At 62.1% G+C, this 55,612-nt stretch carries 54 protein-coding genes and 1 pseudogene (1 of these 55 cut by a window edge); 32 read left to right on the top strand and 23 right to left on the bottom strand.

Annotated features, from left to right (window positions below):
• Window positions 1-726, top strand: partial view of an ATP-binding protein gene (locus KVQ74_RS26620; protein WP_217834357.1) — the end only. It extends 885 nt beyond the left edge of the window; only the last 726 of its 1,611 coding nucleotides appear in the window; its start codon lies off the left edge, out of view; it ends in the stop codon at window positions 724-726.
• A gap of 3 nt (window positions 727-729) precedes the next feature.
• Here KVQ74_RS26620 and KVQ74_RS26615 read toward each other — a convergent pair whose 3' ends face one another.
• On the bottom strand, window positions 730-1,455 hold the full coding sequence (locus KVQ74_RS26615; RefSeq protein ID WP_217834356.1) for a 4'-phosphopantetheinyl transferase family protein: 726 nt from the start codon (window positions 1,453-1,455) through the stop codon (window positions 730-732).
• Window positions 1,456-1,545: 90 nt separating this feature from the next.
• Window positions 1,546-2,337 carry a dienelactone hydrolase family protein gene (locus KVQ74_RS26610; protein ID WP_217834355.1) on the bottom strand — a complete coding sequence of 264 codons (792 nt, stop codon included), beginning with the start codon at window positions 2,335-2,337 and terminating at the stop codon, window positions 1,546-1,548.
• Window positions 2,338-2,477: 140 nt separating this feature from the next.
• On the opposite strand from KVQ74_RS26610, the gene KVQ74_RS26605 reads away from it, so the two are divergent.
• The 3 genes from KVQ74_RS26605 to KVQ74_RS26595 all read left to right on the top strand — a co-directional run bounded on the left by KVQ74_RS26605 (window position 2,478) and on the right by KVQ74_RS26595 (window position 5,261).
• Window positions 2,478-3,083 (top strand): porin family protein, encoded by a 606-nt coding sequence (locus KVQ74_RS26605; protein WP_217834354.1) that lies wholly within the window; start codon window positions 2,478-2,480, stop codon window positions 3,081-3,083.
• 157 nt (window positions 3,084-3,240) lie between these two features.
• Window positions 3,241-3,918, top strand: coding sequence for a response regulator transcription factor (locus KVQ74_RS26600; protein WP_007957754.1), 678 nt, complete (start codon window positions 3,241-3,243; stop codon window positions 3,916-3,918).
• Entirely contained in the window at window positions 3,915-5,261 is a 1,347-nt protein-coding gene (locus KVQ74_RS26595) for an ATP-binding protein (protein ID WP_217834353.1), read from the top strand. The genes KVQ74_RS26600 and KVQ74_RS26595 overlap by 4 nt, the downstream gene beginning before the upstream one ends.
• Before the next feature lie 87 nt (window positions 5,262-5,348).
• Here the strand turns inward: KVQ74_RS26595 and KVQ74_RS26590 are convergent, their stop codons facing one another.
• Window positions 5,349-6,347: an AraC family transcriptional regulator gene (locus KVQ74_RS26590; protein WP_217834352.1), complete on the bottom strand. Its 999-nt coding sequence runs from the start codon at window positions 6,345-6,347 to the stop codon at window positions 5,349-5,351.
• 351 nt (window positions 6,348-6,698) lie between these two features.
• Here KVQ74_RS26590 and KVQ74_RS26585 point away from each other — a divergent pair, with 351 nt between their 5' ends.
• Together KVQ74_RS26585 and KVQ74_RS26580 are read left to right on the top strand one after the other, a co-directional pair.
• Window positions 6,699-8,033 carry a dicarboxylate/amino acid:cation symporter gene (locus KVQ74_RS26585; protein ID WP_217834351.1) on the top strand — a complete coding sequence of 445 codons (1,335 nt, stop codon included), beginning with the start codon at window positions 6,699-6,701 and terminating at the stop codon, window positions 8,031-8,033.
• 145 nt (window positions 8,034-8,178) lie between these two features.
• Window positions 8,179-9,360 (top strand): CaiB/BaiF CoA transferase family protein, encoded by a 1,182-nt coding sequence (locus KVQ74_RS26580; protein WP_217834350.1) that lies wholly within the window; start codon window positions 8,179-8,181, stop codon window positions 9,358-9,360.
• A 12-nt stretch (window positions 9,361-9,372) separates the two neighbouring features.
• Here KVQ74_RS26580 and KVQ74_RS26575 read toward each other — a convergent pair whose 3' ends face one another.
• Both KVQ74_RS26575 and KVQ74_RS26570 read right to left on the bottom strand, forming a co-directional pair.
• Complete coding sequence (locus tag KVQ74_RS26575) at window positions 9,373-9,867, bottom strand: SprT family zinc-dependent metalloprotease (RefSeq protein WP_217834349.1); 495 nt, start codon at window positions 9,865-9,867, stop codon at window positions 9,373-9,375.
• Between the two features lie 157 nt (window positions 9,868-10,024).
• Window positions 10,025-10,627, bottom strand: a complete 603-nt coding sequence (locus KVQ74_RS26570) for a Yip1 family protein (protein WP_003227189.1) — start codon at window positions 10,625-10,627, stop codon at window positions 10,025-10,027.
• Window positions 10,628-10,915: 288 nt separating this feature from the next.
• Between KVQ74_RS26570 and ttcA the strand changes: the two genes are divergently transcribed.
• Window positions 10,916-11,740, top strand: coding sequence for a tRNA 2-thiocytidine(32) synthetase TtcA (gene ttcA / locus KVQ74_RS26565; RefSeq protein ID WP_217834348.1), 825 nt, complete (start codon window positions 10,916-10,918; stop codon window positions 11,738-11,740).
• Between the two features lie 66 nt (window positions 11,741-11,806).
• Window positions 11,807-12,481, top strand: coding sequence for a DNA-3-methyladenine glycosylase I (locus tag KVQ74_RS26560; protein ID WP_085683575.1), 675 nt, complete (start codon window positions 11,807-11,809; stop codon window positions 12,479-12,481).
• A gap of 82 nt (window positions 12,482-12,563) precedes the next feature.
• On the opposite strand, the gene KVQ74_RS26555 is transcribed toward KVQ74_RS26560, so the two are convergent.
• From KVQ74_RS26555 to arsC, 3 genes are read right to left on the bottom strand one after another with little or no spacing between them, the layout of a single operon-like run.
• Window positions 12,564-12,989 (bottom strand): DUF2069 domain-containing protein, encoded by a 426-nt coding sequence (locus KVQ74_RS26555; protein ID WP_217834347.1) that lies wholly within the window; start codon window positions 12,987-12,989, stop codon window positions 12,564-12,566.
• Between the two features lies 1 nt (window position 12,990).
• Window positions 12,991-13,587: an NAD(P)H:quinone oxidoreductase gene (gene wrbA, locus KVQ74_RS26550; RefSeq protein WP_096818028.1), complete on the bottom strand. Its 597-nt coding sequence runs from the start codon at window positions 13,585-13,587 to the stop codon at window positions 12,991-12,993.
• Window positions 13,584-13,937 (bottom strand): arsenate reductase (glutaredoxin), encoded by a 354-nt coding sequence (gene arsC / locus KVQ74_RS26545; RefSeq protein ID WP_217834346.1) that lies wholly within the window; start codon window positions 13,935-13,937, stop codon window positions 13,584-13,586. The genes wrbA and arsC overlap by 4 nt, the downstream gene beginning before the upstream one ends.
• A 113-nt stretch (window positions 13,938-14,050) precedes the next feature.
• Between arsC and KVQ74_RS26540 the strand changes: the two genes are divergently transcribed.
• Entirely contained in the window at window positions 14,051-14,518 is a 468-nt protein-coding gene (locus tag KVQ74_RS26540; protein ID WP_217834345.1) for a TlpA disulfide reductase family protein, read from the top strand.
• 86 nt (window positions 14,519-14,604) lie between these two features.
• Here the strand turns inward: KVQ74_RS26540 and KVQ74_RS26535 are convergent, their stop codons facing one another.
• Together KVQ74_RS26535 and KVQ74_RS26530 are read right to left on the bottom strand one after the other, a co-directional pair.
• Entirely contained in the window at window positions 14,605-15,009 is a 405-nt protein-coding gene (locus tag KVQ74_RS26535; protein ID WP_217834344.1) for an META domain-containing protein, read from the bottom strand.
• Complete coding sequence (locus KVQ74_RS26530; protein WP_217834343.1) at window positions 15,009-15,443, bottom strand: hypothetical protein; 435 nt, start codon at window positions 15,441-15,443, stop codon at window positions 15,009-15,011. Before KVQ74_RS26530 ends, KVQ74_RS26535 begins: the two co-directional genes overlap by 1 nt.
• Window positions 15,444-15,578: 135 nt before the next feature.
• Here KVQ74_RS26530 and KVQ74_RS26525 point away from each other — a divergent pair, with 135 nt between their 5' ends.
• Window positions 15,579-16,025, top strand: coding sequence for a hypothetical protein (locus tag KVQ74_RS26525; protein WP_217834342.1), 447 nt, complete (start codon window positions 15,579-15,581; stop codon window positions 16,023-16,025).
• A gap of 5 nt (window positions 16,026-16,030) precedes the next feature.
• Here KVQ74_RS26525 and KVQ74_RS26520 read toward each other — a convergent pair whose 3' ends face one another.
• Window positions 16,031-17,020 (bottom strand): 2-hydroxyacid dehydrogenase, encoded by a 990-nt coding sequence (locus tag KVQ74_RS26520; protein WP_217834341.1) that lies wholly within the window; start codon window positions 17,018-17,020, stop codon window positions 16,031-16,033.
• Window positions 17,021-17,103: 83 nt separating this feature from the next.
• Window positions 17,104-19,857: a response regulator gene (locus KVQ74_RS26515; protein ID WP_217834340.1), complete on the bottom strand. Its 2,754-nt coding sequence runs from the start codon at window positions 19,855-19,857 to the stop codon at window positions 17,104-17,106.
• Between the two features lie 213 nt (window positions 19,858-20,070).
• Here KVQ74_RS26515 and KVQ74_RS26510 point away from each other — a divergent pair, with 213 nt between their 5' ends.
• The 8 genes from KVQ74_RS26510 (at window position 20,071) to KVQ74_RS26475 (ending at window position 29,675) form a co-directional block, all read left to right on the top strand.
• Window positions 20,071-20,793: a response regulator transcription factor gene (locus KVQ74_RS26510; RefSeq protein ID WP_217834339.1), complete on the top strand. Its 723-nt coding sequence runs from the start codon at window positions 20,071-20,073 to the stop codon at window positions 20,791-20,793.
• Entirely contained in the window at window positions 20,780-22,204 is a 1,425-nt protein-coding gene (locus KVQ74_RS26505) for a sensor histidine kinase (RefSeq protein ID WP_217834338.1), read from the top strand. The genes KVQ74_RS26510 and KVQ74_RS26505 overlap by 14 nt, the downstream gene beginning before the upstream one ends.
• Window positions 22,205-22,386: 182 nt before the next feature.
• Window positions 22,387-23,436 carry a PDDEXK nuclease domain-containing protein gene (locus tag KVQ74_RS26500; protein ID WP_217834337.1) on the top strand — a complete coding sequence of 350 codons (1,050 nt, stop codon included), beginning with the start codon at window positions 22,387-22,389 and terminating at the stop codon, window positions 23,434-23,436.
• Window positions 23,437-23,517: 81 nt separating this feature from the next.
• Window positions 23,518-24,420, top strand: a complete 903-nt coding sequence (gene cysM, locus KVQ74_RS26495) for a cysteine synthase CysM (RefSeq protein ID WP_217834336.1) — start codon at window positions 23,518-23,520, stop codon at window positions 24,418-24,420.
• The gene (gene rlmD / locus KVQ74_RS26490; RefSeq protein WP_217834335.1) at window positions 24,420-25,772 is read left to right on the top strand and encodes a 23S rRNA (uracil(1939)-C(5))-methyltransferase RlmD; all 1,353 of its coding nucleotides are present in this window, start codon (window positions 24,420-24,422) and stop codon (window positions 25,770-25,772) included. The genes cysM and rlmD overlap by 1 nt, the downstream gene beginning before the upstream one ends.
• A 124-nt stretch (window positions 25,773-25,896) precedes the next feature.
• A complete protein-coding gene (gene relA, locus KVQ74_RS26485) occupies window positions 25,897-28,140 on the top strand; it encodes a GTP diphosphokinase (protein ID WP_217834334.1) in 2,244 nt (747 codons plus the stop codon).
• A 133-nt stretch (window positions 28,141-28,273) separates the two neighbouring features.
• Complete coding sequence (mazG, locus tag KVQ74_RS26480; RefSeq protein WP_217834360.1) at window positions 28,274-29,107, top strand: nucleoside triphosphate pyrophosphohydrolase; 834 nt, start codon at window positions 28,274-28,276, stop codon at window positions 29,105-29,107.
• A gap of 25 nt (window positions 29,108-29,132) precedes the next feature.
• Window positions 29,133-29,675, top strand: a complete 543-nt coding sequence (locus KVQ74_RS26475; RefSeq protein WP_217834333.1) for a DUF2058 domain-containing protein — start codon at window positions 29,133-29,135, stop codon at window positions 29,673-29,675.
• 96 nt (window positions 29,676-29,771) lie between these two features.
• On the opposite strand, the gene KVQ74_RS26470 is transcribed toward KVQ74_RS26475, so the two are convergent.
• The 6 genes from KVQ74_RS26470 to KVQ74_RS26445 form a co-directional block, all read right to left on the bottom strand.
• Complete coding sequence (locus tag KVQ74_RS26470; protein WP_217834332.1) at window positions 29,772-29,960, bottom strand: hypothetical protein; 189 nt, start codon at window positions 29,958-29,960, stop codon at window positions 29,772-29,774.
• Between the two features lie 298 nt (window positions 29,961-30,258).
• Window positions 30,259-31,479, bottom strand: coding sequence for a beta-ketoacyl-ACP synthase I (gene fabB, locus KVQ74_RS26465; protein WP_015096439.1), 1,221 nt, complete (start codon window positions 31,477-31,479; stop codon window positions 30,259-30,261).
• 11 nt (window positions 31,480-31,490) lie between these two features.
• Entirely contained in the window at window positions 31,491-32,006 is a 516-nt protein-coding gene (fabA, locus tag KVQ74_RS26460) for a 3-hydroxyacyl-[acyl-carrier-protein] dehydratase FabA (RefSeq protein WP_003227150.1), read from the bottom strand.
• Between the two features lie 247 nt (window positions 32,007-32,253).
• Window positions 32,254-34,158, bottom strand: a complete 1,905-nt coding sequence (locus KVQ74_RS26455) for an ATP-binding protein (RefSeq protein ID WP_217834331.1) — start codon at window positions 34,156-34,158, stop codon at window positions 32,254-32,256.
• Window positions 34,155-35,087: an ABC transporter substrate-binding protein gene (locus KVQ74_RS26450; protein WP_217834330.1), complete on the bottom strand. Its 933-nt coding sequence runs from the start codon at window positions 35,085-35,087 to the stop codon at window positions 34,155-34,157. The genes KVQ74_RS26455 and KVQ74_RS26450 overlap by 4 nt, the downstream gene beginning before the upstream one ends.
• A 1-nt stretch (window position 35,088) precedes the next feature.
• Window positions 35,089-37,212 carry a TonB-dependent receptor plug domain-containing protein gene (locus KVQ74_RS26445; protein ID WP_217834329.1) on the bottom strand — a complete coding sequence of 708 codons (2,124 nt, stop codon included), beginning with the start codon at window positions 37,210-37,212 and terminating at the stop codon, window positions 35,089-35,091.
• Window positions 37,213-37,408: 196 nt separating this feature from the next.
• Between KVQ74_RS26445 and KVQ74_RS26440 the strand changes: the two genes are divergently transcribed.
• The 9 genes from KVQ74_RS26440 to KVQ74_RS26400 all read left to right on the top strand — a co-directional run bounded on the left by KVQ74_RS26440 (window position 37,409) and on the right by KVQ74_RS26400 (window position 45,280).
• Window positions 37,409-38,434: an NAD(P)H-dependent glycerol-3-phosphate dehydrogenase gene (locus KVQ74_RS26440; RefSeq protein WP_217834328.1), complete on the top strand. Its 1,026-nt coding sequence runs from the start codon at window positions 37,409-37,411 to the stop codon at window positions 38,432-38,434.
• A 17-nt stretch (window positions 38,435-38,451) separates the two neighbouring features.
• Window positions 38,452-38,799, top strand: coding sequence for a DUF4389 domain-containing protein (locus KVQ74_RS26435; protein WP_217834327.1), 348 nt, complete (start codon window positions 38,452-38,454; stop codon window positions 38,797-38,799).
• On the top strand, window positions 38,796-39,248 hold the full coding sequence (gene sixA, locus KVQ74_RS26430) for a phosphohistidine phosphatase SixA (RefSeq protein WP_217834326.1): 453 nt from the start codon (window positions 38,796-38,798) through the stop codon (window positions 39,246-39,248). Before KVQ74_RS26435 ends, sixA begins: the two co-directional genes overlap by 4 nt.
• An 81-nt stretch (window positions 39,249-39,329) precedes the next feature.
• Window positions 39,330-40,985, top strand: a complete 1,656-nt coding sequence (locus KVQ74_RS26425; protein WP_217834325.1) for an AMP-binding protein — start codon at window positions 39,330-39,332, stop codon at window positions 40,983-40,985.
• Window positions 40,986-41,016: 31 nt separating this feature from the next.
• On the top strand, window positions 41,017-41,460 hold the full coding sequence (locus tag KVQ74_RS26420; protein ID WP_217834324.1) for a hotdog fold thioesterase: 444 nt from the start codon (window positions 41,017-41,019) through the stop codon (window positions 41,458-41,460).
• Window positions 41,461-41,579: 119 nt separating this feature from the next.
• Window positions 41,580-42,386, top strand: coding sequence for an alpha/beta fold hydrolase (locus KVQ74_RS26415; protein ID WP_217834323.1), 807 nt, complete (start codon window positions 41,580-41,582; stop codon window positions 42,384-42,386).
• Complete coding sequence (locus tag KVQ74_RS26410; RefSeq protein ID WP_217834322.1) at window positions 42,383-43,237, top strand: alpha/beta hydrolase; 855 nt, start codon at window positions 42,383-42,385, stop codon at window positions 43,235-43,237. Before KVQ74_RS26415 ends, KVQ74_RS26410 begins: the two co-directional genes overlap by 4 nt.
• 127 nt (window positions 43,238-43,364) lie before the next feature.
• On the top strand, window positions 43,365-44,171 hold the full coding sequence (locus KVQ74_RS26405; protein ID WP_217834321.1) for a DUF4892 domain-containing protein: 807 nt from the start codon (window positions 43,365-43,367) through the stop codon (window positions 44,169-44,171).
• A 68-nt stretch (window positions 44,172-44,239) separates the two neighbouring features.
• Entirely contained in the window at window positions 44,240-45,280 is a 1,041-nt protein-coding gene (locus KVQ74_RS26400) for an AI-2E family transporter (protein WP_217834320.1), read from the top strand.
• Window positions 45,281-45,986: 706 nt separating this feature from the next.
• Here the strand turns inward: KVQ74_RS26400 and xopAW are convergent.
• The 3 genes from xopAW to KVQ74_RS26385 all read right to left on the bottom strand — a co-directional run bounded on the left by xopAW (window position 45,987) and on the right by KVQ74_RS26385 (window position 48,776).
• The gene (xopAW, locus tag KVQ74_RS26395; protein ID WP_217834319.1) at window positions 45,987-46,841 is read right to left on the bottom strand and encodes an EF-hand domain-containing protein; all 855 of its coding nucleotides are present in this window, start codon (window positions 46,839-46,841) and stop codon (window positions 45,987-45,989) included.
• A gap of 136 nt (window positions 46,842-46,977) precedes the next feature.
• Window positions 46,978-48,027: an ATP-binding protein gene (locus tag KVQ74_RS26390; protein WP_217834318.1), complete on the bottom strand. Its 1,050-nt coding sequence runs from the start codon at window positions 48,025-48,027 to the stop codon at window positions 46,978-46,980.
• Window positions 48,027-48,776: a response regulator gene (locus KVQ74_RS26385; RefSeq protein WP_217834317.1), complete on the bottom strand. Its 750-nt coding sequence runs from the start codon at window positions 48,774-48,776 to the stop codon at window positions 48,027-48,029. The genes KVQ74_RS26390 and KVQ74_RS26385 overlap by 1 nt, the downstream gene beginning before the upstream one ends.
• 294 nt (window positions 48,777-49,070) lie before the next feature.
• Between KVQ74_RS26385 and pyrF the strand changes: the two genes are divergently transcribed.
• A complete protein-coding gene (gene pyrF / locus KVQ74_RS26380) occupies window positions 49,071-49,769 on the top strand; it encodes an orotidine-5'-phosphate decarboxylase (RefSeq protein ID WP_217834316.1) in 699 nt (232 codons plus the stop codon).
• A 71-nt stretch (window positions 49,770-49,840) separates the two neighbouring features.
• Here pyrF and KVQ74_RS26375 read toward each other — a convergent pair whose 3' ends face one another.
• Together KVQ74_RS26375 and KVQ74_RS26370 are read right to left on the bottom strand one after the other, a co-directional pair.
• The gene (locus tag KVQ74_RS26375) at window positions 49,841-50,845 is read right to left on the bottom strand and encodes an NADP-dependent oxidoreductase (RefSeq protein WP_217834315.1); all 1,005 of its coding nucleotides are present in this window, start codon (window positions 50,843-50,845) and stop codon (window positions 49,841-49,843) included.
• Window positions 50,838-50,978, bottom strand: a complete 141-nt coding sequence (locus KVQ74_RS26370; protein ID WP_217834314.1) for a hypothetical protein — start codon at window positions 50,976-50,978, stop codon at window positions 50,838-50,840. Before KVQ74_RS26370 ends, KVQ74_RS26375 begins: the two co-directional genes overlap by 8 nt.
• Window positions 50,979-51,078: 100 nt before the next feature.
• On the opposite strand from KVQ74_RS26370, the gene KVQ74_RS26365 reads away from it, so the two are divergent.
• The 4 genes and pseudogenes from KVQ74_RS26365 to KVQ74_RS29700 all read left to right on the top strand — a co-directional run bounded on the left by KVQ74_RS26365 (window position 51,079) and on the right by KVQ74_RS29700 (window position 55,509).
• Window positions 51,079-51,840: an SDR family oxidoreductase gene (locus KVQ74_RS26365; protein ID WP_217834313.1), complete on the top strand. Its 762-nt coding sequence runs from the start codon at window positions 51,079-51,081 to the stop codon at window positions 51,838-51,840.
• A 195-nt stretch (window positions 51,841-52,035) separates the two neighbouring features.
• Window positions 52,036-53,433, top strand: coding sequence for an aminotransferase-like domain-containing protein (locus KVQ74_RS26360; RefSeq protein ID WP_217834312.1), 1,398 nt, complete (start codon window positions 52,036-52,038; stop codon window positions 53,431-53,433).
• 108 nt (window positions 53,434-53,541) lie between these two features.
• Window positions 53,542-54,651: pseudogene (locus KVQ74_RS29705) on the top strand (HAMP domain-containing protein); the annotation flags it as partial.
• The gene (locus tag KVQ74_RS29700; RefSeq protein ID WP_404822755.1) at window positions 54,628-55,509 is read left to right on the top strand and encodes a methyl-accepting chemotaxis protein; all 882 of its coding nucleotides are present in this window, start codon (window positions 54,628-54,630) and stop codon (window positions 55,507-55,509) included. The pseudogene KVQ74_RS29705 and the gene KVQ74_RS29700, both read left to right, overlap by 24 nt.
• The last annotated feature ends 103 nt before the right edge of the window (window positions 55,510-55,612 follow it).

Here is a 55,612-nt window from a genome sequence, read left to right as displayed (position 1 = left end):
AATCGCATGGCCGAGCACTTGCAGCAATTGCTGGCGATCCAGCGCGAACTGGTGCGCGCGGTGTCCCACGAGTTGCGCACGCCGGTGGCGCGTCTGCGTTTCGGTCTGGAAATGATCGGCTCGGCCACTACCCCGCAAGCGCTGGAGAAGTACCGCGAAGGCATGGATCACGACATCGAGGACCTCGATAAGCTGGTGGACGAAATGCTCACCTATGCGCGGCTGGAGCAGGGCTCGCCGGCGCTGACGTTCCAGCGCATCGACCTCGATGCGCTGATCAATCAGGTGATCGAGGAACTGGCGCCGTTGCGGGCGGGGATTACCGTGCAGCGCGGCCTGTGTCTGTCGGCGGCCGATTGCGATGACGCCTGGGTCGAGGCCGAGCCGCGCTACCTGCACCGCGCCTTGCAGAATCTGGTGAGCAACGCCATGCGTCACGCGGCGTCGAAGGTCACGGTCAGTTATCAGGTCGGGCAGATGCGCTGTCGGGTCGATGTCGAGGACGACGGCCCCGGTGTGCCGGAGTCGGCATGGGAGAAGATCTTCACGCCGTTCCTGCGCCTGGATGACAGCCGGACACGGGCCTCCGGGGGGCACGGGTTGGGCTTGTCGATCGTGCGGCGGATCATCTATTGGCACGACGGCCGCGCACTGATCGGCAAGAGCAAAAGCCTGGGCGGGGCGTGTTTCAGTCTGAGCTGGCCGAGGAATCAGGAGCGGCGCTGAGCTTCAGGCCCTGATGCTGACCAGACTCAACAACTGCCCATCCTGCACCCCGAACTGCGCCTCCAGCTCCGTGCCGTTGCGCCACTCGCTGGACAGGTCCATCAGCAGCCGCAGCCGCACTTCACCTTGTTCATTCCACTCCAGCACTTCGGCATGCTCGAAGTAGAAGCGCTGCTGCACGATCGGATACAGCGCCTTGAACAGGCTTTCCTTCACCGAAAACGTCAGGGTCACCAGCAACGCCAGTTGATCCCGCGAGCCGGCCGCCATGCGCTGCATTTCCGGCGGGGTCAGAATTTCCCCGGCCAGGCGCTCGGCCCGTTCCGGGTTGAGCAGGTTTTCCAGATCCATGCCCAGGCCGCGCCAGTGTTGCTTGTGAGCGACAATCGCCGCCGCGCGCCCGGTGCTGTGGGTGATCGAACCGCTGATGTGCGCCGGCCAGATCGGCGCGCGATCCTCACCGATCGCCGGCACCACGAAGGAGCCGTCCAGTTGTTGCAGCGCGGCTCTGGCGCAGAGGCGTCCGGCGAGAAACTCCGCCTGCCGCTTGGCCACCGAGCGCTGGATGCTCGGCGGCGGCTCGATGGCGCTGCGGCGAAAGTCATCGCCCAGCAGTTGCGACGGATCGAAGTGGGTGCTCAGCAACACCGTGTCGGGCAATACCGTCGGCAAGGGCCAGTGGGCATCGAGTGGGGTGCAGCAGGCGGGGAGGAGAGGGCTGGCGTTCATGTCGGGCATTTTGCCGGGTTGCCGTCAGGCTGAATAGTGCGCAAACACTGATTGCTCCCACGCGCCGGTGGGAGCAATCAGCGTCGAGGCTCAGCCAAAGAGCTTCTTGAAGAACGCCTGCATGTCCGCCCAGGACTTTTCATCGGCGGCCTTGTTGTAGCCGATGTCCGGCCCGCCATGTTCGCCGTGGCTCAGGCGGTCGGCGTCAGGATTGCTGAAGCCGTGCTTGGCGCCGTCGAGACTGACGAACGTGTAGTCAGCGCCAGCCTTGTCCATTTCTGCCTTGAATGCGGCGACGTTGTCCGGGGTGACCATGCTGTCCAGGGCGCCGTGCTCGACGAGGATTTTTGCCTTCACGCTGCCAGGCGTCGCAGGCGTCTTGGTCGCCAGCGCGCCATGGAAACTCACCACGCCGGCCAGCGGCTCACCCTGACGCGCCGCGTTCAGCACCACGCCACCGCCAAAGCAATAACCGATGGCGGCCAGTTTGCCGGTGTCGGTCTGCGGTTGTTTCTTCAGCAGGTCCAGTCCGGCCTGAAAGCGCTTGCTGGCGGCGTCCGCATTTTGGGTGGCCGCTTGCATGAACGCCATCGCATCCTGCGGGTGCTCGGTGTTCTTGCCTTCGCCGTACATATCGATGGCCAGGGCGCTGTAGCCGAGTGCGGCGAGATCGCGGGCGCGACGCTTGGCGTAATCGTTCAACCCCCACCATTCGTGGACCACCACAATGCCGGGGCGCGCGCCTTTGATCGCATCGTCGTAGGCGTAGTAGCCGATGAGCCGGGTGCCGTCGGCGCTCTGGTAAGGGATTTCCTGGGTCTTGATCGCCGCCTGGGCGAGGCTGCCGGCGAGCAACAGGGTGAGGGCGAGGAACAGGCGCATGATCGGTTCTCCTGACGATAAATAGTCAAAACAGCCTAGTTCATTTGATTCAGCTCAGGTTCAGAGAACGTTCAGGGGAGGTACAGGGGGGGCTCAGTAACCTTGCGCCATACCCGAAGAGCACAACTGAGGAAGACTCAATGACTCGTTTGAACAAACTGCTGCTGGCTTTCACCATGATGGGCGCAAGCCTCGCCGCCCACGCCGACACCTCGTCCAACTTCGCCGGATTGAGTTTCGGCCAGACCAGTGACAAGGTGAAAAAATCCAATCCGCTGAACGATAATCTGGGCCACCCTGACGCCGGTGCGGTGATCGACGGCAACAACACCTACGGCGTGCGCGTCGGTCAGCAAAACAGCCAGGGTCGCTACTACGCTACCTACGACAATGTGTCCGGCTCGCACAATGGCATTAAACTGCGCCAGGAAAACCTGCTGGGCAGCTACGATCTGTTCTACCCGGTGGGCGGCAGCACTAAATTGTTCGGTGGCGCCACGGCCGGTCTGACCAAGCTGAGCCAGACTTCGCCGGGCTTCAGCCATGACAGCGACATCGGTTACGCGATCGGCGGCCAGTTCGGTGTGTTGCAGCAAGTCTCGCAGAACACCTCGGTGGAACTGGGTTACCGTTACCTGCGCAGCAACGCCAGCACCGAGATGAGCGAGCGCGGCGGCAGCAAGCAGGGCTCGCTGGATCTGGACAGCAGCGCCCAGACGTACCTGTCGGCCAACTACAGTTTCTAAGCGAAGCAAGTGTGGGCCGCGTAAGACCTGCGGGAGCGGGCTTGCTCGTGAAAGCGATCGATCAGTCGACAACGTCATCGACTGGTCAGCGCCTTCGCGGGCAAGTCCGTTTCCACGGATGTGTTGTTGAGGATTTTGATTGATCCGGGAGAGTGTCATGAAGCTGTTGGTCGTCGAAGACGAAGCGTTGTTGCGCCATCACCTGCAAACCCGCCTGACGGAGAGCGGCCATGTGGTCGAGTCCGTGGCCAATGCCGAAGAAGCGCTGTACCAGACCGGGCAGTTCAACTTTGACCTGGCGGTGATCGACCTCGGTCTGCCGGGCATGGGCGGGCTCGACCTGATTCGTCAGTTGCGCTCGGGCGGCAAGACGTTCCCGATCCTGATCCTCACCGCGCGCGGCAACTGGCAGGACAAGGTCGAAGGCCTGGCCGCCGGTGCTGACGATTACGTGGTCAAGCCGTTCCAGTTCGAAGAACTCGAAGCGCGGCTCAATGCCTTGCTGCGCCGCTCCAGCGGTTTCACCCAGTCGACCATCGTGGCCGGCCCCTTGTTGCTCGACCTCAACCGCAAGCAGGCGACCCTCGATGAACAGCCGCTGGCGCTGACCGCCTACGAATACCGGATCCTCGAATACCTGATGCGCCACCATCAGCAGGTGGTGCCCAAGGATCGTCTGATGGAGCAGCTGTATCCGGATGACGACGAGCGCGATCCGAACGTGATCGAAGTGCTGGTCGGCCGCCTGCGCCGCAAGCTCGAAGGCCCGGCCGGGTTCAAGCCGATCGACACCGTGCGCGGCCTCGGCTACCTGTTCAATGAGCGCTGCACTTGATCCGCTCCCTTCGCGTCCGTCTGATGCTCGCCGCCACCACGTTGGCGGTGTTGTTCATGCTCGCCTTGCTTCCGGCGATGCAGGGTGCGTTCAGTCTGGCGTTGCAGGATTCGATCGAGCAGCGGCTGGCCTCGGACGTCACCACGCTGATCTCTGCCGCGCGCATCGATAACGGTCGGCTGGTAATGCCGACGCAGTTGCCGGACGAGCGCTTCAACCTCGCCGACTTCCGCCTGCTCGGCTACATCTATGACCGCGAAGGTCACCTGGTCTGGCGCTCGAAAGCGACCCAGGAAGAGCAGATCAACTACAAGCCGCGTTACGACGGGATGGGCAACGAGTTCGCGCGGATCCGCGAGGCCAGCGGCCAGGAATTCTTCGTCTATGACGTCGAGGTCAAGCTGCTCGGCGGCAAGAGTGCGGCGTTCAGCATCGTCGCCTTGCAACCGGTGCGCGAGTACGAAACCACCCTCGAAGGCCTGCGGGAAAACCTCTACCTGGGCTTCGGCGCCGCGCTGCTGGTGCTGCTCGCGTTGTTGTGGATCGGCCTGACCTGGGGCCTCAAGGCGCTGCGCCGGCTCAGTCAGGAACTCGACGAAATCGAAAGCGGCACCCTCGAAAGCCTCAGTGAGCAGCACCCGCGCGAACTGTTGCGCCTGACCGGCTCGCTCAACCGCCTGCTGCAAAGCGAACGTCAGCAGCGCAGTCGCTACCGCGACTCTCTCGACGATCTGGCTCACAGCCTGAAGACCCCGCTGGCGGTGCTGCAAGGGGTCAGCGAAGACATGGCCCAGCGTCCCGAGGACCGCGATCAGGCCTGGGTGCTGCAAACCCAGATCGAACGCATGAGCCAGCAGATCAGCTACCAGCTACAGCGTGCCAGCCTGCGCAAAAGCGGTCTGGTCCGCCATCAGGTGCGTCTGCAACCGGTGTTGAAAAGCCTGTGCGACACCCTGGACAAGGTCTACCGCGACAAGCATGTGCGCGTGGCATTCGACCTGCCGGAGCATTGTTATGTGCCGATCGAGCAGGGGGCCTTGCTGGAGATGATGGGCAACCTGCTGGAAAACGCCTATCGCCTGTGCCTTGGCGAAGTGCGCATCAGCGTGCGCGAAAGTCTCGCCGGGGTCGAGTTGTGCGTCGAGGATGACGGGCCGGGCGTGCCACCGGATCAGCGTGCGCGGATTCTCGAGCGGGGTGAGCGTCTGGATCGCCAGCATCCGGGGCAGGGGATTGGCTTGGCGGTGGTCAAGGACATCATCGAGAGCTACAGCGCGAAATTGACGCTGGGGGATTCGCCGATGGGCGGGGCAGCGTTCAGGATTCATTTTCCGGCGGTGTGAAAAACGGCCCTCACCTCAGCCCTCTCCCTCAGGGCGATCCGACGTTTCGGGAGGGCCAGGGTGAGGGGCCTTTGATCTTGATCAGCCTCACATCTCCTGCGCCCGATAAGCCCCCGGTGTCAGCCCCGTCCATTTCTTGAACGCCCGGTGAAACGCCGAGGGTTCGGAAAACCCCAGTTGCTCGGCAATCTGTTGCAACGACAGATCCGCCCGCCCCAGGTGATAAATCGCGATATCGCGCCGCAACTGATCCTTCAATTCCTGAAAACTGGTGCCTTCCTCCCGCAGATGCCGGCGCAGCGTTTGCGGGCTGATGTGCAGGTGCGCCGCCACTGATTCCAGGTCCGGCCAGCGCGCGCTGTCGCGACTGAGCAAACGGCGCAGGCGGCTGCTCAGGCTGTCGCCATCGTCCGGACGCGACAGCAGGTCGGCCGGGGAGCGTTCGAGGAAATGCTTGAGGGTGCGTTCGTCCTGCAACAGCGGCATCGACAGGTAGCGACTGTGGAACAGCAGGCTGCTCTGAGCGGTGGAAAACGCCAGCGGACAGGGGAACAACAGATCGTATTCGGCACCGTGCTCCGGGCGCGGGTAACTGAAGGTCGCCTGCTCCAGGCGAATCCGCTGACCGATCAGCCAACTGCCCAGGCGGTGCCAGATCACCAGCAGGCTCTCGGTAAGAAAGTGATCCGGGTCCCACAATTGCGAATCATCGAGGCTCAGGCGCACCCATTCGTCTTCGCGGCTGAGGGTCAGGCGCGGGGCCTCGGGGAATAGGCTATAAAACAATAAGCCGCGTTGCAGAGCCTTTTCCAGATTGCGGCAGTGAATGATGGCGTGGCACATCATGGCAAAGCAGCCGGGTTTGCTCGGCGCGTCGCCGAAGCCCAGGTACTCGTCGTCCAGCGCCAGCCACAGGCCCTGGATCAGTTGGGTGAACTGTTCCGGGGTGATCCGTGCGCGCGGTTCGTCGAGCAATTCCGGGCTGATACCCAGTTGCGACAGCAGGCCCGAATGATCGAAACCTTTGCGCCGGGCGCCACCGAGGGCGGCACGGGCGAAATGACTGGCAATGGTGCGTTCGCGCATAAGCGGCAAATCCTTCCTCTGGCGGCGGATGGTAGCTGGCTGCTGAAGAATGCAACAAGGCGGATTTCCGCCAAATTGTAGGACGAGAGAGAGCGGGTTGGCGGAAATCCGCCACACTTGAATGACTGGAGGGTGACACCGAAAAACCTCTCATCCCTGATATCAAAAGGCTTGCAGCGAAATGCGCCAAACTGGCACGCGGTTTGCGATACAAGTGACAGAAGCGTGCGCCGAGCCGGTCCGGAAAGCGTCGCTCGACACAACAAATCCCTCCAGTGCAGGAGGGTTCGCAATTCAAGTGTCGTGTTCAACAGATGGATGTTGCCCGCGAGACTCTTGAGGAAACTTGCAATGACGACTCGTCAGCCACTGTACAAATCCCTGTATTTCCAGGTGATCGTCGCAATCTGTATCGGTATTGCGCTCGGCCACTACTACCCGCAGTTCGGTGTGGCCGTAAAGCCACTGGGTGACGGGTTCATCAAACTGATCAAAATGATCATCGCTCCGATCATCTTCTGTACTGTAGTCAGCGGCATCGCCGGCATGCAGAACATGAAGTCGGTCGGCAAGACCGGCGGTTATGCACTTCTGTACTTTGAAATCGTTTCGACCATCGCCCTGCTGGTCGGCCTGATCGTGGTCAACATCGTGCAGCCGGGCAACGGCATGCACATCGACGTCAGCACTCTGGACGCCTCGAAAGTCGCCACCTACGTGGCACAGGGCGCTGACCAGAGCGTTGTCGGCTTCCTGCTCAACGTGATCCCGACCACCATCGTCGGTGCGTTCGCCACCGGTGACATCCTGCAAGTGCTGATGTTCTCGGTGATCTTCGGTTTCGCCCTGCATCGCCTGGGTGCCTACGGCAAGCCGATCCTGGACTTCATCGATCGCTTCGCCCACGTGATGTTCAACATCATCAACATGATCATGAAGCTCGCGCCAATCGGTGCCTTCGGTGCGATGGCGTTCACCATCGGTGCCTACGGCGTCGGCTCGCTGGTGCAGCTGGGTCAACTGATGATCTGCTTCTACATCACTTGCCTGGCGTTCATCCTGATCGTGCTCGGCGGTATCGCTCGCATGCACGGCTTCAGCGTACTGAAGATGATTCGCTACATCCGTGAAGAGCTGCTGATCGTACTCGGCACGTCCTCGTCGGAATCGGTACTGCCGCGCATGCTGATCAAGATGGAGCGTCTGGGCGCGAAGAAATCGGTAGTGGGTCTGGTGATCCCGACCGGTTACTCGTTCAACCTCGACGGTACTGCGATCTACCTGACCATGGCGGCCGTGTTCATTGCCCAGGCAACCGACACCCACATGGACATCACCCATCAGATCACGCTGCTGGTGGTGTTGCTGCTGTCCTCCAAAGGCGCTGCCGGTGTGACCGGTTCGGGCTTCATCGTGCTGGCGGCCACGCTGTCGGCCGTCGGTCACCTGCCGGTGGCCGGTCTGGCGCTGATCCTGGGTATCGACCGTTTCATGTCCGAAGCCCGTGCCCTGACCAACCTGGTCGGCAACGCCGTTGCGACCATCGTAGTTGCCAAGTGGGTCAAGGAGCTGGACACCGACGTGCTGAACACCGAGCTGGCCTCGGGTGGTCGCGGTATCATCGATACCCGTCCTGAAGACGATCTGGGTGTGGCCGAAGGCGCAACCCCGAGCAACGTCAAGTAAGCCTCGCTTGCCTGGAAAAACCCGCTTCGGCGGGTTTTTTCTTGCCCGCGATTTGAGCGCAACGGTCACTGCCGCTGACACATCCGGTGATTGCTGCATGGGCCGGCGCTGCCTAGGCTGCAAGCATCGTTCACGGAGATCGCCCATGTCCGCACCGCTGGCCTCACTGAAGATTCTGGATTTCTCGACCCTGCTGCCGGGGCCGTTCGCCTCGTTGTTGCTGGCGGACATGGGCGCCGAGGTGTTGCGCATCGAATCGCCGACCCGCCTCGATCTGTTGCGGGTGCTGCCGCCCCACGACCGGGGCGTGTCGGCCAGCCACGCCTGGCTGAACCGCAACAAGCGCAGCCTGGCGCTGGACCTCAAGCGGCCCGAAGCGCTGGAGGTGGTCAAGCTGTTGCTGGCGGACTACGACATCGTCCTGGAACAGTTCCGCCCCGGCGTGATGGAACGGCTGGGGCTGGGGTATGAGGCACTGAAGGCGATCAATCCGAAACTGATCTATGTGTCGATCACCGGGTACGGCCAGACCGGGCCGTACAAGGATCGCGCTGGGCATGACCTCAACTATCTGGCGCTGGCCGGGCTCGCCAGTCACACCGGTCGCGCCGACAGCGGACCGGTGCCGCTGGGCGTGCAGGTGGCGGATGTCGCCGGAGGTTCGCTGCACGGGGTCATTGGTCTGCTGGCGGCGGTGATCGCCCGCCAGCAGAGCGGGCAGGGCAGCCATCTGGACGTGAGCATGACTGATTGTGCGTTCAGCCTGAATGCCATGGCGGGCGCCGGGTATCTGGCCTGCGGCGAGGAGCCGGGCCGGGAGGAACAGATACTCAACGGTGGCAGCTTCTACGACTATTACCGCTCCCGTGACGGGCGCTGGATGTCGGTGGGCAGCCTGGAACCGGGCTTCATGCAGCAACTGTGCGCGGCGCTGGGCCGCCCGGAGCTGGCGGCGCAGGGGCTGTCACCCAGGCCTGAGCAGCAACGGGCGCTGAAGGAGGCCTTGAAGGTCGAGTTCGAGAAACACGACTTTACCGAACTGTGCGAGCTGTTCGCCGGGGTCGACGCGTGTGTCGAGCCGGTGCTGAGTCTGGGCGAGGCGGTGCGCCATCCCCAGTTGCAGGCGCGGGAACTGGTGGCCCAGGTGCCGCGCGGGGATGGATCGACACAGGCGCAGATCGCGTGTCCGCTGAAATTCTCTGAAGCATTGCCGGCGCCCCGGCATGTCGGGGCGGCGCTGGGGCAGCATACGGATCAGGTGTTGGGGGAGTTGGGGTTCAGTGCCGAGCGGATTGCGCAGTTGCGGGAGGGCAGGGTGATTGTTTAGTGCCGTCTCCGGCTACTCGACCCGCATCTCCCCGCTGAACACCAGCGTATGGCGACAGCGCCGGCACAAATACCGTCGTCCCTGTCGCACCAGGCTGTGCCGCTGCGCCGAAAACGGAAAATCACTGTCGGTGCACGGGCATTTATAGATATAGCGGGTCACGCTGCGGCGTTTGACTTCATAGGTGTGGCAGCGATCCGGCGGCAGCTCATAGACACCGCGCATGATCAGTTGCCATTCCTCGCCATGGGGCTGGATACGGTCGCCGAACAGCTGATGGGCGATCAGATGCGCGACTTCGTGGGCCACGGTCTGTTTGAGGAAGTGTTCGGTGTTTTCCCGGTACAGCTGCGGGTTGAAGCGCAGCAGGTTCTCGTGCAGATGCGCGACCCCGGCTTTTTGCCCACGCAGCTTGAGGCTCACGACAGGGCGTTTGAAAGGACGTTTGAAAAAGGATTCAGCGAGTTGGTAACAATCTTCGACGCGGGTATTGAGTTGCTCGGGCATGCTTGATGGATCTCCAGAGGCGTCGAGTATGCCGCAACCCTGGGGGCTTGCGAATCGCTGAACTGCCGAATGGTCGTCGACAGTCGTTGTGATACGAGAAGGCCGCCTCGCGGCGGCCTGTATTGGCAGATCTTATAGTTCTCGCGGGGGAATCAGTTCAATTGGTATATACCGGGCCAACGCCCAGCCCCCAGACAATCACGGTGAACGCCATGATGGCCACCAGCACCACCAGGCCCACCGCCAGCACCGAGCTGGAGAACAGGAAGCCCTCGTCCGACGGAATGTTCATGAAGGTCGGCAGCCCCACGTACAGCAGGTACACCGTGTAGCAGATGGCCGCCGTGCCGACGATCATCCCCAGCCACATATGCGGATACAGCGCTGCCAGCCCACCGACGAACAGCGGTGTCGCGGTGTAGGTGGCAAACGCGACGCAACGGGCCAGGCTCGGGTTGGCATCATAGGTGCGGGCCATCCAGTGGACGAAGGCCCCCATGACCGCGACCCCGCCGAGCATCGCCAGATACGACATGACGGTCATCCAGATCGCGCTTTCCACGGTCAGCATCACCGGGGCGCGACTGCCGATCACCCAGCCGACCTGGGTCGTGCCGATGAACGCCGAAACCGCCGGAATCGCCGCCAGAATCAGCGTGTGCGTCAGGTACATGTGGCTGATGCTTTCCTCTTGGTCGCCACGGATTTCTTTCCATTCCTGGTCGGGGTGGGTGAAAAGTCCCACTACGTGATGGATCATGCCAGTCACTCCTCTTGTTATTGCCATCGCCCCCCAGCGGAGCGCCTACGGGCCAAGGTGGCCGAGCAAATACAGGTCTTCAGATGTGTGCGACCTTAAGTCGCAGTATAGAAAGGTCTTACCCGTACAGGTGATAGGGGCTTAGAGCAAATCGCGCTGTAAACACGGCGCGTAATCGCCTCGGGGTCTGTACGAAACGGATTTTTCGCCGACGACAACCTGTGGCCACAAGGCTGGGGTTTTTGCGTAAAATGCCCGCCTTTCGTCACACCTCACGGATTTCGCGTCATGGGCACTCTCACGGTCAACCAGAACAAACTGCAGAAACGCTTGCGTCGCCTGGCCGGCGAAGCGGTCGCTGACTTCAACATGATCGAAGACGGCGACAAGGTCATGGTCTGCCTGTCCGGCGGCAAGGACAGCTACACCATGCTCGATGTGCTGATGCACCTGCAGAAGGTTGCGCCGATCAAGTTCGAGATCGTCGCCGTGAACATGGACCAGAAACAGCCGGGCTTCCCCGAGCATGTGCTGCCGGCCTATCTGAAAGAGCTGGGCATCGAGTACCACATCGTCGAGAAAGACACGTACTCGGTGGTCAAGGAGCTGATTCCTGAAGGCAAGACCACCTGCTCGCTGTGCTCGCGCCTGCGTCGCGGCACGCTGTACACCTTCGCCGACGAAATCGGCGCGACCAAAATGGCCCTCGGTCATCACCGCGACGACATCGTCGAGACGTTTTTCCTCAACATGTTCTTCAACGGCACCCTCAAAGCCATGCCGCCGAAGCTGCGCGCCGACGACGGTCGCAACGTGGTGATCCGTCCGCTGGCGTACTGCAACGAGAAGGACATCCAGGCCTATTCGGACTTCAAGGCCTTCCCGATCATCCCGTGCAACCTCTGCGGTTCGCAGGAAAACCTGCAGCGCCAGGTGGTCAAGGAAATGCTCCAGGACTGGGACCGCAAGACCCCGGGCCGCACCGAAAGCATCTTCCGCAGCCTGCAGAACGTGGTGCCGTCGCAACTGGCCGACCGCAACCTGTTCGACTTCACCAGCCTCAAGATCGACGAAACCGCTGCCTCGCGCTTCGTCAATGTGGTCAATCTCTGACCGGTTTTTCCGGGAGCGGGCAAACCCGCTCCCACGAGGTCTTCATTTCAATCCTCAGGAGAGGGCATGCGCGATTACAAATGGCTGCACGAATACTGTCTGAACCGTTTCGGTTCGGCGGCTGAACTGGAAGCCCATCTGCCCGTTCCCAAGACTCCCGCGCAATTACGCAAGATCAGCGACGACCGCTACCTCTCGACCATGGCCCTGCGGGTGTTTCGCGCCGGGCTCAAGCACAGCCTGGTGGACGCCAAGTGGCCGGCCTTCGAGGAAGTGTTCTTCAAGTTCGATCCGGAAAAAGTCGTGCTGATGAGCGCCGAACACCTTGAGCGCCTGATGCAGGACGCGCGGATCATCCGCCACCTGGGCAAGCTCAAGAGCGTGCCGCGCAATGCGCAGTTCATCCTCGACGTCGAGAAGGAGAAGGGCAGTTTCGGCGCGTTGCTCGCCGACTGGCCGGTGACCGACATCGTCGGTCTGTGGACGTACCTGAAAAAGCACGGCCATCAGTTGGGCGGGTTGTCGGCGCCACGGTTTTTGCGGATGGTCGGCAAGGACACTTTCGTGCCGAGCTACGACGTGGTCGCGGCACTGAACGCGCAGAAGATCGTCGACAAGGTGCCGAGCAGTCTGCGCGATCTGGCGACGGTGCAGAATGCATTCAACCAGTGGCATGAAGAAAGCGGCGGTCGGCCGATGAGCCAGATTTCGATGATGCTGGCGTATACCGTCAATCATTGAGACCGCAGGGCAGCTTTCACGGGCCAGCCCGCTCCCACAGCCGATCCAGTGTGGGAGCGGGTTTGCCCGCGAAGGCGTCAGGTCAGGCGACGCTGATTTCGCCTTCCCCCGCCAGTTTGCGGTTCAACTGATACCGCCAGCGCACATACAGCAGCGCCGAGCAGAACACCGCCAGACTGGCGATCATTTCCAGCACGCCAAACAGCTGTCGGCTCGGGTCGTACGCGGCCAGTGCGCCCTTGATGAAATACAGGTTCACCACAAAACACATCCACGAATGCCCGCGCGCGCTGCCCATGATCATGCCCGGTGCCAGCACCAGCCACGGGATCAGCTCGATCAGCAGAATCACCCATGGCCGCGCGCCGTGCAGGTCGGCGAAGATCAGGTAGTAGGCGGCGAGCAGTCCGGCCAGGCCGAAAAAGCACAGCAGACTGATCACCCGCATGGCCCGCACCCGTGGCTCCAGCCACTCGATGGCGGGCAGGACTTTCGGCTTTCTGGCCATCTCAGTTCCCCAGCTTCAGCGCGGTTTTCGCCAGACGGGCGCCGAGTGCGCGGCACAGCGCCACTTCGTGCTGATCGAGACCGCTTTTGCCATCGGCCCCGGCGTGATGGCTGGCGCCGTAAGGCGTGCCGCCACCCTGGGTTTCCAGCAGCGCCGATTCGCTGTAGGGCAGGCCGGTGATCAACATGCCGTGATGCAACAACGGCAGCATCATCGACAGCAGGGTGGTTTCCTGGCCCCCGTGCAGGCTGGCGGTGGAGGTGAACACCCCGGCCGGTTTGCCCACCAGCGCGCCGGTCAGCCACAGGTTGCTGGTGCCATCGAGGAAATACTTGAGCGGCGCGGCCATGTTGCCGAAACGGGTAGGACTGCCCAGCGCCAGGCCGGCGCAGTTCTTCAGATCATCCAGCGTGGCGTAGAGCGCGCCTTCGTCGGGGATGTCCGGGGAGACGGCTTCGCATTCGGTGGAGATCGCCGGCACGGTGCGCAGGCGCGCCTCGAGGCCGGCCTGTTCGACACCCCGGGCAATCTGCCGGGCCATCTCGTTGGTCGAGCCGCTGCGGCTGTAATACAGAACCAGAATGTACGGCGCGCTCACGGCAGCAGCTCCAGGATCTGCTCCGGTGGCCGGCCGATCACGGCTTTGCTGCCGACTTCGAGAATCGGCCGCTCCATCAGTTTGGGATGCGCGGCGATGGCGGCGATCAATTGGTCTTCGCTGAGGCTGTCGTCGGCCAGCTGAAGCATTTTGTATTCATCTTCCCCGGTGCGCAGCAGTTGCCGCGCGCTGATCCCGAGCTTGCCCAGCAGCGTCTTGATCTGCGCGGCGTCCAGCGGGGTTTCGAGGTAGCGCACCACGTTGGGCGTCAGGCCTCGGGCTTCGAGCAGTTCCAGCGCGCCACGGGATTTCGAGCAGCGCGGGTTGTGATAGAGCGTCAGATCGGTCATGGCGGGTCGCTTATGGCGTAAAGTGGCGGCTATTCTAACTGTGCAGCGCGCAATCCTGAACCTTGGGAGGCGATGGGTCGCAGGCGCATTCAATTTTTCACAAGGAACACGACATGACACGGCGATTGGCAGCGGCATTGACGATACTCGGGGCGTTGATGCTGGGGGGCTGCGGTAACGACTATGGCATCGACCAGAACGGCCAGAAGGTCGCCTCCGAGCGTCTGGACAAACAGTGGGTGGTGCTCAATTACTGGGCGGAATGGTGTGGGCCGTGCCGCACGGAAATCCCCGAGCTCAACCATTTGGCCGATGAGCTCAAGGGCAAGAAGGTCGGGGTGTTCGGGGTCAACTTCGACAATGTGCAGGGTGAAGAACTCAAGAGCGCCAGCGAGAAACTGGGCATCAAGTTCACCGTGCTGGCGCAGGACCCGGCGGACCTGTTCGAGCTGCCGCGCAGCGAGGCCTTGCCGGTGACCTACATCATCGACAACAAGGGCAAGGTGCGTGAGCAGTTGATGGGCGAACAGACGGCGGCGGGGGTGATGGCGAAGCTGGAGGCGTTGCAGGCGACTAACTGAGTGCCGTTGCTGATTGAGGAGCCGGCCTCAGGAATTGCCCCTCACCCCGGCCTCTCCCTCCGGGAGAGGCCGGGCGACCTAGAGGCTCAGCCCTCTTCCAGCCACCAGCGCAAAGGCTTGCCTTCCGCCGGCCAGAAGCGCATCTGCTCGATCGGCGAAATGTCCCAGCGCTCGACGTGTTCCAGCGCCTGCAGGAAGCGTTGTTCCTGTTCCATGAGCGCCGGCGCGCACTGTTTGCGGGTCTTGCCGATCTTGCCGAAGCTCAGCTTGTCGCCATCGAGGGTGTACGGGGCGAACCAGTGGTTGCAGCCGCCATTGCCATACGCCCGGCCATCGTCGCCGAGGGTCACGGTGAGGTGGCTGTAGTCCATCAACGGGCGCTCGCCGATCCACTCCAGAATGTAGCTGCGGTTCTGTTCCAGTTGCACAGGCTCCGCCGCGCAGCCCATCAGGCCGGCGCCGACCGCGACGGTCATGGCGAGCTGTTTCATCACGCTGGCTCCTGGCAGTTCGGGCACAGGTGCTTGTCACCGACGGCTTTCCAGCCCAGTTCGGCAATGCGCGCGGTGGCGGCGGATTTTTCTGCCGGTTTGCCGAGCTTGGCATCTACCGCGAACTCGAAACTCAGCTCCTTGGCGCAGCTGTCGCAGTTGACCTGCCAGGTGTGGATCGCCAGTTCGCCGAACACCGGGCCGCAGGTCATTGCAGTCCACTGGCCGGGCGGGTTGATCAGGTGGCGAACGCTTTCGACGGTCAGGCGCATGGACAAGTCTTTGGCGCCTTTGAGCGTCACCAGCAACACATCACCGGTGCGAATCGAGCCACCGTTGCCGGTGACCTGATAGCGGCCCGGGACGACAGCGCGGCATTCAGTGAGGGTGTGTTGCGGGTTCATCAGGGTGTAGCGGAAATCGTGTTCGACCATGGGTCCTCCAAATATGCGCGACATGCTAGCACGGGCTCGATTGCAGAATGATGCGCGCTTGCGACCTTCGATCCGGTTCAAATCGACACTGCAGTCATGGCAAACTGCCCGCCATTCAATCTGAAGGAACGGAACATGGCGCTGATCGAATGTTATGAATGCAAGCGGAGCATCAGCTCTGAAGCCAGTGCGTGCATTCATTGCGGGGCTCCGATGGCAGAGCCGCAGGCCCAGGCTGCACCCGTCGCTGCGAAGAGCTCGACGATTTCCTTTGGCAGCCTGCCTCGCAACAGCGCGGTGCCCGAAGCGGTCGCGGCCACTCTGGCACCGGCGCCGTTACCGAAAGTGATGCCGGCCGCTGCCGGGCGTCGACGCCGGCAGCCAGCCGAGCAAACGGTCGAGCCTCAGGTGAACGTCGACGGTTCCCGTCCGGTGGAAGGCTGGCTGAAGATCATGGTGTTTCTGATGCCGATGATTTTTGTCTGGTTCCTGCTACGCGGCGGCCACTCGGCCAAGCAGCGTCTGTTCGGTTTCGGCTGGCTGGCGTTGTTGATCCTGGCGTCCTCGCTGTCGCCCAAATAAAAGCCTCAACCCTCAACCTGGTTCTGTGGCGATCCCGCCGCCCAGGTCGCGATGTTGTGCAACGTCGTCGCGGCGATCGCGCCCAGGGCTTCGCGGGTCAGGAATGCCTGATGCGCGGTGACGATCACGTTCGGGAACGTCAGCAGCCGCGCCAGCACGTCGTCCTGTAGCGGCAGGTCGGAGCGGTCTTCGAAAAACAGCTGCGCTTCTTCTTCATAGACGTCCAGTCCCAGATAACCCAACTGACCCTCCTTGAGCGCGTCGATCAGTGCCGGAGTGTCCACCAGACCGCCACGGCCGGTGTTGATCAGCATCGCCCCCGGTTGCATGTGCGCCAGCGAATCGCGGTTGATCAGGTGCTTGCTCTGCTCATTGAGCGGGCAATGCAGGCTGATGATCTGTGACTGCGCGAGCAGCTCCGGCAGGTCCAGATAGCGGGCGCCCAAGGCTTCGACAGCGGGGTTTGGATACGGGTCGAACGCCAGCAATTCACAACCGAAACCGTGCATGATTTTCGCGAAGGTGGCGCCGATCTGCCCGGTGCCGACGATGCCGACGGTCTTGCCCACCAGATCGAATCCGGTCAGCCCGTGCAGGCTGAAATCTCCTTCACGGGTGCGGTTGTAGGCCCGATGCAGGCGCCGGTTGAGCGCGAGGATCAGGGCCACGGCATGCTCGGCCACCGCATGCGGCGAGTAGGCGGGCACCCGCACCACGGCAAGTCCCAGGCGTCTGGCGGCCACCAGGTCGACATGGTTGTAACCGGCCGAGCGCAGGGCGATCAGTCGCGTGCCGCCCTGGGCCAGGCGTTCCAGCACCGGTGCGCCAAGGTCATCATTGATAAAGGCGCAGACCACTTCATGGCGGTCGGCCAGCGCGGCCGTATCGAGACTGAGCCGCGCCGGTTGAAAGTGCAGTTCGATACCGGCCGGACAGTCGGCGACAAGGAAGCTCTCGCGGTCGTATGTCTGGCTGCTGAAAACGATTGTGCGCATGCTGCCCTCCTGGAATATCGTCGCGGGGCAAAAACACCCGCGACAACTTTAGCTGGCTCTGCCATCCCCGGCATTGCCGTGGATCAGGCGCCGATCTTCGCCTGTGCGGCCAGACGATTGATCGCCCGTTCCAGCTCATCCAGGGCCATCGGTGCTTTCGGGTCTTCCTTTTTCAGCAGGGTTTCACTGCGCTGGCAGGCCGCGCGCAATTGCGGCACGCCGCAGTAGCGAGTGGCGCCGTGCAGGCGATGGACCCGTTCGAGCAACGCGTTGGGGTCCTGGCTGTCACGGGCGACGCGGATCGCTTCACGGTCGGCTTCCAGCGAGGCCAGCAACATCGCCAGCATGTCGGCGGCCAGATCCGCCTTGCCCGCTGCCAGGCGCAAACCTTCTTCGTGATCGAGCACCGGCAGTTCCTGGGCGCCCACCGGGGTTTCGCTGATCCGGTCCGGCGCCTGATTGCGCAGGGCCAGGCCGGTCCACTTCAGCACCACTTGCGCCAGTTGCCGCTCGCTGATCGGTTTGGTCAGGTAGTCATCCATGCCGCTGTGCAGCAGCGCGCGTTTTTCGTTGGCCATGGCGTGGGCGGTGAGGGCCACGATAGGCAGCGGCGTGCAGTGCCGTTCGCTTTCCCACTGGCGGATGGTTTCGGTGGTCTGGCGCCCGTCCATGCCTGGCATCTGCACGTCCATCAATACCAGATCGAAGGTCTCGGTCTGCACGGCCTTGACGGCGGCATAACCGCTTTCCACCGCGAGTACCTTGGCGCCCATGTCTTCGAGCAGGGTTTGCACCAGCAAGAGGTTGGCCGGGTTGTCGTCGACGCACAGCACTTTCGGTGCGCGGCTCGACAGCGGTTCGCCGGGCTCGCTGCGCAACGGGCGCGGGTTGACCAGATCCGACAGCGCCCGCCGCAGCTTGCGTGTGCAGGACGGTTTGGCTTGCAACTGGCTGTGCGGATTGGGCACCGACAGATGGAACAGCGTCTGTTCGGTGGTCGGGCATAGCACCAGGACTTTGCAGCCCAAATGTTCGAGGTCCCAGATGTGCTGGTTCAGGCGCTCCGGCGGCATGTCGTTGCTGGTGATGCCGAGCACCGCCAGGTCGATGGCCTGCTCGGTCTGGTGCGCACCGGTGACGCCGTTGGCGAGATTTTCCAGGGTATTGAACGTGGTGACGTCGAGGCCGCAATCTTCCAGTTGATGCTGCAACGCCTGACGGGCCAGTTCATGATTTTCCAGTACCGCGACCCGGCGTCCGAGCAGCGGCGCGGCGGGCAGGTCTTCGGTGTCGTCGCGGGTCTTGGGCAGGCTCAGGCTGATCCAGAAATCCGAGCCTTCGCCCGGCGTGCTGTCGACGCCGATTTCGCCGCCCATCTGCTCGATCAGGCGCTTGGAGATCACCAGCCCCAGACCGGTGCCGCCAGGTTGGCGCGACAGTGAGTTGTCGGCCTGACTGAAGGCCTGAAACAGCGCCCGTACGTCCTGGCTCGACAGGCCGATCCCGGTGTCCTGGATGCTGATGCGCAATTGCACGCTGTCTTCGTGTTCGTCCTCGAGCATCGCCCGGGCGACGATGGTGCCTTCGCGGGTGAACTTGATGGCGTTGCTGACCAGATTGGTCAGGATCTGCTTGAGCCGCAGCGGGTCGCCGACCAGCGACAGCGGCGTGTCGCGATACACCAGACTCACCAGCTCAAGCTGTTTGGCGTGGGCGGCCGGGGCGAGGATGGTCAGGGTGTCTTGCAGCAGGTCGCGCAGGTTGAACGGGATGTGGTCGAGCACCAGTTTGCCGGCCTCGATCTTCGAGAAGTCGAGAATCTCGTTGATGATCCCGAGCAGGCTGTCGGCGGACTTTTCGATGGTGCCCAGGTAGTCGAGCTGACGCGGGGTCAGTTCGCTTTTCTGCAATAGATGAGTGAAACCGAGGATGCCGTTGAGCGGGGTGCGGATCTCATGGCTCATGTTGGCGAGGAATTCGGACTTGATCCGGCTGGCTTCCAGCGCTTCCTTGCGAGCCAGATCCAGCTCGATGTTCTGGATTTCGATGGTCTCGAGGTTTTGCCGCACGTCTTCGGTGGCCTGGTCGACGCTGTGTTGCAACTCTTCGCGGGCGTTCTGCAGGGTGCCGGCCATGCGGTTGATGCCGGAGGCCAGTTCGTCCAGTTCCTGACTGCCGAGTGGCGGCAGGCGGGTTTCCAGATGACCGTCCTTGAGTTGCGCCACGGCCTGTTTGATCTGGCTCAGCGGCCGGTTGATCGTGCGGCCCATGCGCACTGCCAGCAACGCCGCCCCGGCCAGACCGAAACCGATCAGCAGCAGGCTGGCGAACAGGCTGCGATAACCGCGCAGCAGCATGCCGTTGTGCGACAGCTCCAGTTCGACCCAGCCGAGCAATCGGTCGGACTCTTCGGGAATCAGTTCACCGGCGAGGTTGCGGTGCTTGCCGAACACCGGCATCAGGTAGCGGGTGGCATCGTTGCCGCTGCGGCGCAGCAATTGGTTGCTATCGCCGCTGGGGGCCTGGTTGAGCATGGTCGGGCCGGCGTGGGCCAGTGGCGAACGGTCGGGCGCGAGGAAGGTCACCGCCCGCATATCCGGTTGTTCGAGGGACTGGGTGGCGATGCGTTCGAGCAGTTCGCTGTCGCCGTGAGCCATGGCGGGCGCCACCAGCGGGGCCAGTTGCTCGGCGATCATTTCCCCGCGCTGCATCAACTGGTTTTGCAGATCGGACTGCTGCATCCATGTGAAATAACCGCCCAGCACCAACGCCATCAGGCTCGTCGGCAACAGGGTCAGCAATAACACGCGACCTTTGATTCCCAGTTTCTTGAGCACACCTGTCTCCCGCATCCCGCCCATTGACTCACACGTGCTTCCGGCACGCGACATTGGCGCAGTGTAGCGATTTGCAGGCGGGCGTTCTTCGGAAAAATGATGTCGTCATTCGTCGGCCCGAGGCTGTTCGTTCGCTCAGCAAGTGAACCTCGGGTTGCCCGATCTCCGGCAATCTTGAATAATCGGACAACTGAGAATTATTTGCAGATAGTCATGACTCCTGTTCCTGTCGGCCAGCCACGCATTCTTTCCATCGAAGACGATCCGGTGCTCGGTGCCTATGTCCATGAACATCTGGGCCGCAGTGGTTTCCAGGTGACGTGGTGCCAGAACGGCAAGGATGGTCTGAACATTGCCAGGCACCAGCCGTTCGACGTGGTACTGATGGATATTCTGCTGCCGGGGCTGGACGGCCTGAACCTGTTGACCCAGTTGCGTCAGAGCCATTCGACGCCGGTGCTGCTGATGTCGGCGCTCGGGGCCGAGGCCGATCGCATCAGCGGTTTTCGCCTGGGCGCCGACGATTATCTGCCTAAACCGTTCAGCATGGCCGAGCTGCATGTGCGGATCGAAGCGATCCTGCGCCGGGTGGCCCTTGATCGGCGTCCGCCTGCTGTCGCCGTTCCGGTGGCAGCGGGCGGATTGCGGTTCGACGATGAACAGTGCGAGGTGTTTTACCGCGAACATCCCGCCGGGCTGACCCGCAGCGAATACCGCTTGCTCGAAACCCTGCACCGCAATGATGAGGAGGTGCTGAGCAAGGCCTTCCTTTATCAGCATGTCCTGCAGCGCGGTTACGCGGCCCATGATCGCAGCCTCGACATGCACATCAGCCAGATCCGCCGCAAACTCAAGGCCATCGGTTATACCGAGCGTGAAGTGCGCACGGTGTGGGGCAAGGGTTACGTGTTGAGCGCCGTTGATGAAAGTGTCTGACCTGCCGGGCCGGCATTCACTGTTCTGGAAACTCGCCTGTCTGCTGGTGGCGTTCTGTCTGCTGATGATCTGGCTGAGCTGGTCGTGGGGCCGCTATATGGAGCAGCGCAATCAGTTCCTCTCGGACGAAGCCCGCGGCACGCTCACGCGTTATGCCGCCGAGGCCGAGCGGGCCTGGTTGCGTGCCGAGCGCGATGGTGTCGACAGCTGGCTGCAGAGCATGGAGTTGCGTGAGGCCGGATGGGTCGGGGTGATCGGCGCTGACTTGCAGTCGCTGGGCAGCGATCCCCTGACCGAACAGGAAATCCAGCACCTGACCTTTCTGCGGGGGCTCGACTGGCCGATCCACAAGAAAGGCCGGCCATGGCTGCGCGTGCCGTTTCCGGGCAATCCGGCGGCGGGCATTCTGGTCATCGAGTTGCCCGAGCGTTTCGTGCCGGGCAAATACAAGGTGTTCTGGCGGGTCATCACCAACGGCGTGATTCCCGGGCTGTTCACCTTGCTGTTGTGTGTCGGCCTGTATCGCCTGTTGGTGGTGCCGCTGAACAATCTGCGTGAGCAGGCCAACGCTTGGCGTGCCGATCAATTGCATGTGCGGCTCTCCAGTGGTATCACCCGCCGCCCGGACGAACTTGGCGAACTGGCCCGGGCTTTCGATTCGATGTCCGAACGCCTGCAATCCACCGTGGCCCTGCAACAGCAGTTGCTGCGCGACCTTTCTCATGAGTTGCGCACACCGCTGAGCCGCTTGCGGGTCGCCAGTGAAAGCGAACAAGGCTTGCTGCCGCTGCGTGAGCGCATCGGTCGTGAAGTCGATGTCATGCAGCGGCTGGTGGACGACACCCTGCAACTGGCCTGGCTCGACACCGAGCGCACGCCACTGCCGGACGAAGCGATCCAGATCCAGGCGCTGTGGGAAATGCTCACCGACAACGCCTGTTATGAAAGCGGCTGGCCGAGCCTGCAACTGCAATGCGCGGTTGAGTCGTCTTGCTGGGTGCGTGGCAATCTCAACACCCTGGCCCAGGCGCTGGAAAACATTCTGCGCAACGCTATCCGGCATTCTCCCGAGGACGGCATCGTGCGGCTCGATGGGCGACGCGACGGCGATTACTGGCACCTGTGGCTGGAGGATCAGGGCGGCGGGGTGGCCGAGGAGGATCTGGAACGGATCTTCTCGCCATTCACCCGCCTCGACGGGTCGCGGCCGGGAGATGGCGGATTCGGGTTGGGGCTGAGCATCGCCCGCAACGCCGTGCAGCGTCAGGGGGGGCAGTTGTGGGCGGAGAATGGCGCGGAAGGGTTGCGGCTGAATTTCCGACTGATGGCGGATGAGGGTGGCGCGTCCGTTGATGCCTTCGCGGGCAAGCCTGCTCCCGTGGCGAATACATGGACCCCGCAAGTTGTATGAAAGATGTGGGTCATTTGTAGGATTCGACCCGCAGTTAATGCAGGTCTTCCGGCGCTGCCACGGCGGCTTTGCCTGACCCTTCTCGTCTTTCTGTAGGGCATTTCCCAAGCAGTATCAGCGGTCATTTGCAGCGTTTCTGGCGGTTTAAGCTCGGGTTTCCAATCACCCTCAAGGAACCGCGCATGACCGCACCGAACGTTACCAGCAGCACGCCTGATGAGCGCTTCAATGAAGTGCTTTCGCTGATTCACGGCGCCAAACAGAAAGCCATGCAGGCGGTGAATACCCAGTTGATCGAGTTGTATTGGCAGGTGGGCGGGTATATCAGCCGCAAGATAGAAATGGCTGAATGGGGAGATTCGGTGGTAAGCCAATTGGCTGAGCATCTAGCAATCACACAACCAGGATTGCGTGGCTTTACTCGACGCAACCTGTTCAGGATGCGCCAGTTTTACGAGGCTTATCGCGGTAATGAAAAAGTGTCAGCGCTGCTGACACAATTACCGTGGACCCAAAATTTGCTCATCCTTACTCAGAGCAAACTCCCGCAGGAACGAGAGTTCTATCTGCGGCTAGCCATTCAGGAAAAATGGTCGACACGGGAATTGGAGCGTCAGTTCAAAGCTGCGCTGTTCGAACGAGCGGTCACCCAGCCGATCAGCGCTACAGCCTCTCTGAAACAATCCCACCCCTCGGCCCTCGAAATATTCCGCGATGCCTACATGGTCGAATTCCTCGATCTGCCCGGCGTACATGCTGAAACCGATTTACATCAAGGCTTGCTGGGGCGTCTCAAGGAATTCCTCACCGAACTCGGCCGCGATTTCTGTTTTGTCGGCTCCCAATACCCGCTCCAGGTCGGCAGTCGGGATTTTGCCCTGGATCTGTTGCTTTTCCACCGTGGACTCAACTGCCTGGTCGCCATTGAACTCAAGGTCGGTCGTTTCGAACCGGAATATCTGGGCAAGCTGAATTTCTACCTGGAGGCGCTGGATCGCGATGAGCGCAAGCATCACGAGAACCCCGCCATTGGCGTCCTGCTGTGCGCCAGCAAAGAAGACGAGGTGGTTGAGTACGCGCTCAATCGCAGCCTCTCTCCCGCGTTGATCGCGGAATACCAGGTACAGCTGCCCGACAAGCAGTTGCTGCAAGCCAAGCTGCACGAGTTCTATGCATTGAACGTTGCCGAGGCGCAAAGTGCCGAGTCAGCTGCTTATTCCCATAAACCATAAGCACCGCACTTTGCGTGATATGGCCTGCGCGGGTTTGCCGGTATGATAGGCGCCCCCGCACGTCCGGATTGCGAATACGCCATGACTTTGCAGTACCCAACCATCGCCGATTGCGTCGGCAACACCCCGCTGGTTCGTTTGCAGCGCCTGCCTGGCGAAACCAGCAACACCTTATTGCTCAAGCTGGAAGGGAACAATCCGGCGGGTTCGGTCAAGGATCGTCCGGCGCTGTCGATGATCACCCGTGCCGAGTTGCGTGGGCAGATTCATGTCGGCGATACGCTGATCGAGGCGACCTCGGGCAACACCGGGATCGCCCTGGCGATGGCCGCCGCGATCAAGGGTTACAAGATGATCCTGATCATGCCGGACAACTCCAGCGCCGAACGCAAGGCAGCGATGACCGCCTACGGTGCCGAACTGATTCTGGTCAGCCAGGAAGAAGGCATGGAAGGCGCCCGCGACCTCGCTCAGCGAATGGAAGCCGAAGGCCGTGGCAAGGTGCTGGACCAGTTCGCCAACGGTGACAACCCCGAAGCGCACTACACCACCACCGGCCCGGAAATCTGGCGTCAGACCCAAGGCAGCATCACCCACTTCGTCAGTTCGATGGGCACCACCGGCACCATCATGGGTGTGTCGCGTTACCTGAAAGAGCAGAGCGAAAGCGTGCAGATCGTCGGCCTGCAACCGATGGAAGGCGCGGCCATTCCCGGCATCCGCCGCTGGCCGCAGGAATACCTGCCGAAGATTTATCAGGCCGATCGTGTCGACCGCATCGTCGATATGGCGCAGAGCGAAGCCGAGGACATCACCCGGCGTCTGGCCCGTGAAGAAGGCATCTTCTGTGGCGTCTCTTCGGGCGGTGCGGTGGCAGCGATGCTGCGCCTGTCCAAAGAACTTGAAAACGCGGTGATCGTCGCGATCATCTGTGACCGTGGCGACCGTTACCTGTCGACCGGCATTTTCGACGCGCCCAACTGATGGCCAAGCATGAGAGAGGCCTGCGCTTCCAGCCCACTGGCGGCAGCAAGGCCCCGCAAGTCCCGACCGGTAAAAAGCAGCGCTTGAATATCGAGCGCCTGGCCAACGACGGTCGGGGGATCGCGTTTTTCGAAGGGCGTACCTGGTTCGTGCTCGGTGCCCTGGCCGGTGAAGAGGTCGAGGCACGGGTGCTGGGCGCGCACGGCAAAGTGGTCGAGGCGCGCACCGAACGGGTGTTCAATGCCAGTGAATTGCGCCGTCCGGCGCCGTGCCAGCACGCTGGCCGCTGTGGCGGTTGCAGCGTCCAGCATCTGCCCCACGATGAACAGCTTGCCCTGAAACAGCGCATGCTCGCCGAGCAGTTGTCACGGGTCGCCGGTGTCGAGCCTGATGAGTGGGCTGCGCCGTTGACCGGTCCCGAATTCGGTTATCGCCGCCGCGCCCGGATCGCCGTGCGCTGGGACATGAAGGCAAAAAATCTCGAAGTCGGTTTCCGTGCCGCCGGCAGTCAGGACATCGTTGCGATCAGCGAATGCCCGGTGCTGGTACAGCCCTTGCAGCCGATCATGACCCGCTTGCCGGAGATGCTCCGGCGTCTGAGCAAACCTCAGGCACTGGGACATGTCGAGTTGTTCAGCGGTTCGTCGCTGGCGCTGTTGCTGCGGCACATGGCGCCGCTGTCCGAGGCCGACCTGACGATCCTCAAGGATTTCTGCGCGTTCCATGAAGCGCAATTATGGCTGCATGGCGAAGGCGAGCCGCAACCGGTGGATGCCACGCAATCGTTGGGGTATCGCCTGGAGCAATGGGATCTGCAACTGGCCTATCGGCCGGGGGATTTCATTCAGGTCAACGCCGGGGTCAACGAGGCGATGGTCACCCAGGCCCTCGACTGGTTGAAACCGACGCGCGACGAGCGCGTGCTGGACCTGTTCTGCGGTCTGGGCAACTTTGCCCTGCCGCTGGCCAGGGCCGTGCGCGAGGTGGTGGCGGTCGAGGGCGTGCAGACCATGGTCGAGCGCGCAGCCAGCAATGCGGCCAGCAACAATTTGCATAACACAAAGTTTTTTCAGGCCGATTTATCCCAGCCTTTGACTGATGCCGAGTGGATCGGAACAGGCTTTTCTGCGGTACTCTTGGACCCACCGCGTGACGGTGCTTTCGAGGTGGTGCGCAAGCTCGCGACCCTGGGTGCCGAGCGGTTGGTCTATGTGTCGTGCAACCCTGCAACTCTGGCGCGCGATACGGTCGAATTGATCAAGCAGGGCTACCGGTTAAAACGTGCCGGGATTCTCGATATGTTTCCTCAGACGGCGCATGTCGAGGCCATGGCGTTATTTGAAGCGAGCTAGGATGGCTCGTCTGATCCGACTGGTCCGCCCGTGCAGCGCTCGTCTTAGCCCCGCGAGCGCAAACGGGCAATGAAGGTCAGTGATTTGACGCATTGAATCTGCGTCGTAGGGAAGGTAAAGCAAGATGGTACAGGTGAGAGCACACCAGCCGATCAATACTGACGGCAGTATCAATCTCGAGGCTTGGCTCGATCATGCGGTCAGTGTCGATCTGGCACTGGATCGCGAAGCCTTGAAAGAGGCCTGCGAGTACGCTCGACAGGCCGAGCAGCAATCCAATGCAGCGAAGAATCTGTGGTCCGAAGGCAGTGGCAGTTTCAGCACCGGCCTTGAGATCGCCGAGATTCTCGCCGACCTCAAACTCGATCAGGATTCGCTGGTCGCCGCGGTGCTTTACCGTGGCGTGCGCGAAGGCCAGATCGAACTCGCGGCGGTCAGTCAGCGCTTCGGCCCGGTGGTGGCCAAGCTGATCGACGGCGTGCAGCGCATGGCGGCGATCAGTGCCAGCCTCAGCCCGCGCCAGTCCATGGTGATGGGCACTCAGGGCCAGGTGGAAAACCTGCGCAAGATGCTCGTGGCGATGGTCGACGATGTGCGCGTCGCGCTGATCAAACTGGCCGAACGCACCTGCGCGATCCGTGCGGTGAAAACCGCTGACGACGAAAAGCGCAACCGCGTCGCCCGGGAAGTCTTCGACATCTATGCGCCACTCGCGCACCGGCTCGGCATCGGTCATATCAAATGGGAACTGGAGGACTTGTCCTTCCGTTACCTGGAGCCCGATCAGTACAAGCAGATCGCCAAGCTGCTGCACGAGCGGCGACTGGATCGCGAGCGTTTCATCAGCGACGTGATGAGCCAGTTGAAGAACGAATTGCAGGCCACCGGCGTCGAGGCCGACATCAGCGGCCGGGCCAAGCACATCTATTCGATCTGGCGCAAAATGCAGCGCAAGGGCCTGGAATTCAGCCAGATCTACGACGTGCGCGCGGTGCGGGTGCTGGTGCCGGAAATGCGCGACTGCTACACCGCGCTCGGCATTGTCCATACCCTGTGGCGACACATCCCGAAAGAGTTCGACGACTACATCGCCAACCCCAAGGAAAACGGTTATCGCTCGTTGCACACGGCGGTGATCGGTCCTGAAGGCAAGGTGCTGGAAGTGCAGATCCGTACCCATTCGATGCACGAAGAAGCCGAGCTCGGCGTCTGCGCGCACTGGCGCTACAAGGGCACCGACGTCAAGTCCGGCTCGAACCACTACGAAGAGAAAATCTCCTGGCTGCGTCAGGTGCTCGAGTGGCACGAAGAACTGGGCGATATCGGCGGCCTTGCCGAACAGTTGCGGGTCGATATCGAGCCGGACCGGGTCTACATCTTCACCCCCGACGGTCACGCCATCGACTTGCCGAAAGGCGCGACGCCGCTGGACTTCGCCTACCGCGTACACACCGAAATCGGTCACAACTGCCGTGGCGCGAAGATCAACGGGCGGATCGTACCGCTCAACTACAGCCTGCAGACCGGTGAGCAGGTCGAGATCATCACCAGCAAGCACGGCACGCCGAGCCGCGACTGGCTGAACTCCAACCTCGGTTACGTCACCACCTCGCGGGCACGGGCGAAGATCGTTCACTGGTTCAAGTTGCAGGCGCGCGACCAGAACGTTGCGGCCGGCAAGACCCTGCTTGAGCGCGAGCTCAATCGCCTCGGCCTGCCGGCGGTGGATTTCGACAAGCTGGCCGACAAGGCCAACATGAAAACCGCCGAGGACATGTTCGCCGCCCTCGGTGCCGGCGACCTGCGTCTGGCGCAACTGGTCAACCTGGCCCAGCAACTGGTCGAGCCGGAACGCGGCAACGAGCAACTGGAGCTGATTCCGCGCAAGGCCTCCGGCTACAAACCGGGCAAGCGTGGCGACATCCAGATCCAGGGCGTCGGCAACCTGATGACCCAGATGGCCGGCTGCTGCCAGCCATTGCCGGGCGACGCCATCGTCGGCTACATCACCCAGGGCCGTGGCGTGAGCATTCACCGTCAGGACTGCGCCTCGGTGCTGCAACTGGCCGGACGCGAGCCGGAACGGATCATCCAGGTCAGTTGGGGACCGGTGCCGGTGCTCACCTACCCGGTGGACATCATCATCCGTGCCTACGACCGTTCCGGCCTGCTGCGTGACGTCTCCCAGGTGCTGCTCAACGAGCGCATCAACGTGCTGGCGGTCAACACCCGCTCGAACAAGGAAGACAACACCGCGTTGATGTCCCTGACCATCGAGATCCCTGGTCTCGATGCGCTGGGGCGGTTGCTCGGGCGGATTTCCCAGTTGCCGAACATCATCGAAACCCGACGTAACCGTACCCCTTGAAGATCAACGCCGATCAACTGTGGGAGCCGGCTTGCTTGCGAAGAGGATGTGTCAGTCGACCTATTTGTTGCCGGACACTCCGTATTCGCGAACAAGCCCGCTCCCGCACGGGTTTTGTGGTGAGAGATAAATGATGCATAGTCTTGAAGACCTGCTGCACCTGATGAACCGCCTGCGCGATCCGCAATACGGTTGCCCGTGGGACATCAAGCAGACCTACGCGACCATCGTTCCGCACACCCTCGAAGAAGCCTACGAAGTGGCCGACGCCATCGAACGGGGCGACTTCGATCACTTGCAGGGCGAGTTGGGTGATCTGTTGTTCCAGGTGGTGTATTACAGCCAGTTGGCCCGGGAAGAAGGGCGCTTCGAATTTGCCGGTGTGGTCGACAGCATCACCCGCAAATTGATCCGCCGTCATCCGCACGTGTTCCCGACCGGCGATCTGTACGCACCGCTGGACGTGCCGCGACTCGATGAAGAACAGGTCAAGCATCGCTGGGAAGAGATCAAGGCCGAAGAGCGCGCCGAGAAATCCGCCGAGCCGCAACAATTGTCACTGCTCGACGATGTGCCTGCCGCGTTGCCGGCGTTGTCGCGCTCGGCCAAGTTGCAGAAGCGCGCCGGACAGGTCGGTTTCGACTGGCCCGATGCCTTGCCGGTACTGGACAAGGTGCGTGAAGAACTCGATGAAGTGCTCGAAGCCATGTCCGAAAACGATTCGGAGGCGGTGACCGAGGAAATCGGCGACCTGCTGTTTTCCGTGGTCAACCTGGCCCGGCACCTGAAGGTCGATCCGGAAAGCGCATTGCGTGCCGCCAATGGCAAGTTCGAGCGGCGTTTCCGTTTTATCGAACAGGCATTGCGCGACACCCACCGTCCCATGGAAGATTGCACCCTCGAAGAGTTGGACGCCCTGTGGGGCGAAGCCAAGCGTCAGGAAAAGAATTTGCCCGGCTGCGGCTGAGCAGCTGCCCAAGTGAGTAAGCACCATGAGTATTTCCCTTCGCGACCAGTTGCTCAAAGCAGGGTTGGTCAACCAGAAGCAGGCCAAGCAGGTCACCAAGGACAAGCAGAAGCAACAGCGCCTGGCCCACAAAGGCCAGATCGAGCTGGATGATTCGCAGCAACGCGCCGCCCAGGAAGCCCAGGCCGAGAAGGTCAAGCGCGACCAGGAGCTGAACCGTCAGCAGCAGGAGAAGGTCGAGGCCAAGGCCCGCGCGGCGCAGATCAAGCAGTTGATCGAAGTCTCGCGCTTGCCGAAGCTGACCACCGAGGACTACTACAACTTCGTTGACGACAAAAAGGTCAAGCGTATCTCCGTCAACACGCTGATGCGCAACAAGCTCAGCGGCGGCTCGCTGGCGATCGTGCACCATGCCGGCGGTTATGAAGTGATCCCTCGTGAAGCGGCCCTGAAGATCCAGAAGCGCGATCCGCAGCGCATCGTGCAGATGAACGAGAAGGTCGAAGAGGTCAATGCCGAGGACGATCCGTACGCGGCCTACCAGATCCCTGACGATCTGATGTGGTAAGCCTGCCGCGTCACGCCGCCAGGCGGTGCTGACAGCGTCCAGAAACGACGAACCCCGCTCATGGCGGGGTTTGTCGTTTTCAATGCTGTGATTGGCTCAGGCGGATTTCAGATCCCGCTGCCGTTCTTGCAGTTCCAGTTCGGCCTTGTAGTTGTGGGCGTCGATTTCGTTATGGAACATCCCGACCAGCAAATCTTGTTGATGCACATCCCAGATCCGTATACCGGCGGCTACGCCTTCATGGGACATGTGTGAATCGTCGCGTTCAGTTACTTTTACAGTCATCTGCTAGCTCCAATCTCTGTTATCTGCAGCAAGGCGTGTGCAGGACTCTTTTATAGATTTTGTTAGCCGGCTAAGTAAACGCTCTATTTGTGCAATGTATTCTTGCGAAATTCGCAACAGTGCTGCAGCCCGCCAAATCCGCGACATTCAGTCGCAGGGCGGTTGGTTGCATGACAGATGTTTCATCTTTGAGAGTGATTTCAGCTGCTTGGAAAAGAGGACGTGAGGTTTTGCGCAGGCGAAAAAAAACGCCCCGAACCAGTCGGGGCGTTTTCATGTGCGGCTCAACAGAAGGGCATTACTTGCCTTCCCAGCGCTTCAGCACGAGGGTGGCGTTGGTGCCACCGAAGCCGAAGCTGTTGCTCATCACGGTGTTGATGGTGGCGTTTTCGCGGGTCTTGGTCAGCACCGGCAGATCGGCCACTTCAGGGTCCAGTTCGTCGATGTTGGCGGAACCGGCGATGAAGTTGCCTTCCATCATCAGCATGCAGTAGATCGCTTCGTGAACGCCGGCGGCGCCCAGGGAGTGACCCGACAGGCTCTTGGTGGAGCTGATGGCCGGTGCCTTGTCGCCGAACACTTCGCGTACACCTTTCATTTCCGCGACGTCGCCGACTGGAGTCGAGGTGCCGTGGGTGTTCAGGTAGTCGATCGGGGTGTCGACGGTGGACAGCGCCTGCTGCATGCAGCGGATCGCGCCTTCGCCACTCGGGGCAACCATGTCGTAGCCGTCGGAAGTCGCGCCGTAGCCGACGATTTCCGCGTAGATCTTCGCGCCACGGGCCAGAGCGTGCTCCAGCTCCTCGACCACGACCATGCCGCCACCGCCAGCGATGACGAAACCGTCACGGTCGGCGTCGTAGGCGCGGGAGGCTTGTTCCGGGGTGTCGTTGCGCTTGCTGGACAGGGCACCCATGGCATCGAACAGGAACGACTGGCTCCAGTGCTCCTCTTCACCGCCGCCGGCGAAAACGATGTCCTGCTTGCCCATCTGGATCTGTTCCATGGCAGTACCGATGCAGTGAGCACTGGTGGCGCAGGCAGAAGCGATGGAGTAGTTCAGGCCCTTGATCTTGAACGGCGTGGCCAGGCAGGCCGAAACGGTGCTGCTCATGGTCCGCGTTACGCGGTATGGGCCGACGCGCTTGACGCCTTTCTCGCGCAGGATGTCCAGCGCTTCCATCTGGTTCAGAGTGGAAGCACCGCCGGAGCCGGCGATCAGGCCGGTACGCGGGTTCGACACTTGCTCTTCGGTCAGGCCGGAGTCGGTGATGGCGTCTTTCATGGCCAGGTAGGCGTAAGCCGCCGCGTGGCCGACGAAGCGATAGATCTTGCGATCGATCAGCTCTTCAAGGTTGAGGTCGATGGAGCCGGAAACCTGGCTACGCAGACCCATTTCGGCATATTCCGGGTTGAACCGGATGCCCGGGCGGCTTGCACGCAGGTTAGCGGAGACGGTCTCTTTGTCATTGCCCAGGCACGAAACAATGCCCAGACCAGTGATAACGACGCGGCGCATGCGAATAACCCTTAGAAGTTGTCAGTGGAGGTGAACACGCCGACCCGGAGGCCTTCGGCGGTGTAGATTTCGCGACCGTCGACAGTGACCGAACCGTCGGCGATGGCCAGGTTCAGCTTGCCCTTGAGGACGCGCTTGATATGAATGTTGTAGGTGACTTTCTTGGCGGTCGGCAGGACCTGACCGAAGAACTTCACTTCGCCCGAACCCAGCGCACGGCCACGGCCCGGCAGGCCTTGCCAGCCCAGGAAGAAGCCGACCAGTTGCCACATGGCATCCAGACCCAGGCAGCCCGGCATCACCGGATCGCCCTCGAAGTGGCAGGCGAAGAACCACAGGTCAGGGTTGATATCCAGCTCGGCGACCAATTCACCTTTGCCGTACTTGCCGCCTTCTTCGCTGATCAGGGTGATGCGATCCACCATCAGCATGTTCGGGGCGGGCAGTTGCGCGTTACCTGGGCCGAACAGCTCACCGCGACTGCAGCGCAGCAGGTCTTCCCGGGTAAAGGCGTTTTGTTTGGTCATGCGAGCTCCTCAATAGTCCCATGCGGCAGGTGGGGCAAATCTTCCCGGCCGATCGAAGCGTTCATGCCTCGATCCGGCAGCCTACTCATAGACTATTGCGTTGTAGTGAAAGTCACAGCACCAAGGACATGAATGTACACTTGTGCACTGAAATTTTTATTCAAGCCCCTTTTGAGGCTCGTTTCGGTGCCTAAGACTGCCGCACTTTCGCTTTTCACGCCAGTCGCAGATGGTCGAAAGGCCGTTACTACTGCACCCAGCGTTGCAGAATCTGCTGCAGGTCATTGCGTTTGAATGGCTTGGCCAGGTAGTCGTTCATTCCTGCCGACAGGCAGTTCTCGCGGTCGCCCTGCAAGGCGTTGGCGGTCAGGGCGATGATCGGCACCTGACTGCAGCCGGGCAGGCGGCGGATCTGCCGGGTCGCCTCGTAGCCGTCGATGACCGGCAAGCGGCAGTCCATCAGAATCGCCTCGAAGCTGCCGTCGCCGGCACTGCGCACCGCTTGCGCGCCATCGGTGGCGACGCTGACGGCAAAGCCCAGGCTGCGCAGCATGGATTCGATCACGGTCTGGTTGACCGGGTTGTCCTCGACCAGCAGCACATTGCGCCCCTCGCCGTGACCGGTGCCGTTCACCGCACGCGGCGCGGTCAGTGCCGGCAGTGCCTGCTTATATAGCGCCAGCGGAATTTCCAGGGTGAACACCGAGCCGCGACCTTCCTCACTCTGCGCGCGCAAGGTGCCGCCCATCCGTTCGGCGAGGGTACGGGCAATCGGCAAACCGAGGCCCGTGCCGCCGTAGCGCCGGGAAATTGAGCTGTCGGCCTGCTGGAACGCATTGAACATCAGCTCCAGGCTCTCCGGAGGAATGCCGATGCCGCTGTCGCGTACCGAACAGGTGAACCACAGCAGCTCGTGATCCAGCGATTGCCACTGCGCCTCGATGCTGACGCGCCCCTGTTCGGTGAACTTCAGCGCGTTGCCCAGCAGGTTCACCAGAATCTGCCGGATCCGCGTTGGATCGCCCTGAACCTGCAAACCGCGCATATCGTCCGGGATGCGCAGTTGCAGGCTCAGGCCACGCTGCACCGCGCTGTGCTGGAACGACTGGGCGCAGGCGCCGATCAGGTCGGCAAGGTTGAACGCGATGTGCTCCAGTTCCAGTTCCGAGCGCTCGATGCGCGAGAAATCGAGAATATCGTTGATCACCTTGAGCAGGTGCTCGGTGGATTCCGAGGCCAGGGCCGCGTATTCGATCTGCTCCTCGGTCATTTCGGTGGTTTCCAGCAATTGCAGCATGCCGAGCACGCCATTCATGGGTGTGCGCAGTTCATGGCTCATCATCGCCAGGAAATCCGACTTGGCGTTGTTGGCCTTTTCCGCCTCTTCGCGGGTCTGGATCAGTTGCGCCATGGCCTGGTGCTGTTCGCGGCTGGCCTGCTCCAGAGCCTGGGCCAGGTTGTTGATGTGTTGCGACAGGGCACCGAGTTCGGTGTCATCGACGATCGGCAGCGGTGTCTTGTAGTCGCCGTCCTGAATCGCCTTGACCGCCAGGCCGATATCCCGGATCGGCTGCGCCAGGCTCCCGGCCAGACGTCGCGCCAGAACAAAAGTGAAAAGCAGGGCGAACAGCGCCAGAACCCCGGCCTTGAACAGGATTTCCTGCTGGCGCTGACTGAACGCATCGTTGGACAGGCCGACAATCACCCGCCCCAGATAGTCCTCGCCGGCCGTGCCGTTGGCGCTTTTGCCGTCCTGAAAGAAATCGTTGTGCAGGGCAATGCGTTGCAGGCGCACCGGAGCCTGGAACACTTCGACCTGATGCGGGCGCCGGTGGCTGTCCGCCGGTTGTTCGACGTAGACCAGAATCCGGTTGGCACTGTCCTGAATTTCCAGAAAACGTACGTTGGGTGTCGCCAGCGTGGCCTTGAGCAGACTTTCCAACACTTCGTTATTGCCGGAAATCACCCCGTACTCAGTGGCGGGGGCCAGTTGATTGGCGATCAGTTGCCCGGTGTGATTGAGCTCCTGGCGCAAATCCTGGATGCGCACGAAGGTGAAAAAACTGATCAGCAGCAAGGTCAGCAACAGCGCAGGCCCCAGGCTGATGAGCTGGGTGCGGGTGTTGATGTCCCATCGGCGACGAAAAATCATGGGTGGCGCTCTCCTTCGGCCAATTCCGTAGCAACGGAGACTTCATCAATCGGTTCGATACTCAGGGAACGAGCCACTTGCGCATTGCTTAAGACTTTAAAACGTCCGGGATAGAGCGAGCGCGGCCAACTGGCGGGTGGGCGGTCGAGCAAGTCGTCGAGGATTGCCAGCCAGTCGCGCTGGTCGCTGTAGGTGCTGGCGAGGCTGCCGGCCCGCACGAATGCGGCGTTCGGGCCAACCAGCGCCAGTTGCCGCGAGTAGCTGCTGAGCAGCAGGTTTTTCGCGGTTTTCGGGTTGTACAGATCGGGATCGTCGAGGCCCAGCAACACATCGCTGTTTTTCAGCACCGCTTGCAACGGGCGGCTGTCCTGGGTGTTGTCCCAGCGCTGGCCGACGATTTCCAGATGGAACGGGCTGGCCGCCAGATGCAGTTCCTTGAGCATGAACTCGCTGTGTTGATCGAACAGCACACCGACCCGCCGGGCCTGGGGCAGAATCCGCCGGATCAGTTGCAACTGCCGGCTCAGTGGCGGATCGCTCCACAGCAGGCTCAAATGCGCGGGCTGCGCGCCGGCTAAACGCTGCTGCGCTTGCAGGCGACTGATGCGCAAGACCAGCGTCGCCGGGCCTTGGGACTCTTTCAGGCGCCAGTCCAGGCTCGGCAGGTCCAGCAGGATCAGGCGCAGGCTGGCCGGCAGCTTGCCCGGCGCCGGCAGGCTGGCCAGCGGCTGGAAACGCACGCGGTCGGTCGGGCGCAATTCGCTCAGGGCCTGCACGAACGACTGCACGCCGGGGCTTTCCTCGCTGCCGATCAGCAGAATGTCCGCCGCCTGAACCGCCACCCCATGCAGCCAGGCGGTGAGGAACAGGCAGAGGCCGATCAGCCATTGACCGACCGTTGGCGTCTTCCGTGACGTGCCGTAGCGCATGTCAGAACTCCAGCTCGGCGCTGAAGTACATCACCCGGCGTTCGTCATAATTATTGTCGACGAATGTGGTCGGCTGGTGATCGAGGCGCTGTTGCAGCACGCCGGCCAGTTGCAGGTGGGCCTTGCCCAGGGGGATGCGTTTGGCGATGCGGGTATCGACCCGTTCGAAGCGGTAGCCGTTGAGCGCATTGTCGCCATAGTAGAAGAGGGCACTGTTCCAGCCGTGGCCCCAGTCGCGCAGCCAGCCGGCCGAGCCGCTGTTGCGGGCGGAGAATTGCTGGTCGAGAGGATTGCTCGCTTCGGCGTCAACGAACGCGTAGGTCAGGCGCAAGCGGTCGATCTGGCTCAGGCGCCAGTCCAGTTGACTTTCCGTACCGCGAAAGCGCGAGTTGTTGGCGTTGCTGGCGATGTACTGATTGTTGCGCAGCGGTTCGCTGATCATGCCGCTGATTTCGTCGTAGAACAGCTTCACGTCCAGCGCCAGGCCAAGCTCGGCAAAATAACCGTTGTAGCCCAGCTCCCGCGAGCGTATGTGCTCCTGGTCGAGATCGCCGGGGCCACGGGTCTTGACGAAGTAGCGCGCCGAAGACTGGCCAAAGGCTGCGGGCTGCAGGTTGGTCACCTGATAACTCCAGTTGACGTTGTTCTCGAACATGTCCGGCGAACGGATCGCCTCCGAGTACACCGCACGCAGGCTGTGGCGCGGGTTGATCAGATAATTGACGGCGAACCTGGGCGTCAGCGAGCTGCCGATCAGCCGGGTGTCCTCGTACATCGCACCGCCCTGCAACAGCCAGTGCTCGCTGGCACGCCACTCCAGTTGGCCGAAGGCACGCCAGGTGGTGTCGTCCAGAGTGCCGTTGAAGTACGTCTCGGAATCGGCCCGGTCGTAACGATAGTTCATGCCGCTGACCAGTCGCAGGCTGTCGGACAGGCTGAGGGTGTCCTGCAATTCGAGGTCGTAGCGCGATTCCCGGGTGCTCTGGTCGATGTCGCCGCAAAGGGTCTGGCTGGCGCCGTTGCGCCATTGATCCAGCACCTGATTGGCCAGGGCCATTTCCGCCGCAGTGCCGGGCGGCGCGCCGGGACCGGCGAAGCGCGGCATGTTACGCGCCAGTCGCTCGGTGTAGTTCGGGTTGAGCTGCCATAGCTGCGTGAGTTGCGGGCTGAACGATACTTCGGCGTCGCAGGCGCGCCAGACTTGCTGGCGATCCCAGTGCTGGGCCGAGCCTTGTATATAAAGGCTGTGATCTGGATTGACGTCGAGGTTCCAGCGCACCGAACCGGCGTAATCCTTGGCGATTACGTCGGAATTGTTCCCGGCGGCGGTAATCCCGGAGAACACCGGGTGGTAGGTGTAGGGCCGCTGGTTGGTGCCGTCCTTCGCGTCGATCTGCCAGTCGAGACTCTGGTTGTCGCTCAGGGCCTGGCTGACCGCGAGGCTGAAGCGGTTCAAGCGGCGGCTGTCACGGTAGTCGGCGCCATTGCGATCGCTGTCGAAACCATCGTCTTCCTGGCCGGACAGCGACAGACGCAGATCACCGCCGTTCCAGCCGAGGCCCTGGCTGGCATAGAAATCGTTGATGCCGCGCTCGCCACGGGTGATCTTCAGGCGGGTGCCGTGACTGTCCGCCGGATGGCGGGTGATGATGTTGACCACCGCCATCAGCGCGTTGGCGCCGTAGCTGACAGTGTTCGGCCCGCGAAACACCTCAATGCGCTCGATGTCCTCCATGGCCACCGGAATGTCGCTCCAGTCCACCGTGGCCAGGCCCGCGCGGTACACCGAGCGGCCGTCGATCAGCACCTGCATGCGCCGTGCTTCGCTGGCGTTGGTGCCGTGGTAGTTGACCGCCGCCTGATTGCCGCTGATGTTGCCGACCATCATCCCCGGCACCAGGCGCAGCAGTTCGCTGATGTCCCGGGCGCCGCTGGCGTTGATCAGTTCGCTGTCCAGAACGGTCATGCTCCCCGGTACTTCCGCCGGTGTCTGTTTCAGCCGGGTGGCGGTCAATACTTGCGGCAGGCTCTCGCTCTCGAGAAACAGGTCGTCCGCCAGCAATGCCGGGCTGAACAGCAGCGCCAGCAGCAGCGACGAACGAGTGGAGGAGGGGCCAAGAGACACGACACAGCCTTGATAGTGAAGAATTGGCGCGCATGTTAACCGACGGCAGTGACTTTTCCAGTCACGTTGCAGGCATTTTCCTCGCTTTTGTTGGTCTTCTTCCTACAAGTGCCGGTAATTGATCTCGGGGCTGTCCGAGCGGGGGCCGCTCCGTATAATGCCCGCATCGCCACTGGTATGGATTAACGGATTACATATGACTGAACAGCGCCCGATTGCGGTCCTGGGAGGCGGAAGTTTCGGTACCGCCGTGGCCAATCTGTTGGCCGAGAACGGCCATCAAGTCCGGCAGTGGATGCGTGATCCGGAGCAGGCCGAGGCCATCCGGGTCAATCGCGAGAACCCGCGTTACCTCAAGGGCATCAAGATTCTGCCGCAGGTGACCGCCGTCACCGACCTGCAAGAAACCCTCGACGCCTGTGACTTGTGCTTTGTCGCGCTGCCGTCCAGCGCGTTGCGCACGGTGCTGGCCGCCCATGCCGAGCGCTTGAGCGGCAAGATGCTGGTCAGCCTGACCAAGGGCATCGAAGCCCACACCTTCAAACTGATGAGCCAGATTCTCGAAGAGATCGCCCCGCAGGCGCGCATCGGCGTGCTGTCCGGGCCGAACCTGGCGCGGGAAATCGCCGAACACGCACTGACTGCCACGGTGGTCGCCAGCGAAGACGAAGACCTCTGCAAAGAAGTGCAGGCTGCGTTGCATGGCCGTACGTTCCGTGTGTATGCCAGCGCCGATCGCTTTGGCGTGGAACTGGGCGGTGCGTTGAAAAACGTTTACGCGATCATCGCCGGCATGGCGGTGGCGCTGGAAATGGGCGAGAACACCAAGAGCATGCTGATCACCCGCGCCCTGGCCGAGATGACCCGGTTTGCGGTGAGTCAGGGCGCCAACCCGATGACGTTCCTGGGCCTGGCCGGCGTCGGCGATCTGATCGTCACCTGCTCGTCGCCCAAGAGCCGCAACTATCAGGTCGGTTTCGCCCTCGGTCAGGGCCTGAGTCTCGACGAAGCGGTGTCGCGGCTGGGGGAGGTCGCCGAAGGGGTCAACACCCTGAAAGTGCTCAAGGCCAAATCCCAGGAGATTGGCGTGTACATGCCGCTGGTCGCCGGGCTGCATGCGATTCTGTTCGAAGGGCGCACGCTGGAGCAGGTGATCGGGCTGCTGATGCGGGCCGAGCCGAAAACCGACGTCGACTTTATTTCCACCAGCGGTTTCAACTGAAGTAGCAGGGAGCCAACATGAACGATCCGAAAATCGAAGCCAAATACGAGTCCATCCTGCTGCGCGTGCTGTGGATGATTGTCTACGTGCTGGTCTGGCAGGTCGCGCAGTTCATCCTCGGCGCGGTGGTGCTGGTGCAATTGATCTATCGTTTGATCTACGGCGCCCCGAGCGCCGGCCTGATGAATTTCGGCGACAGCCTGAGCCAGTTCCTGGCGCAGATCGGCCGTTTTGGCAGTTTCCACAGCGACCAGAAGCCTTGGCCGTTCGCCGACTGGCCGACGTCACGAGCCCCGGAAGGCGAAGCGCCGCATGCGGTGCCACCGGCCGCCCATCCGGTCCGAGATGAGGAACCCAAGCTATGAAACTCTGGGTATTGCGTCATGGCGAGGCCGAGCCCTACGGTTCGCGCGCCGACTCCGAGCGAGCGCTGACCGAACACGGTCGCAAGGAAGTCTTGAGCAGCGCGGCGCGGCTGATCGGCCAGCCGTTGACCGCTATCTACGCCAGCCCTTACCTGCGTGCGCAGCAAACGGCGCAATTGGTGCGTGAGGCACTGGGTTTCGAACCGGAGATCCGCACGGTCGAGTGGCTGACGCCGGAAACCGATCCGGACCGGGTGACCGATCAACTGGTGTCGGTGAGCAACGTGCTGCTGGTCAGCCACAATCCGCTGGTAGGGCACCTGCTGAGCTACCTGCAACACGGCGCCGGGCATCCGCCGGAAAAAGTCAGCACGGCGGGCCTGGCGGAGCTTGAGCATGGCGAACTGCTGATCGGCTCGATGACGCTCAACAGCCTCAAACACCCCTGAAATTATTTGTTTGAAATTTCCAACCAAGCACTTGCTTGGTTGGCTACGCTTGCTCCAGACCCAAAAAGAGGAGCGAGTCGCATGTCTGTCGCATCCCGTTTGCCGCTGGACGTGTTCTACGAGCGTGAAGCCCGGCATCCGCGCCAACGCTTTCTGGTGCAACCCATCGGTGGCGGGCAGGTCGAGACCCTGACCTGGGCTGATGTCGGCCATCAGGCTCGCTGCGCAGCGCACTGGCTGCGTGCCCGGGAGTTGCCCCAGGGCAGCCACATTGCGCTGATCTCGAAAAACTGCGCGCACTGGATCATCGCCGACCTGGCGATCTGGATGGCCGGGCATGTCTCGGTGCCGCTGTATCCCAATCTCACCGCCGACTCCGTGGGCCAGGTGCTCAGGCACTCCGACAGCGTGCTGGCGTTCATCGGCAAGCTCGATGACTGGCCGGGGATGTCCCTCGGCGTGCCGGAAAACCTGCCGACCATCAGCCTGCCGCTGCACCCGCCGGGCACGTTCGATTTCAGTTGGGAAGACCTGCAACGCAGCTCGCCGATCCAGGACGACCCGCGACCTGCCGCCGAGCAACTGGCGACCATCATCTACACCTCCGGCACCACGGGCCTGCCGAAGGGCGTGATGCACAGCTTCGCCAACCTCGGTTTCGCCACGACGCGCGGCACGCAGTTGTTCGGCCTCAATGAAAACGACCGGCTGCTGTCCTACTTGCCGCTGTGCCATGTTGCCGAACGGATGTTCGTCGAACTGGCGTCGATCTATACCGGGCAGACCGTGTTCTTTGCCGAGAGCCTCGACACCTTCATCACCGATCTGCAACGGGCGCGGCCCACGGCGCTGTTTGGCGTGCCGCGAATCTGGACGAAGTTCCAGATGGGCGTCTACGGCAAGATCCCGGCCAGGCGCCTGGATTTTCTGCTGGGTCTGCCCTTTATCGGCAAACGGGTCGGGCACAAGGTCCTGGCGGGGCTGGGGCTGGATGCCTTGCGCGTAGCCCTGTCCGGCGCGGCGCCGGTGCCCCAGGCCTTGCTCGACTGGTATCAGAAACTCGGGCTGGAGGTGCTTGAGGTGTACGGCATGACCGAGAGCAGCGGTTATTCGCACATTTGCCTGCCGGGCCAGTACAAACAGGGCTGGATCGGCAAGCCGTGCCCGGATGTCGAGGTGCGCATCGACGAGAGCGGTGAAGTGCAGGTGCGCAGCCAGGCGAACATGCTCGGCTACTACAAAGAACCGCAGAAAACCGCAGAAACCCTGACACCGGACGGCTTTCTGCGTACCGGCGACAAAGGGGAACAGGACGTCGAAGGACGCTTGCGCCTGACCGGGCGACTCAAGGAAATCTTCAAGACCAGCAAGGGCAAATACGTCGCTCCGGCCCCGATCGAAAACCGACTGGCGGTGCATTCACGGATCGAGCAGGTCTGTGTGGTCGGCGACGGCCTGAGCGCGCCGCTGGGTTTGTGCGTGCTGTCGCTCGCCGGGCGCGACGAGGGCCGGGCGAGCCTGCATTCGAGCCTGGAAAAACTCCTGGAAGAGGTCAACGCGGTGCTCGATAAACACGAACGTCTGCGCCGGCTGGTGGTGGTCAAGGACAGCTGGGCGGTGGAGAACGGTTTCCTCACCCCGACCCTGAAAATCAAACGCAACATCATCGAAGACACCTACGGCGCACGCTTCGAAGAATGGAGCGAGCGCAGCGAGGCGGTGCTGTGGCAGGATTGAGCGACGACCCAAACAACAAAGGAAGCCTGCGATGACCTTGTGGCGTACCACTCCCAATATCGAGCAGTTGAACGCGATCCAGAAAAACACCATCGGCGAAGTGCTGGATATCCGCTTCGAGTCGTTCGACGACGAGTCCCTGACTGCCAGCATGGTCGTCGACCATCGCACCCACCAGCCTTACGGCTTGTTGCATGGTGGTGCTTCGGTGGTGCTGGCGGAGTCCGTGGGTTCGATGGCCAGTTACCTGTGCATCGACGCCAGCAAATTCTATTGCGTGGGTCTGGAAATCAATGCCAACCACCTGCGAGGCCTGCGCAGCGGGCGGGTGACGGCGGTGGCCAAACCGATTCACATCGGCCGCACCACCCACGTCTGGGACATTCGCCTGACCAGCGATGAGGGCAAGGCCAGTTGCGTGTCGCGGCTGACCATGGCGGTGGTGCCGCTGGGTGAGCAACCGCCGGGGCGGTGATCTCCCAGGCACCATCATCCTGACCGGACTGTCATCATTCCTGGCAGTTACGGTCATTGCCCGGCGCCGTGGTCTTGCGGACAATCAACGCCATGTTTCCCGCTCATGGATTTGCCGGTATGTCGCAACCGATCTTTTTCGCCCACGCCAATGGTTTCCCGTCGGGCACCTACGGCAAGCTGTTCTCGGCGCTGGCGCCCGAGTACCGGGTCGCGCATCTGCAACAGCATGCCCATGACCCGCGCTTTCCGGCGGATGACAACTGGTACAACCTCGTTGATGAATTGATCCATCACCTGCAACAGCAGGATGAACCGGTGTGGGGCGTCGGCCACTCCTTCGGTGGCGTATTGCATCTGCATGCCGCGCTGCGCTGCCCGGAGCTGTACCGGGGCGTGGTGATGCTCGATTCGCCGGTGCTGACCCGCACGGACCAATGGGTGATCCGCGCCGCCAAGCGCTTCGGCTTCATTGACCGACTGACGCCGGCCGGGCGCACCCTCGGTCGTCGGGAAGAGTTTGCCGACCTCGACAGTGCCCGCAGCTACTTTGCCGGCAAGACCCTGTTCCGTGGTTTTGATCCCGAGTGTTTCGACGCCTACCTTCAACATGGATTGCACAAGGTCGGCGACAAGCTGCGCCTGCGCTTCGATCCGGCCACTGAAATCAGCATCTATCGCGGCGTGCCGCACACCAGCCCTGGTCGCACCCGTCAGTTGAAGGTGCCGCTGGCCGTAGTGCGCGGACACAAGAGCCGCGTGGTGATGCGCCATCACACCAGTTTTGTCGGGCGTCTGCCCCAGGGCGAGTCGCTGACCATGCCCGGCGGCCACATGTTTCCTCTGGAGCGGCCGCAAGACACGGCGTTGCTGCTGAAAAACCTGTTCCAGCGCTGGGACAACCGGCTCGCCAGGGATTGCGCATGAACCACGCCTTCGAAGAAGTGCGCCTGAGCCTGCCGCATATCGAACTGGCGGCGCACCTGTTCGGCCCCGAGGACGGATTGCCGGTGATCGCCCTGCATGGCTGGCTGGACAACGCCAACAGCTTCGCCCGGCTGGCGCCCAAGCTCAAAGGCTTGCGCATCATCGCCCTGGACATGGCCGGTCACGGTCACTCCGGGCATCGTCCGAACGGTGCCGGGTACGCGCTGTGGGACTACGCCCATGACGTGCTGCAAGTCGCCGAGCAACTGGGCTGGAAGCGTTTCGGCCTGCTCGGGCATTCCATGGGCGCGATCGTTTCGCTGGTGCTGGCCGGTTCGCTGCCGGAGCGCATCAGCCATCTGGCGTTGATCGACGGGGTGATTCCTCCTACGGACAAGGGCGAAAATGCGGCCGAACGCATGGGCATGGCCCTGCAAGCGCAACTGGATCTGCGGGAAAAACGCAAACCGGTCTACAACACCCTCGACCGCGCCATCGAAGCCCGGATGAAAGGGTTGGTGGCGGTCAGTCGCGAAGCCGCCGAGCTGTTGGCGCAACGCGGGCTGATGCCGGTGCCCGGCGGTTACACCTGGCGCACCGACAATCGCCTGACCTTGCCGTCGCCGCTGCGTCTGACACAGGAACAGGCGATGGCCTTCGTCCAGCGGATCGGTTGTCCTGCGCAACTGGTGATCGCTGCCGACGGCATGCTGGCCAAACATCCCGAGTTGCTGGAGCGGCTACCCTTTAGCCGGGAACAGTTGCCGGGTGGGCATCATCTGCACCTGAACGACGAGTCCGGTGCCGACCTTGTCGCAGACTGTTTCAATCGGTTCTTCGCCATTCCTTGACTTGCACCGGGCAACTGTCGAGGCTGGGCGGGTTGAAATGGGAGACGACCACAATGGATTTCGATACCGCTGCGACCCCGAACCGCCGATCCGGCGCCCCGATCATGCCCGCCCGATGAGCCTGCCGATGCGGTTACTCAGTCTGCTGGCGCTGGGCTTCTTCAGTTCCCTGTCACTCGCTGCCGATCTGCCGGGCAGTCAGGATCTGCCGATCGTGCCGCGCCTGACCGATGCGCAGATCGTCGACTATCGCCCGCCCGTTGAGCTGGAACGGATCTATCCGTTGGGCTCGATCCGCAAGATCAGTGGCCAGTTGCGTTTCGACGGTCAGGTCAGTGCCCGTGGGCAAACCACCTCGATCACCTACGAACTGCCGCCGGAACATTCTTCCAACGAAGCCTTCACCGTTGCCCGCGAAGCCTTGCAGAAACAGGACGCCGAGCTGCTGTTCTGGTGCCAGGCGCGTGACTGCGGCGAGAGCAGCCTGTGGGCCAACGAAGTGTTCGGCAATGCCAAGCTGTATGGCGCCGACGAACAACAGGCGTATCTGCTGCTGCGGCTGGCGGCGCCTCGCGATAACACCCTGGTGGCGCTGTATGGCATCACCCGTGGCAATCGCAAGGCCTATCTGCATGTCGAGCAGTTTGAGGCCGGCGCTCCGCTGGGGGATCTGCTGCCGACCTCGGCAACCCTGTTGCGACAGCTGAAAAGCACCGGAGAGCTGGACTTTCCGAAGCTCACCGGCGATCCGGATGACACCTGGCTTCGCCTGCTCTCCCGGGGTCTGAATCTCGATACCACGCTGCGGGTCACGGTGTCCGGAATCAAGGCGGAGGCCTGGCGCCAGGCCCTGATCGGTCAGGGCGTGCGCGCGGCGCGGATGGAAACCGGCAGCACCGACGGCGCTGGCCTGCGCATCGATCTATTACGCTAGTTGTATTGGGCGAGCATATGCCGCGTGTTCGCCTACGCTTTGCCTGACTGACTTTTTCGAGACTTTACATGCTCAATAACGATCGACTGCTGGTGCAAATCCTCCTGCTGGTGCTGTTCGGTGCCAGTCTTTGGGTGATGGCGCCGTTCTGGTCAGCGCTGTTCTGGGGGGCCGTGCTGGCGTTCGCCAGCTGGCCGCTGATGCGCCTGCTGACCCGTTGGCTCAATGGTCGTGAATCCTTGGCGGCATTGCTGCTGACCCTGGGCTGGATGGTGCTGGTGGCTGCACCGTTGGTGTGGCTGGGGCTCAACCTCGCCGATCATGTGCGCGATGCCACGGCTTTTATCAAGGACGTGCAGGTCGACGGCCTGCCGGAGGCGCCCACCTGGCTGGGCGGTGTGCCGCTGGTGGGCGAGCGTCTGGTGGGGATCTGGAACAGCATCGATCAGCAGGGCGCGGCGATGCTGGTGGCGGTCAAACCCTATCTGGGGCAGGTCGGCAACTGGCTGCTGGCGCGCAGCGCGCAGATTGGCGGCGGGATCCTCGAACTGACCCTGAGCATTGTCTTCGTGTTCTTTTTCTACCGTGACGGGCCGCGTCTGGCGGCGTTTGTCCACAGTCTGCTGGAGCGGCTGGTCGGCGACCGCGCCGGGTATTACATCGAACTGGTGGCGGGCACCGTGCAGCGGGTGGTCAACGGGGTCATCGGTACGGCAGCGGCGCAGGCGATCCTGGCGCTGATAGGGTTCCTGATTGCCGGGGTGCCGGGGGCGTTGGTGCTGGGGATTGTGACGTTCCTGCTGAGTCTGATTCCCATGGGGCCACCGCTGGTGTGGATTCCTGCTACGGCGTGGCTGGCGTGGAAGGGTGAGTACGGGATGGCGGTGTTTCTCGGGATCTGGGGGACGTTCATCATCAGTGGCGTGGATAACGTGCTCAAGCCGTATCTCATCAGCCGTGGGGGGAATTTGCCGTTGGTGATTGTGTTGCTTGGGGTGTTTGGCGGGTTGATTGCGTTTGGGTTTATCGGGTTGTTTATCGGGCCTACTTTGTTGGCGGTGGCTTATAGTTTGTTGACGGATTGGAGTAAGAGTCAGGCTCGGGTTTGATTGGTTCGGCTTTGGCCTTGGCGGCCTCTGGGCCGACCAGGCTCCTGGGTTTTGTTCTGTGTGAATATCCTTTTTTGGGGTGTTGCTGCTGGCGGTTTCGCCCTGACGGTCGAGTCCCTTTTGGCAAACGCCCCAAAAGGAACCAAAAAGTCTTGCCCCGGCGTACGGCCCCTCGCTGGGGCTCGGGGTTCCTTCGTTGCGGGATTCATCCGGGGGGCATCGCCTACGGTTTGCTTCGCTGCACCTCCTCTCGATGTGTTTGGCTTCGCCAAACGGTCGCTGCGCTCCCACCCCCGGATAAATCCCTCCACTCAGCCTGCCGAAGGGGCCGGCACGGCAAGATCAAAAGCGGTACTCGAGCTAACGCTCATTGTGTTGAGTGGTGGGAAGCGGGTGCGGGCTTCGTAGGCTGCTCTTGCTCTTGCTCTTGCTCTTGCTCTTGCTCTTGCTCTTGCTTTTGTGGGAGTGGGCTTGCCCACGAAGGCGGCCTTTGAGCCGACCTGGTTCTGGCGGGTGTACGGCTTCTTCACTGCCACTTCGATCAGTCCCCTCTCCCTTTGGGAGAGGGTTAGGGTGAGGGGCTTTTGATTCTGTTTGTGATCACTACACAGTTTGTCCCCGCAAAATCCGTAAGACGCACATCCCCCCTCAACCGATCGTTCCCACACTCAACCCAGCATGGAAACGATCGCTCTCAAGCCATCACTCAGGTCGCGACATTCAGGTATTTGCCGACGGAGGTCGCGTTATCGAGCGAGTACTGTTTGCTCAGGCTGGCGATCATGCGGTTGAGTGCTTCAGTGCTGGTTTGGGCGCTGGCGGTTTGTTCGTCGTTGGGTCGTTCGCGGCCGGCCTGCAGGGCGGCTTTGAGTTCGTCGCTGCTGACACCGCCGCTGCTGTCGCTGTCCAGGACCTTGAGCAGTGCAGCGCTGGTATCGCTGGTGGTTGAAGAGGTGCTGTCGCTGGTTTGCAGGGCGCTGCTCAGTTCGGTGGCGCTGACGCTGCCGTCGCCATCGGCGTCGAGTTGGCTGAACAGTTCGTCACTGGAGATTTGGGGTGGCGGTGGTGGAGGAGGGGTGAGGCTGGCGGTGAGTTCGTCCTGGCTGACGACGCCGTCCTTGTTTTTATCCAGGGCCGAGAAGACTTCGCTGCTGTCGGCGGTGCTGCCGGCGCTGGTCAGGCCGGTGCTCAGTTCGTCGCCGCTGATGGCGCCGTCACCGTCGGTGTCCAGGGCGCTGATCAGGGCGTCGGCGAGGTCGGTGTTCGGGGCCTGATCGTGAGGTGGTGGCGGAGGGGGCGCCATGGCGGTCATTTCTTCGGCGCTGAGGTTGCCGCTGCCGTCGCTGTCCAGATCGCCGAATTGTTTGCTCAGGCTCACCAGCAAGCCGTCATCGGACTTCTGCGACAGGGCGCTGCTCAGTTCGTCCTGATCCACCGCGCCGTCGCCATTGCTGTCGAGCTTGGCGAACAGTTCTTTTTGCAGTTGCTGGCTGCGGGCGTTTTGCGTGGTGGTGCTGCTGGTGCTGGTATAGCTCGTGTAGTTGCTGACGCTACCGATCATGGGCTCACTCCTTGGACTGGAAAACCGGTGGGTGTACCGGCTTGTGCAGCCTCAAGGCGCAAGGTGTCGTGGGTATGTGGGATTTGTACCGCCTGGTACACAGTTTCCGGCAGTAGGAACTGGCTTGCTCTGCCGGTCAGGTACGCGGCAGGCGAATGATGGCGGTGAGGCCGCCGCCGCGTGTCTCTTCCAGGTTCAACTCGCCGCCCAGGCGTTGTGCCGCTTCCCGGGCGATGGTCATGCCCAGGCCGACGCCGCCGGAGTTGCGGTTGCGTGAACCTTCCAGGCGATAGAACGGTTCGAACACCGCCTCGCGTTTGTCCGCTGCGATGCCCGGGCCATGGTCGATGACAAAGATCAGCAGTTGCTCGCGATGATCCTGCAATTCGATGCGCGCCTGCCCGGCATAGCGCAGGGCGTTGTCGAGCAGGTTGTTGATGCACGAGCGCAGGGCCATCGGCTGTACTTGCAGCGGTGCGCAGTGGCCGCCGACTTCGACATCGGCGCCTTGATCCTGAGCGTTTTCGCACAGCGATTCGACCAGCGCCTGCACATCCATCAATTGCAGGGCCTCGCTGGTGCGCTGTTCGTGCAGGTAGGTGAGGGTGGCGTCGAGCATGCCGATCATGTCGTCCAGGTCCTGGCGCATCTGCCCTTGCAGCTTTTCGTCGTCGATCTTTTCCAGACGCAGTTTCAGTCGGGACAACGGTGTGCGCAGGTCGTGGGACACGGCGCCGAGCATCCGCGCACGTTGCTGCACCTGGCCACGAATCCGTTGCTGCATCAGGTTGAAGGTGTGCGCCGCCTGCCTGGCTTCGCGCGGGCCGGACTCGTCCAGCGGCGGGCTGTCGAGGTCTTCGCTCAGGCGTTCGGCGGCGTCGCTCAGGCGCTGGATCGGTCGGGTCAGCAGTTTGGCGCCGTACCATGCGGCGATGATCAGCGAGATGAACTGAAAGGTCAGCGGCACCAGCGGCCCACCGAACCATGGTCGCGGCGCACGGGGCGGGAAGCGCGAATCCGGAGGGGGGCGTTGCCCGTCGAAGTTTTCGGCGAACGGCGGCGGTGGGGGCGGAGGCGGTGGTCCGTAGAGCCGGAACCAGGCAAAGGCCAGCAGGTGCGCCAGGACAATCGCCACCAACAGCACGCCGAACAGGCGGCCGAACAGCGTGTCGAAGCGCGCTCGCATCAGCCGATGTCCCTGGCGTCGAACAGGTAGCCTTCACCGCGCACGGTCTTGATCAGTTGGGGCGCTTTCGGGTCGTCGCCGAGTTTCTGCCGCAGGCGCGAGACCAGCAGGTCGATGCTGCGGTCGAAAGCCTCGATCGAGCGGCCACGGGCGGCGTCCAGCAACTGTTCGCGACTGAGCACTCGACGCGGACGTTCGATGAACACCCAGAGCAGGCGGAATTCGGCATTGGATAGCGGCACCACCAGGCCGTCGTCGGCGATGAGCTGGCGCAGCACGCTGTTCAGGCGCCAGTTGTCGAAGCGAATATTCGCACGCTGCTCGGTACGGTCGTCGCGCACCCGCCGCAGAATTGTCTGAATCCGCGCCACCAGCTCCCGAGGTTCGAACGGCTTGGCCATGTAGTCATCGGCGCCCAGTTCCAGGCCGATGATGCGATCGGTGGGTTCGCAGCGGGCGGTGAGCATCAGGATCGGGATGTCCGATTCGGCGCGCAGCCAGCGACACAGCGACAGGCCGTCTTCGCCCGGCAGCATCAGGTCGAGCACCACCACGTCGAAATGTTCGGCCTGCAGCGCCTGGCGCATCGCCGCGCCGTCGGTGACACCGCTGGCGTGGATGTTGAAGCGCGCCAGATAGTCGATCATCAGTTCACGGATCGGTACGTCATCGTCGACGATCAGCGCACGGACGCTCCAGCGCTTGTCATCTTTTTGCTCGTCGTTCACGGAGACTTGGGTGTTGTGCATGGGGCTGTTCATCTGCCAGTAGGCGCCAACCACAAAGATAGGCTGCGAGGTTGTGGTTTCAGCATAGGCGTCCGGCCGCGAGGCGGGAAGGGCTGCTGTAAGGACATGTTGCGGCTGGCGAGGCTAGCGCGGGCGCATGTTGCCGGCGTGTCGGTTGTGTATCGGAGTCGACACAATAGCGCCGAACGCTATGCTGATCACGGCCGTTGTCACGATTTACCGATCATCGGGTGCCGCGTCGTGCGCGGTTCCGCTACAATGCGCGCCGATTTCGACTTGCCTGAGAGCCCATCCATGTCCGCCTGCCAGACTCCTATCATCGTCGCCCTGGATTTCCCTACCCGTGACGCCGCGCTGAAGCTGGCCGACCAGTTGGACCCGAAACTGTGCCGGGTCAAAGTGGGCAAGGAACTGTTCACCAGTTGTGCGTCGGAAATCGTCGGCACCCTGCGTGACAAGGGTTTCGAGGTGTTCCTCGACCTGAAATTCCACGACATTCCCAACACCACCGCGATGGCGGTCAAGGCGGCGGCGGAAATGGGCGTGTGGATGGTCAACGTGCATTGCTCCGGCGGCCTGCGCATGATGGCGGCCTGCCGTGAAGAGCTGGACAAGCGCAGCGGTCCGCAACCGTTGCTGATCGGCGTGACCGTGCTGACCAGCATGGAGCGGGAGGACCTGGCCGGTATCGGTCTGGACATCGAGCCGCAGGAGCAGGTGCTGCGTCTGGCGGCACTGGCCGAGAAGGCCGGGATGGACGGTCTGGTGTGTTCGGCACTGGAAGCCCAGGCGCTGAAAACCGCGCACCCGTCGCTGCAACTGGTGACCCCGGGGATTCGTCCGGCGGGCAGTGCCCAGGACGATCAGCGACGCATTCTGACCCCGCGTCAGGCGCTGGATGCCGGCTCCGACTATCTGGTGATCGGCCGCCCGATCAGCCAGGCCGCCGATCCGGCCAAGGCTCTGGCTTCGGTGGTTGCCGAGCTGGCCTGATCAAACACTGAAAACAAATGTGGGAGCTGAAGAGCTCCCACATTGTTTTCAGGCCTTGTTGAACGATCGATTCAGACCTTCAGCACCAACTTGCCGAAGTTCTCGCCGCTGAACAGTTTCATCAGCGTTTCGGGGAATGTCTCCAGCCCGTCGACGATGTCTTCCTTGCTCTTGAGCTGCCCCTTGGCCATCCATCCGGCCATTTCCTGGCCGGCGGCGGCGAACTGCGCGGCGTAATCCATCACCACGAAACCTTCCATTCGCGCCCGATTGACCAGCAACGACAGGTAGTTGGCCGGTCCCTTGACCGCTTCCTTGTTGTTGTACTGGCTGATTGCGCCGCAGATCACTACCCGCGCCTTGAAGTTCAGGCGGCTGAGCACCGCATCGAGGATGTCGCCGCCGACGTTATCGAAATACACGTCCACGCCTTTCGGGCATTCGCGCTTGAGGCCGGCCAGCACGTCTTCGCTCTTGTAGTCGATGGCGCCGTCGAAACCCAGTTCATCGATGAGGAATTTGCACTTGTCCGCGCCGCCGGCGATCCCGACTACCCGGCAGCCTTTGAGCTTGGCGATTTGCCCGGCAATGCTGCCCACCGCACCGGCCGCGCCGGACAGCACCACGGTCTCGCCTTCCTTCGGCGCGCCGACGTCCAGCAGGGCGAAGTAGGCGGTCATGCCGGTCATGCCCAGCGCCGAGAGGTAGCGCGGCAGTGGCGCCAGTTTCGGATCGACTTTATAGAAACCTCTGGGCTCGCCCAGGAAGTAATCCTGCACACCCAGGGCACCGTTGACGTAGTCCCCGACTGCGAACCCTGGATGGTTCGAGGCGATGACTTTGCCTACGCCCAGGGCGCGCATGACCTCTCCGAGGCCGACCGGCGGGATGTAGGACTTGCCCTCGTTCATCCAGCCACGCATGGCCGGGTCCAGAGACAGGTATTCGTTCTTGACCAGGATCTGTCCCGCCGCCGGCTCGCCGACCGGCACTTGCTGATAGGTGAAGGTTTCGCGGGTTGCGGCCCCCACCGGGCGTTTGGCGAGCAGGAACTGGCGATTGGTCTGGTTAGTCATGGCAGGCACTCAACGAAATGAAGTGTTGTTGATAGACCTTCGCCGACGATGCCGCAAGGTTGGCCGATGTCGCGAATGCGCGTTGATCCAGTGCAGTGATAGTCCGGTGGCGGGTTTCATCACTACGATTCATGGGCACCTAAACGGTCATCTGATAGTGCTGACGTGGTGGCGGGTGGTGTGGCTATTCTGCAGACTGAATCCCCCGCAGATATCCGTTCGAGGACATAACAATGAGCATGACGTTTTCCGGCCAGGTCGCCGTCGTTACGGGCGCCGCCAACGGCATCGGCCGCGCGACCGCCCAGGCCTTCGCCGCCGAAGGCCTGAAAGTGGTGGTGGCCGATCTGGATGCGGCCGGGGGCGAAGGCACTGTGGCGCTGATTCGTACAGCAGGCGGCGAAGCGACCTTCGTGCGCTGCAACGTTACCGTCGAGAGTGAAGTGAAAAATCTGATGGATGAGGTGATCAACACCTACGGCCGTCTCGACTACGCCTTCAACAATGCCGGGATCGAAATCGAAAAGGGCAAGCTGGCCGAAGGCACGATGGACGAGTTCGACGCGATCATGGGCGTCAACGTCAAAGGCGTCTGGTTGTGCATGAAGTATCAATTGCCGCTGCTGCTGGCCCAGGGCGGCGGGGCGATCGTCAACACCGCCTCGGTGGCGGGCCTTGGTGCAGCACCGAAGATGAGCATCTATGCGGCCTCCAAGCATGCGGTGATCGGCCTGACCAAGTCGGCGGCGATCGAGTACGCGAAGAAGAAAATTCGCGTGAATGCCGTGTGCCCGGCGGTCATCGATACCGACATGTTCCGTCGCGCTTATGAAGCCGATCCGAAGAAAGGCGAGTTCGCCAATGCCATGCACCCGGTCGGGCGGATCGGCAAGGTCGAGGAAATTGCCAGCGCTGTGCTTTACCTGTGCAGCGACGGTGCCGCATTCACCACCGGCCATTCGCTGGCGGTGGACGGAGGCGTGACCGCGTTCTGAATCGACGGCTGTCGCGCTCATGGAAAACCCGCCAATGTGCGGGTTTTTCTTTGCCCGGGCGCAGGTTCCCCGGATTGGCCGGGCATTGTGTTTCAAATCTTTAGAACGCGCAGTTTTGACGGCTTTGTCGCACAGCCTGATCGGGCTGGCTGTGATTTACTGCCGCCAGCAAAACGAACAGGAGTTTGCTTGCTCATGGAATTGAGAATTGATCGACAGGCAATGGTGCCGGTCGTACAGCAGATTGTTGACGGACTGACCGAATGGATTCAGCAGGGTGACGTGCCCCCGACCACGCGCCTGCCCTCTGTCCGGCACATCGCGCGAAGCAATCTGCTCAGCCAGTCGGCGGTGGTCGAGGCCTGCGAACGACTGGTGGCGCAGGGCATTCTCGCCTCGCGCCAAGGTGCGGGGTTTGTCGTGGCGGCGGCGGGGAAACCGGCCAGGGACTCCGATCCGCTGGCGTTTGGTGGCGGACAGGCCTGGAATGATCCGGCGGGCGAGCCGGACGGGGGATTGCCGCTGGGCTGGGGCAGCCTGCCCGAAAGCTGGCGCGAACCCGATGACCTCAGTTATGCGATTCGCCAGGTCGCGCGCACCGACATGGCCAGCCTGTTCGGCTACAGCACGCCGCTGGGATTGCCGTTGCTGCGGACGCAGATCGCCAGACGCCTGAAATCACTCGATATCCAGACCTGCGACGAACAACTGCTGACCACCGCCGGTGCCAGCCATGGGCTGGACCTGATCGTGCGTACCCTGTTCCGGGCCGGGGATTGCGTGGTGGTCGAAACTCCCGGTTACGCCCCGTTGTTCGATCTGCTGCGGCTGCACGGGATCCGCATGCTTGAAGTGCGACGCACGCCGAGCGGGCCGGATACCGAGGCGCTTGAGGCGTTGCTGCGCCAGTTTCACCCTGTTGCCCTGTTCATCAACAGCCACCATCACAATCCCACCGGCAGTTGTCTGTCGCCCGCCGTGGCTCGACGGATCCTGCAACTGAGTCAGATCCATGATTTGCGCGTGATCGAAGATGATGTCTACGCTGACATGCACAATGGCAGCGGAGTTCGCCTGGCTGCCCTGGACGACGATGAGCGAGTGATCTACCTCGGCAGTTTTTCCAAGACCCTGAGCAGTTCGTTGCGGGTGGGGTTTGTGAAGGCAGACAGTGCCCTCGTTGCGCGTCTGGCGGAAGTGAAGAGGGTCAGCAGCCTGGGCACCTCCCGGTTCTGCGAAGCGGTGCTGGCGAATCTGCTGGCCAGTGGCGCTTATCGCAAGCTGGTTCAGCGCCAGCGCCAGCGCTTGAATATCGATCGGGCGGCAGCGTTGCAGGCTCTTGAGGATGCCGACTGGGAAGTTTTCGGCAAACCGACCGGAGGGCTGTTCATCTGGGCGCGCTCACCGACCGGCGATAACCCGTGCCTGCGGCGGCAGGCCCGGTGTTGCGGGGTTTTATTGTCATGTTCGACGACATTCAGTCCCAGTGGCGAGACCAGTGACTGGCAGCGGATCAACGTGGCGTATGCCTGCGATCCCAGGGCGCGACGGTTTTTCCGCAACAGCACTTCGGATCGACCTCAAGTGTTCTGAAAACGACGCGGGCGTAGCTTTTGGCCATTATTCCGACGCCAGAGACTTGTGCTGTTTCATGGCCGTTGCGACTCTTCGTCAACAGACAATGGCAGGGGACTACGCGCAATGATTTCGGCCGTGCAAGGACGTTTTGCCAACCTCGGTATGGCGAAAAAAATGGGTATCGGGTTTGTCCTGGTGTTGTTGCTGACCGCACTGGTAGCGGCCATTGGTGTCTGGTCCCTGCAAACCATCAGCCAGCGCTTCGATGGTCTCAAGCAGATGTCGTCGCTCAACAGCGGCCTGCTCAAGGTGCGTCTGCTGGAGCAGGACTATGCGCTGCACAGTAATCCGAAAACCGTCGATGCGCTCCATGAGGGAGTGGACGGACTGATCGCCCTGGCCGATCAGCTCAAGGCCCTGTCGCCCGCGAACGTGCCGGTGATGAACGATGTCGAACAGTCGCTGGCGGCCTACCGCAAGGCGTTCGACGAGTTTGTCTCGCTGACCCAGGCCAAGGACCTTGCGCTGGAAATGGCCAGCTGGTCGGTGTCCAGCGTCGCCAACAACCTTGATGTGTTGCAGTCGGGGCTCGCCGATGACGGCGCGTATACCCTGAAGGACACCGAGGGCAAGGATGGCGCGCAGTTCATCGAACAGGCCGGTCAGGTCAGCCAGGTTTCCCGGCTGATGCTCCAGGCCCTGAACGAGGCGCGGGTCCGTCTGGATCAAAGTCGCAAGGGTGATGCCGACAGTGCCGGCAAAGGCAACATCGAGGAAGCCGCCCAGGCCCAGGCTCAGGCCGAGCAGTTGAAGTCCTCGATCAAGGATGAGGGCTACCTGACCGTGCTCAACGAGGTGTCCGGGCATATTGCCGGGTTCAGCGACAAACTCGCCGAATACACCGGGTTGCTGGCGCAGGAAAAAATCGTTTACGAGCAACTGCATCAGCGCGCCGCCGAAGTGGTGGAGCGGGTCGATCAGGCTTATGTCGCGCAAGATGCCGCGATGCAGGGCGAGCTGAAGAAGAACTCGGTGCTGATTATTGGTTCTTCGGCGCTGGCGCTGCTGGTGGGGTTGATTGCCGCGTGGGTCATCACCCGCTTGATCGTTGCGCCGTTGCGCAGCGTGATCGAGGTGGCGCAGCGGATCGCCGCCGGTGACTTGAGCGCTACCGTCCAGGTGACCCGCCGCGACGAAATCGGCCAATTGATGCAGGCCATGCAGCAGATGGGCGAAGGGCTGAGCACGATTGTCAGCGGGTTGCAGGCCGGTATCGAGCAGTTGGCCAGTTCGGCGCAATCACTGTCGGCGGTGACTGAGCAGACCAACCTTGAGGTCAGCAGCCAGAAAGAGGAAACCGAACAGGTCGCCACGGCCATGAACCAGATGACTGCCACCGTTCATGACGTGGCGCGCAATGCCGAAGAAGCGGCGCTGGCGGCGCAGACGGCGGACGATAAGGTCGAGAGCGGTCAGCAGGTGGTGCGTCAGAGCATGGCGCGGATCGAGCAACTGGCGGATTCAGCCACGTCGGCCAGCTCCAGCATCGAAAGCCTCAGCGCGGAAATCCAGAACATCGGCACGGTGCTGGGGGTGATCAAGAGTGTCGCCGAGCAGACCAACCTGCTCGCGCTCAACGCCGCCATCGAGGCGGCGCGGGCGGGAGAGCAGGGCAGGGGGTTTGCGGTGGTGGCCGATGAGGTGCGGGCGCTGGCCCGTCGTACGCAGCAATCGACCGAAGAGATCGAGCGTCTGGTCAGTGCCCTGCGCACGGCGGCGCATTCGTCGGTGCAGCAGATTCAGAGCAGCGGCGAGTTGGTGAAGCTGGCGGTGAGTGATGCGTTGCAGACCGAGAGTGCGTTGGGGAGTATTGCGGCGGCGGTGTCGTTGATTCAGCAGATGAATCAGCAGATTGCGGCGGCGGCCGAGGAGCAGAGTTCGGTGGCCGAGGAGATCAATCGCAGTGTGACCAGTATTCGGGCGAGTGCGGATCAGTCTTCGATTGCGATGCAGGGGAATGCGGCGTCGAGTGTTGAGCTGGCGCAGTTGGGTGGGGAGTTGCGGGGGATGGTCGGGCATTTTCGGCTTTGAGCTTTTTTTGACCTTGGCGGCTTTTGGGCCGACCAGGTTCTTGATTGGTTTGGGTGTATATCCGTTTCTTCGGTAACGGCGGCTTATGGTTTCGCCCTTACGG

Source organism: Pseudomonas botevensis (assembly GCF_019145475.1).
GTDB classification, from domain to species: Bacteria; Pseudomonadota; Gammaproteobacteria; order Pseudomonadales; family Pseudomonadaceae; genus Aquipseudomonas; species Aquipseudomonas botevensis.
This window is presented reverse-complemented; position numbering and strand designations above follow the sequence as displayed.

Coding starts and splice junctions, on each gene's coding strand:
- KVQ74_RS26615 (WP_217834356.1), bottom strand. CDS start 1,455: ATGAACGCCAGCCCTCTCCTCCCCGCCTGCTGCACCCCACTCGATGCC.
- KVQ74_RS26610 (WP_217834355.1), bottom strand. CDS start 2,337: ATGCGCCTGTTCCTCGCCCTCACCCTGTTGCTCGCCGGCAGCCTCGCC.
- KVQ74_RS26605 (WP_217834354.1), top strand. CDS start 2,478: ATGACTCGTTTGAACAAACTGCTGCTGGCTTTCACCATGATGGGCGCA.
- KVQ74_RS26600 (WP_007957754.1), top strand. CDS start 3,241: ATGAAGCTGTTGGTCGTCGAAGACGAAGCGTTGTTGCGCCATCACCTG.
- KVQ74_RS26590 (WP_217834352.1), bottom strand. CDS start 6,347: ATGCGCGAACGCACCATTGCCAGTCATTTCGCCCGTGCCGCCCTCGGT.
- KVQ74_RS26585 (WP_217834351.1), top strand. CDS start 6,699: ATGACGACTCGTCAGCCACTGTACAAATCCCTGTATTTCCAGGTGATC.
- KVQ74_RS26580 (WP_217834350.1), top strand. CDS start 8,179: ATGTCCGCACCGCTGGCCTCACTGAAGATTCTGGATTTCTCGACCCTG.
- KVQ74_RS26575 (WP_217834349.1), bottom strand. CDS start 9,867: ATGCCCGAGCAACTCAATACCCGCGTCGAAGATTGTTACCAACTCGCT.
- KVQ74_RS26570 (WP_003227189.1), bottom strand. CDS start 10,627: ATGATCCATCACGTAGTGGGACTTTTCACCCACCCCGACCAGGAATGG.
- ttcA (WP_217834348.1), top strand. CDS start 10,916: ATGGGCACTCTCACGGTCAACCAGAACAAACTGCAGAAACGCTTGCGT.
- KVQ74_RS26560 (WP_085683575.1), top strand. CDS start 11,807: ATGCGCGATTACAAATGGCTGCACGAATACTGTCTGAACCGTTTCGGT.
- KVQ74_RS26555 (WP_217834347.1), bottom strand. CDS start 12,989: ATGGCCAGAAAGCCGAAAGTCCTGCCCGCCATCGAGTGGCTGGAGCCA.
- arsC (WP_217834346.1), bottom strand. CDS start 13,937: ATGACCGATCTGACGCTCTATCACAACCCGCGCTGCTCGAAATCCCGT.
- KVQ74_RS26540 (WP_217834345.1), top strand. CDS start 14,051: ATGACACGGCGATTGGCAGCGGCATTGACGATACTCGGGGCGTTGATG.
- KVQ74_RS26535 (WP_217834344.1), bottom strand. CDS start 15,009: ATGAAACAGCTCGCCATGACCGTCGCGGTCGGCGCCGGCCTGATGGGC.
- KVQ74_RS26530 (WP_217834343.1), bottom strand. CDS start 15,443: ATGGTCGAACACGATTTCCGCTACACCCTGATGAACCCGCAACACACC.
- KVQ74_RS26525 (WP_217834342.1), top strand. CDS start 15,579: ATGGCGCTGATCGAATGTTATGAATGCAAGCGGAGCATCAGCTCTGAA.
- KVQ74_RS26520 (WP_217834341.1), bottom strand. CDS start 17,020: ATGCGCACAATCGTTTTCAGCAGCCAGACATACGACCGCGAGAGCTTC.
- KVQ74_RS26510 (WP_217834339.1), top strand. CDS start 20,071: ATGACTCCTGTTCCTGTCGGCCAGCCACGCATTCTTTCCATCGAAGAC.
- KVQ74_RS26505 (WP_217834338.1), top strand. CDS start 20,780: ATGAAAGTGTCTGACCTGCCGGGCCGGCATTCACTGTTCTGGAAACTC.
- KVQ74_RS26500 (WP_217834337.1), top strand. CDS start 22,387: ATGACCGCACCGAACGTTACCAGCAGCACGCCTGATGAGCGCTTCAAT.
- cysM (WP_217834336.1), top strand. CDS start 23,518: ATGACTTTGCAGTACCCAACCATCGCCGATTGCGTCGGCAACACCCCG.
- rlmD (WP_217834335.1), top strand. CDS start 24,420: ATGGCCAAGCATGAGAGAGGCCTGCGCTTCCAGCCCACTGGCGGCAGC.
- relA (WP_217834334.1), top strand. CDS start 25,897: ATGGTACAGGTGAGAGCACACCAGCCGATCAATACTGACGGCAGTATC.
- mazG (WP_217834360.1), top strand. CDS start 28,274: ATGCATAGTCTTGAAGACCTGCTGCACCTGATGAACCGCCTGCGCGAT.
- KVQ74_RS26475 (WP_217834333.1), top strand. CDS start 29,133: ATGAGTATTTCCCTTCGCGACCAGTTGCTCAAAGCAGGGTTGGTCAAC.
- KVQ74_RS26470 (WP_217834332.1), bottom strand. CDS start 29,960: ATGACTGTAAAAGTAACTGAACGCGACGATTCACACATGTCCCATGAA.
- fabB (WP_015096439.1), bottom strand. CDS start 31,479: ATGCGCCGCGTCGTTATCACTGGTCTGGGCATTGTTTCGTGCCTGGGC.
- fabA (WP_003227150.1), bottom strand. CDS start 32,006: ATGACCAAACAAAACGCCTTTACCCGGGAAGACCTGCTGCGCTGCAGT.
- KVQ74_RS26455 (WP_217834331.1), bottom strand. CDS start 34,158: ATGATTTTTCGTCGCCGATGGGACATCAACACCCGCACCCAGCTCATC.
- KVQ74_RS26450 (WP_217834330.1), bottom strand. CDS start 35,087: ATGCGCTACGGCACGTCACGGAAGACGCCAACGGTCGGTCAATGGCTG.
- KVQ74_RS26440 (WP_217834328.1), top strand. CDS start 37,409: ATGACTGAACAGCGCCCGATTGCGGTCCTGGGAGGCGGAAGTTTCGGT.
- KVQ74_RS26435 (WP_217834327.1), top strand. CDS start 38,452: ATGAACGATCCGAAAATCGAAGCCAAATACGAGTCCATCCTGCTGCGC.
- sixA (WP_217834326.1), top strand. CDS start 38,796: ATGAAACTCTGGGTATTGCGTCATGGCGAGGCCGAGCCCTACGGTTCG.
- KVQ74_RS26425 (WP_217834325.1), top strand. CDS start 39,330: ATGTCTGTCGCATCCCGTTTGCCGCTGGACGTGTTCTACGAGCGTGAA.
- KVQ74_RS26420 (WP_217834324.1), top strand. CDS start 41,017: ATGACCTTGTGGCGTACCACTCCCAATATCGAGCAGTTGAACGCGATC.
- KVQ74_RS26415 (WP_217834323.1), top strand. CDS start 41,580: ATGTCGCAACCGATCTTTTTCGCCCACGCCAATGGTTTCCCGTCGGGC.
- KVQ74_RS26410 (WP_217834322.1), top strand. CDS start 42,383: ATGAACCACGCCTTCGAAGAAGTGCGCCTGAGCCTGCCGCATATCGAA.
- KVQ74_RS26405 (WP_217834321.1), top strand. CDS start 43,365: ATGCGGTTACTCAGTCTGCTGGCGCTGGGCTTCTTCAGTTCCCTGTCA.
- KVQ74_RS26400 (WP_217834320.1), top strand. CDS start 44,240: ATGCTCAATAACGATCGACTGCTGGTGCAAATCCTCCTGCTGGTGCTG.
- xopAW (WP_217834319.1), bottom strand. CDS start 46,841: ATGATCGGTAGCGTCAGCAACTACACGAGCTATACCAGCACCAGCAGC.
- KVQ74_RS26390 (WP_217834318.1), bottom strand. CDS start 48,027: ATGCGAGCGCGCTTCGACACGCTGTTCGGCCGCCTGTTCGGCGTGCTG.
- KVQ74_RS26385 (WP_217834317.1), bottom strand. CDS start 48,776: ATGCACAACACCCAAGTCTCCGTGAACGACGAGCAAAAAGATGACAAG.
- pyrF (WP_217834316.1), top strand. CDS start 49,071: ATGTCCGCCTGCCAGACTCCTATCATCGTCGCCCTGGATTTCCCTACC.
- KVQ74_RS26375 (WP_217834315.1), bottom strand. CDS start 50,845: ATGACTAACCAGACCAATCGCCAGTTCCTGCTCGCCAAACGCCCGGTG.
- KVQ74_RS26370 (WP_217834314.1), bottom strand. CDS start 50,978: ATGAATCGTAGTGATGAAACCCGCCACCGGACTATCACTGCACTGGAT.
- KVQ74_RS26365 (WP_217834313.1), top strand. CDS start 51,079: ATGAGCATGACGTTTTCCGGCCAGGTCGCCGTCGTTACGGGCGCCGCC.
- KVQ74_RS26360 (WP_217834312.1), top strand. CDS start 52,036: ATGGAATTGAGAATTGATCGACAGGCAATGGTGCCGGTCGTACAGCAG.
- KVQ74_RS29700 (WP_404822755.1), top strand. CDS start 54,628: ATGCAGGCCATGCAGCAGATGGGCGAAGGGCTGAGCACGATTGTCAGC.